Annotated in this window: 59 protein-coding genes, 1 pseudogene and 1 riboswitch (2 of these 61 cut by a window edge); of the genes and pseudogenes, 33 read left to right on the top strand and 27 right to left on the bottom strand. The window is 60.9% G+C overall.

Translation table 11 applies throughout. The annotated features are described in order from the left end of the window. Positions 1–942: the 3' portion of an acetyl-CoA C-acetyltransferase gene (locus YH3_RS07695; protein ID WP_064443209.1), read on the top strand. The gene continues 159 nt to the left of window position 1, outside the view; only the last 942 of its 1,101 coding nucleotides appear in the window; its start codon lies off the left edge, out of view; it ends in the stop codon at positions 940–942. Between the two features lie 72 nt (positions 943–1,014). On the opposite strand, the gene YH3_RS07690 is transcribed toward YH3_RS07695, so the two are convergent. After that, a complete protein-coding gene (locus tag YH3_RS07690; RefSeq protein WP_003945782.1) occupies positions 1,015–1,230 on the bottom strand; it encodes a BldC family transcriptional regulator in 216 nt (71 codons plus the stop codon). Between the two features lie 111 nt (positions 1,231–1,341). Here YH3_RS07690 and YH3_RS07685 point away from each other — a divergent pair, with 111 nt between their 5' ends. Beyond that, the gene (locus YH3_RS07685; RefSeq protein ID WP_007734708.1) at positions 1,342–1,749 is read left to right on the top strand and encodes a RidA family protein; all 408 of its coding nucleotides are present in this window, start codon (positions 1,342–1,344) and stop codon (positions 1,747–1,749) included. Positions 1,750–1,771: 22 nt separating this feature from the next. Here the strand turns inward: YH3_RS07685 and YH3_RS07680 are convergent, their stop codons facing one another. Then, positions 1,772–2,041, bottom strand: coding sequence for a DUF4235 domain-containing protein (locus YH3_RS07680; RefSeq protein WP_007734706.1), 270 nt, complete (start codon positions 2,039–2,041; stop codon positions 1,772–1,774). A gap of 188 nt (positions 2,042–2,229) precedes the next feature. Between YH3_RS07680 and YH3_RS07675 the strand changes: the two genes are divergently transcribed. Further along, positions 2,230–2,445, top strand: coding sequence for a hypothetical protein (locus tag YH3_RS07675; RefSeq protein WP_003945874.1), 216 nt, complete (start codon positions 2,230–2,232; stop codon positions 2,443–2,445). 7 nt (positions 2,446–2,452) lie between these two features. Here YH3_RS07675 and YH3_RS07670 read toward each other — a convergent pair whose 3' ends face one another. From YH3_RS07670 to YH3_RS07660, 4 genes are all read right to left on the bottom strand, one after another. Beyond that, positions 2,453–3,610 carry an AI-2E family transporter gene (locus YH3_RS07670; protein ID WP_007734704.1) on the bottom strand — a complete coding sequence of 386 codons (1,158 nt, stop codon included), beginning with the start codon at positions 3,608–3,610 and terminating at the stop codon, positions 2,453–2,455. A 64-nt stretch (positions 3,611–3,674) separates the two neighbouring features. Continuing rightward, entirely contained in the window at positions 3,675–4,151 is a 477-nt protein-coding gene (locus YH3_RS07665; protein ID WP_003945539.1) for a hypothetical protein, read from the bottom strand. Between the two features lie 135 nt (positions 4,152–4,286). After that, positions 4,287–4,442, bottom strand: coding sequence for a DUF6131 family protein (locus tag YH3_RS35995; RefSeq protein WP_003945564.1), 156 nt, complete (start codon positions 4,440–4,442; stop codon positions 4,287–4,289). 164 nt (positions 4,443–4,606) lie between these two features. Continuing rightward, positions 4,607–5,008, bottom strand: coding sequence for a nuclear transport factor 2 family protein (locus YH3_RS07660; protein ID WP_007734703.1), 402 nt, complete (start codon positions 5,006–5,008; stop codon positions 4,607–4,609). Positions 5,009–5,109: 101 nt separating this feature from the next. On the opposite strand from YH3_RS07660, the gene YH3_RS07655 reads away from it, so the two are divergent. Beyond that, complete coding sequence (locus tag YH3_RS07655) at positions 5,110–6,450, top strand: DUF1254 domain-containing protein (protein WP_007734702.1); 1,341 nt, start codon at positions 5,110–5,112, stop codon at positions 6,448–6,450. A 50-nt stretch (positions 6,451–6,500) separates the two neighbouring features. On the opposite strand, the gene YH3_RS07650 is transcribed toward YH3_RS07655, so the two are convergent. Beyond that, positions 6,501–7,292 (bottom strand): SDR family NAD(P)-dependent oxidoreductase, encoded by a 792-nt coding sequence (locus YH3_RS07650; RefSeq protein ID WP_007734701.1) that lies wholly within the window; start codon positions 7,290–7,292, stop codon positions 6,501–6,503. Positions 7,293–7,458: 166 nt separating this feature from the next. Further along, a complete protein-coding gene (locus YH3_RS35990) occupies positions 7,459–7,617 on the bottom strand; it encodes a hypothetical protein (RefSeq protein ID WP_162114354.1) in 159 nt (52 codons plus the stop codon). A gap of 156 nt (positions 7,618–7,773) precedes the next feature. Between YH3_RS35990 and YH3_RS07645 the strand changes: the two genes are divergently transcribed. From YH3_RS07645 to YH3_RS07625, 5 genes are all read left to right on the top strand, one after another. Beyond that, positions 7,774–8,631, top strand: coding sequence for a siderophore-interacting protein (locus YH3_RS07645; RefSeq protein ID WP_007734699.1), 858 nt, complete (start codon positions 7,774–7,776; stop codon positions 8,629–8,631). A gap of 41 nt (positions 8,632–8,672) precedes the next feature. Beyond that, positions 8,673–8,854, top strand: a riboswitch (cobalamin riboswitch). 57 nt (positions 8,855–8,911) lie between these two features. After that, on the top strand, positions 8,912–9,925 hold the full coding sequence (locus YH3_RS07640) for an ABC transporter substrate-binding protein (protein WP_064443208.1): 1,014 nt from the start codon (positions 8,912–8,914) through the stop codon (positions 9,923–9,925). Next, entirely contained in the window at positions 9,926–10,678 is a 753-nt protein-coding gene (locus tag YH3_RS07635) for a trans-aconitate 2-methyltransferase (protein WP_064443207.1), read from the top strand. Continuing rightward, positions 10,675–11,715 (top strand): iron ABC transporter permease, encoded by a 1,041-nt coding sequence (locus tag YH3_RS07630; RefSeq protein ID WP_054187945.1) that lies wholly within the window; start codon positions 10,675–10,677, stop codon positions 11,713–11,715. Before YH3_RS07635 ends, YH3_RS07630 begins: the two co-directional genes overlap by 4 nt. Then, positions 11,712–12,485 (top strand): ABC transporter ATP-binding protein, encoded by a 774-nt coding sequence (locus YH3_RS07625; protein WP_003945691.1) that lies wholly within the window; start codon positions 11,712–11,714, stop codon positions 12,483–12,485. The genes YH3_RS07630 and YH3_RS07625 overlap by 4 nt, the downstream gene beginning before the upstream one ends. 15 nt (positions 12,486–12,500) lie before the next feature. Here YH3_RS07625 and YH3_RS07620 read toward each other — a convergent pair whose 3' ends face one another. Then, on the bottom strand, positions 12,501–14,861 hold the full coding sequence (locus YH3_RS07620; RefSeq protein ID WP_042920162.1) for an arylsulfatase: 2,361 nt from the start codon (positions 14,859–14,861) through the stop codon (positions 12,501–12,503). A 177-nt stretch (positions 14,862–15,038) separates the two neighbouring features. Between YH3_RS07620 and YH3_RS07615 the strand changes: the two genes are divergently transcribed. The 3 genes and pseudogenes from YH3_RS07615 (at position 15,039) to YH3_RS07605 (ending at position 17,382) form a co-directional block, all read left to right on the top strand. Next, on the top strand, positions 15,039–16,016 hold the full coding sequence (locus tag YH3_RS07615; protein ID WP_064443490.1) for an HAD family phosphatase: 978 nt from the start codon (positions 15,039–15,041) through the stop codon (positions 16,014–16,016). 12 nt (positions 16,017–16,028) lie between these two features. Beyond that, a complete protein-coding gene (locus YH3_RS07610; RefSeq protein ID WP_064443206.1) occupies positions 16,029–16,895 on the top strand; it encodes a hypothetical protein in 867 nt (288 codons plus the stop codon). A 55-nt stretch (positions 16,896–16,950) separates the two neighbouring features. After that, a pseudogene (locus YH3_RS07605) lies at positions 16,951–17,382 on the top strand (PPOX class F420-dependent oxidoreductase). Here YH3_RS07605 and YH3_RS07600 read toward each other — a convergent pair. Continuing rightward, positions 17,383–18,759, bottom strand: a complete 1,377-nt coding sequence (locus tag YH3_RS07600) for a wax ester/triacylglycerol synthase family O-acyltransferase (RefSeq protein ID WP_003945789.1) — start codon at positions 18,757–18,759, stop codon at positions 17,383–17,385. Positions 18,760–19,128: 369 nt separating this feature from the next. Between YH3_RS07600 and YH3_RS07590 the strand changes: the two genes are divergently transcribed. The 3 genes from YH3_RS07590 (at position 19,129) to YH3_RS07580 (ending at position 21,524) form a co-directional block, all read left to right on the top strand. Continuing rightward, positions 19,129–20,001 (top strand): hypothetical protein, encoded by an 873-nt coding sequence (locus YH3_RS07590; protein WP_064443205.1) that lies wholly within the window; start codon positions 19,129–19,131, stop codon positions 19,999–20,001. Between the two features lie 70 nt (positions 20,002–20,071). After that, entirely contained in the window at positions 20,072–20,860 is a 789-nt protein-coding gene (locus tag YH3_RS07585) for a hypothetical protein (protein ID WP_064443204.1), read from the top strand. A gap of 49 nt (positions 20,861–20,909) precedes the next feature. After that, positions 20,910–21,524, top strand: a complete 615-nt coding sequence (locus YH3_RS07580; RefSeq protein ID WP_042920173.1) for a hypothetical protein — start codon at positions 20,910–20,912, stop codon at positions 21,522–21,524. A gap of 125 nt (positions 21,525–21,649) precedes the next feature. On the opposite strand, the gene YH3_RS37275 is transcribed toward YH3_RS07580, so the two are convergent. Next, positions 21,650–22,108, bottom strand: a complete 459-nt coding sequence (locus YH3_RS37275) for a MarR family winged helix-turn-helix transcriptional regulator (protein ID WP_192712017.1) — start codon at positions 22,106–22,108, stop codon at positions 21,650–21,652. A gap of 62 nt (positions 22,109–22,170) precedes the next feature. On the opposite strand from YH3_RS37275, the gene YH3_RS07570 reads away from it, so the two are divergent. Together YH3_RS07570 and YH3_RS07565 are read left to right on the top strand one after the other, a co-directional pair. After that, entirely contained in the window at positions 22,171–23,046 is an 876-nt protein-coding gene (locus YH3_RS07570; RefSeq protein ID WP_058228149.1) for a haloalkane dehalogenase, read from the top strand. A gap of 168 nt (positions 23,047–23,214) precedes the next feature. After that, the gene (locus YH3_RS07565) at positions 23,215–23,853 is read left to right on the top strand and encodes a PAS and ANTAR domain-containing protein (protein WP_037132380.1); all 639 of its coding nucleotides are present in this window, start codon (positions 23,215–23,217) and stop codon (positions 23,851–23,853) included. Between the two features lie 139 nt (positions 23,854–23,992). Here the strand turns inward: YH3_RS07565 and YH3_RS35985 are convergent, their stop codons facing one another. Beyond that, positions 23,993–24,139, bottom strand: a complete 147-nt coding sequence (locus YH3_RS35985) for a hypothetical protein (protein WP_164490549.1) — start codon at positions 24,137–24,139, stop codon at positions 23,993–23,995. Between the two features lie 181 nt (positions 24,140–24,320). Here YH3_RS35985 and YH3_RS07555 point away from each other — a divergent pair, with 181 nt between their 5' ends. The 4 genes from YH3_RS07555 (at position 24,321) to YH3_RS07540 (ending at position 27,554) form a co-directional block, all read left to right on the top strand. After that, entirely contained in the window at positions 24,321–25,508 is a 1,188-nt protein-coding gene (locus tag YH3_RS07555; protein WP_064443203.1) for a zinc-dependent alcohol dehydrogenase, read from the top strand. A gap of 112 nt (positions 25,509–25,620) precedes the next feature. Further along, complete coding sequence (locus YH3_RS07550) at positions 25,621–26,148, top strand: SRPBCC family protein (protein ID WP_054187956.1); 528 nt, start codon at positions 25,621–25,623, stop codon at positions 26,146–26,148. A gap of 51 nt (positions 26,149–26,199) precedes the next feature. Next, complete coding sequence (locus YH3_RS07545; RefSeq protein ID WP_064443202.1) at positions 26,200–26,787, top strand: TetR/AcrR family transcriptional regulator; 588 nt, start codon at positions 26,200–26,202, stop codon at positions 26,785–26,787. Then, positions 26,784–27,554, top strand: a complete 771-nt coding sequence (locus tag YH3_RS07540; protein WP_064112950.1) for a glucose 1-dehydrogenase — start codon at positions 26,784–26,786, stop codon at positions 27,552–27,554. Before YH3_RS07545 ends, YH3_RS07540 begins: the two co-directional genes overlap by 4 nt. A gap of 13 nt (positions 27,555–27,567) precedes the next feature. On the opposite strand, the gene YH3_RS07535 is transcribed toward YH3_RS07540, so the two are convergent. The 4 genes from YH3_RS07535 to YH3_RS07520 form a co-directional block, all read right to left on the bottom strand. Beyond that, positions 27,568–28,317, bottom strand: a complete 750-nt coding sequence (locus YH3_RS07535; protein ID WP_099696961.1) for an enoyl-CoA hydratase/isomerase family protein — start codon at positions 28,315–28,317, stop codon at positions 27,568–27,570. A 23-nt stretch (positions 28,318–28,340) separates the two neighbouring features. Beyond that, entirely contained in the window at positions 28,341–29,588 is a 1,248-nt protein-coding gene (locus YH3_RS07530; RefSeq protein WP_007734649.1) for a CaiB/BaiF CoA-transferase family protein, read from the bottom strand. 38 nt (positions 29,589–29,626) lie between these two features. Further along, complete coding sequence (locus YH3_RS07525; protein ID WP_082920547.1) at positions 29,627–31,225, bottom strand: bifunctional 3-(3-hydroxy-phenyl)propionate/3-hydroxycinnamic acid hydroxylase; 1,599 nt, start codon at positions 31,223–31,225, stop codon at positions 29,627–29,629. 161 nt (positions 31,226–31,386) lie between these two features. Next, positions 31,387–32,076, bottom strand: a complete 690-nt coding sequence (locus tag YH3_RS07520) for a DAPG hydrolase family protein (RefSeq protein WP_054187957.1) — start codon at positions 32,074–32,076, stop codon at positions 31,387–31,389. Between the two features lie 182 nt (positions 32,077–32,258). On the opposite strand from YH3_RS07520, the gene YH3_RS07515 reads away from it, so the two are divergent. Then, the gene (locus tag YH3_RS07515) at positions 32,259–33,494 is read left to right on the top strand and encodes an MFS transporter (protein WP_082920546.1); all 1,236 of its coding nucleotides are present in this window, start codon (positions 32,259–32,261) and stop codon (positions 33,492–33,494) included. A 113-nt stretch (positions 33,495–33,607) separates the two neighbouring features. On the opposite strand, the gene YH3_RS07510 is transcribed toward YH3_RS07515, so the two are convergent. The 4 genes from YH3_RS07510 to YH3_RS07495 all read right to left on the bottom strand — a co-directional run bounded on the left by YH3_RS07510 (position 33,608) and on the right by YH3_RS07495 (position 36,730). Continuing rightward, the gene (locus tag YH3_RS07510; RefSeq protein WP_042452480.1) at positions 33,608–34,345 is read right to left on the bottom strand and encodes an IclR family transcriptional regulator; all 738 of its coding nucleotides are present in this window, start codon (positions 34,343–34,345) and stop codon (positions 33,608–33,610) included. 2 nt (positions 34,346–34,347) lie between these two features. Next, positions 34,348–34,755, bottom strand: a complete 408-nt coding sequence (locus YH3_RS07505) for a nuclear transport factor 2 family protein (RefSeq protein WP_042452483.1) — start codon at positions 34,753–34,755, stop codon at positions 34,348–34,350. Next, the gene (locus YH3_RS07500) at positions 34,752–35,759 is read right to left on the bottom strand and encodes a DUF3500 domain-containing protein (RefSeq protein WP_257216902.1); all 1,008 of its coding nucleotides are present in this window, start codon (positions 35,757–35,759) and stop codon (positions 34,752–34,754) included. The genes YH3_RS07505 and YH3_RS07500 overlap by 4 nt, the downstream gene beginning before the upstream one ends. A gap of 251 nt (positions 35,760–36,010) precedes the next feature. Further along, the gene (locus YH3_RS07495; RefSeq protein ID WP_231782999.1) at positions 36,011–36,730 is read right to left on the bottom strand and encodes a FadR/GntR family transcriptional regulator; all 720 of its coding nucleotides are present in this window, start codon (positions 36,728–36,730) and stop codon (positions 36,011–36,013) included. A gap of 99 nt (positions 36,731–36,829) precedes the next feature. Here YH3_RS07495 and YH3_RS07490 point away from each other — a divergent pair, with 99 nt between their 5' ends. Next, entirely contained in the window at positions 36,830–37,681 is an 852-nt protein-coding gene (locus YH3_RS07490; RefSeq protein ID WP_058228150.1) for a fumarylacetoacetate hydrolase family protein, read from the top strand. A 31-nt stretch (positions 37,682–37,712) separates the two neighbouring features. On the opposite strand, the gene YH3_RS07485 is transcribed toward YH3_RS07490, so the two are convergent. Next, positions 37,713–38,267, bottom strand: a complete 555-nt coding sequence (locus tag YH3_RS07485; protein ID WP_064443200.1) for a hypothetical protein — start codon at positions 38,265–38,267, stop codon at positions 37,713–37,715. A gap of 384 nt (positions 38,268–38,651) precedes the next feature. On the opposite strand from YH3_RS07485, the gene YH3_RS07480 reads away from it, so the two are divergent. Then, positions 38,652–39,539 carry a class I SAM-dependent methyltransferase gene (locus YH3_RS07480; RefSeq protein ID WP_047269285.1) on the top strand — a complete coding sequence of 296 codons (888 nt, stop codon included), beginning with the start codon at positions 38,652–38,654 and terminating at the stop codon, positions 39,537–39,539. Between the two features lie 184 nt (positions 39,540–39,723). After that, on the top strand, positions 39,724–41,130 hold the full coding sequence (locus YH3_RS07475; protein WP_058228152.1) for a serine hydrolase: 1,407 nt from the start codon (positions 39,724–39,726) through the stop codon (positions 41,128–41,130). On the opposite strand, the gene YH3_RS07470 is transcribed toward YH3_RS07475, so the two are convergent. Further along, a complete protein-coding gene (locus YH3_RS07470) occupies positions 41,127–42,134 on the bottom strand; it encodes an IS481 family transposase (RefSeq protein WP_154100283.1) in 1,008 nt (335 codons plus the stop codon). The genes YH3_RS07475 and YH3_RS07470 overlap by 4 nt on opposite strands. A 1,279-nt stretch (positions 42,135–43,413) precedes the next feature. On the opposite strand from YH3_RS07470, the gene YH3_RS07465 reads away from it, so the two are divergent. Then, complete coding sequence (locus tag YH3_RS07465; protein ID WP_058037545.1) at positions 43,414–44,592, top strand: glutamate--cysteine ligase; 1,179 nt, start codon at positions 43,414–43,416, stop codon at positions 44,590–44,592. Here the strand turns inward: YH3_RS07465 and YH3_RS35980 are convergent. Beyond that, on the bottom strand, positions 44,586–44,741 hold the full coding sequence (locus YH3_RS35980; protein ID WP_003945912.1) for a DUF6131 family protein: 156 nt from the start codon (positions 44,739–44,741) through the stop codon (positions 44,586–44,588). The genes YH3_RS07465 and YH3_RS35980 overlap by 7 nt on opposite strands. A 145-nt stretch (positions 44,742–44,886) precedes the next feature. On the opposite strand from YH3_RS35980, the gene YH3_RS07455 reads away from it, so the two are divergent. The 3 genes from YH3_RS07455 to YH3_RS07445 all read left to right on the top strand — a co-directional run bounded on the left by YH3_RS07455 (position 44,887) and on the right by YH3_RS07445 (position 47,486). Further along, positions 44,887–45,090, top strand: coding sequence for a hypothetical protein (locus YH3_RS07455; protein WP_003945456.1), 204 nt, complete (start codon positions 44,887–44,889; stop codon positions 45,088–45,090). 77 nt (positions 45,091–45,167) lie between these two features. Further along, positions 45,168–46,250, top strand: coding sequence for a M48 family metallopeptidase (locus tag YH3_RS07450; RefSeq protein WP_042452503.1), 1,083 nt, complete (start codon positions 45,168–45,170; stop codon positions 46,248–46,250). A gap of 201 nt (positions 46,251–46,451) precedes the next feature. After that, positions 46,452–47,486, top strand: coding sequence for a hypothetical protein (locus YH3_RS07445; RefSeq protein WP_007734628.1), 1,035 nt, complete (start codon positions 46,452–46,454; stop codon positions 47,484–47,486). A gap of 40 nt (positions 47,487–47,526) precedes the next feature. Here the strand turns inward: YH3_RS07445 and YH3_RS07440 are convergent, their stop codons facing one another. Together YH3_RS07440 and YH3_RS07435 are read right to left on the bottom strand one after the other, a co-directional pair. Continuing rightward, the gene (locus tag YH3_RS07440; RefSeq protein ID WP_003945525.1) at positions 47,527–48,693 is read right to left on the bottom strand and encodes a MinD/ParA family protein; all 1,167 of its coding nucleotides are present in this window, start codon (positions 48,691–48,693) and stop codon (positions 47,527–47,529) included. Positions 48,694–49,002: 309 nt separating this feature from the next. Further along, a complete protein-coding gene (locus YH3_RS07435; RefSeq protein WP_064112938.1) occupies positions 49,003–49,710 on the bottom strand; it encodes a hypothetical protein in 708 nt (235 codons plus the stop codon). 220 nt (positions 49,711–49,930) lie between these two features. Here YH3_RS07435 and YH3_RS07430 point away from each other — a divergent pair, with 220 nt between their 5' ends. The 4 genes from YH3_RS07430 to YH3_RS07415 all read left to right on the top strand — a co-directional run bounded on the left by YH3_RS07430 (position 49,931) and on the right by YH3_RS07415 (position 53,736). After that, entirely contained in the window at positions 49,931–50,461 is a 531-nt protein-coding gene (locus YH3_RS07430) for a hypothetical protein (RefSeq protein WP_064443198.1), read from the top strand. A 108-nt stretch (positions 50,462–50,569) separates the two neighbouring features. After that, entirely contained in the window at positions 50,570–52,000 is a 1,431-nt protein-coding gene (locus YH3_RS07425; protein WP_064443197.1) for a PepSY domain-containing protein, read from the top strand. Between the two features lie 25 nt (positions 52,001–52,025). Then, the gene (locus YH3_RS07420) at positions 52,026–52,526 is read left to right on the top strand and encodes a copper chaperone PCu(A)C (RefSeq protein WP_064443196.1); all 501 of its coding nucleotides are present in this window, start codon (positions 52,026–52,028) and stop codon (positions 52,524–52,526) included. Next, a complete protein-coding gene (locus YH3_RS07415) occupies positions 52,519–53,736 on the top strand; it encodes a Dyp-type peroxidase (RefSeq protein WP_064443195.1) in 1,218 nt (405 codons plus the stop codon). The genes YH3_RS07420 and YH3_RS07415 overlap by 8 nt, the downstream gene beginning before the upstream one ends. An 80-nt stretch (positions 53,737–53,816) precedes the next feature. Here YH3_RS07415 and YH3_RS07410 read toward each other — a convergent pair whose 3' ends face one another. Together YH3_RS07410 and YH3_RS07405 are read right to left on the bottom strand one after the other, a co-directional pair. Next, positions 53,817–54,953 carry a GIY-YIG nuclease family protein gene (locus tag YH3_RS07410; RefSeq protein ID WP_054827317.1) on the bottom strand — a complete coding sequence of 379 codons (1,137 nt, stop codon included), beginning with the start codon at positions 54,951–54,953 and terminating at the stop codon, positions 53,817–53,819. A gap of 45 nt (positions 54,954–54,998) precedes the next feature. Further along, on the bottom strand, positions 54,999–55,498 hold the 3' portion of the coding sequence (locus YH3_RS07405) for a TetR/AcrR family transcriptional regulator (protein WP_228401948.1). Its footprint extends 88 nt past the window's final position; 500 of the gene's 588 nt are visible here — the last part of the coding sequence; its start codon lies off the right edge, out of view; its stop codon occupies positions 54,999–55,001.

Here is a 55,498-nt window from a genome sequence, read left to right as displayed (position 1 = left end):
ATCATGGGACAGGTCCTCACCGCCGGCGCCGGCCAGATGCCCGCCCGCCAAGCCGCCGTCGCCGCCGGCATCCCCATGAACGTCCCCGCCCTGAGCATCAACAAAGTGTGCCTCTCCGGCATCGACGCCATCGCCCTCGCCGACCAACTCATCCGCGCCGGCGAATTCGACATCGTCGTCGCCGGCGGGCAGGAATCGATGTCCCGCGCACCCCACATGCTCGAAAAAAGCCGCGAAGGCTTCAAATACGGCGACGTCACCCTCCGCGACCACATGGCCTACGACGGCCTCCACGACATCTTCACCGACCAGGCCATGGGCCTGCTCACCGAACAAGTCAACCAACAAGAAACCGCCCACATCACCCGCGCCGAGCAGGACGCCTTCGCCGCCGCCTCACACCAGAACGCGGCCCGCGCCTGGAAAGACGGCCTCTTCGACAACGAAGTCGTCCCCGTCTCCATCCCCCAACGCAAGGGCGAGCCCATCGTCTTCGCCCAGGACGAAGGCATCCGCGCCGACACCACCACCGAATCCCTCGGCAAACTGCGTCCCGCGTTCAGCAAGGACGGCACCATCACCGCCGGCTCCGCCTCCCCGATCTCCGACGGCGCCGCCGCCGTCGTGGTGATGAGCAAAACCAAAGCCGAAGAACTCGGCCTGACCTGGATCGCGGAAATCGGCGCCCACGGCGTCGTCGCCGGACCCGACTCCACCCTCCAGTCCCAACCCGCCCGGGCCATCGCCAAAGCCTGCGCGAAGGAAGGCATCGACCCCACCGACCTCGACCTCGTCGAAATCAACGAAGCATTCGCCGCCGTCGGGATCGCCTCCACCCGCGAACTCGAACTGCAACGCCGCGGCGGCGGCATCGGCGCAGCCGCACTCTGCGGCGGCGGCGGACAAGGCGACGCACTCATCGTCCGCGTCCCCAAGGCGTAATTACTTCCTGCTCACCAGACAGGTCGCCGAGCCCTCATCATGCTCGGCGACCTGTCTGTTTCGTGCCGGAGGTTATTGGTGATCGAGCGTCGTCGAGCGGTTACGCAGCAACGTCTCGATCTCCGATCGCCGGTACCTCCGATGCCCGCCAAGCGTTCTCAGAGTGCCGACTTTGCCCTCCCTCGCCCATCTGGACACCGTGGTCCTGTCGACGTGGAACAGTGCTGCAACCTGTTTGGTCGTCAGCCACTCGTCGACAGGTGCTGTGTGCTCTTCTTCTCGGCTCATTGGCAGTCATTCGTAGCTGCCGACTGAAGGGATGGGTCCGACGATGAATTGGCAACCCCTGACGTGCTGTGAAAGACTCGCTGCAAAACTTTACTATTCCTTGGGGAAATAATGTCGAAGTCGGTAACTCTGATCCGTTCCACGTCACTCTCTTCGGTGGCTGAATATGCCTATGCAGCAACGGCTCCCGCCGATGCACGGCTGATCTTCCTGGCCGGATCCTGCCCGTTGAACGAGGACGGCTCCACTGCCGCCATCGGTGACTACGCAGGACAGGCAGCCAAGGCCGTCGACAACCTGAGAACAGCTCTCTCGGACGCGGGCGCGTCCATCACCGACGTGATCAACACCCGCGTCCTGGTGGCGTCGAGCAATCAAGCCGACCTGGTTGCGGCGTGGGAGGTAGTCCGCGACGCGTTCGGCGATCACGACGCCCCGAGCACTCTGATGGGTGTGACCGTTCTCGGTTACGACGATCAACTGGTCGAGATCGAGGCAATCGCGGCCGTCGTCGACTGAACTCGAACCGAACCGGGCGTCCCTACCGAGGATCTTCATGAGCAAGGGCCTGGTAGCCCTTTGCCCCCGCACGATCCACTGCGGCTCGCACAACAGCGAAGATGGCTCCCTGCAGGGCTGCGGCGATCAGGACTTCCTTGCTCGACCTGCTCAAGTCTTTGGGCTCGGGCGCATTCTTGTCGTCACCGATGCGCTTCCACACCTGCTGGAAGACAGCGCCGGCCAAGATGCCGCCCAGGACGCTGGTCGCCAGTGAGAGTGGCTTGTACATCGCTTTCGATACTGCGCTCATTGCGCGGATCCTCCGTGGTTCGATACGTACCGCCTGAGCGGGCTGACCGACTCTCACTACCCGGCAGGCGAGGTGTCGAAACATTGCACCGGCGAGGCACGAAGACGACTGTCGCACGTTGTGTTCCACGGGTTTGCCACTTCTCGAGCCGGGTAGGATCGTCTTAGCGAAAGAAGGTTGTGTAAGTCATGGAAAACTACAGAATCGAACTACCGGACGGTACAACGGTGATGGAAGATTTCGTCTCGGATCGCGCCGCAATCGCATACGCGGTCGATCTGAATCACGGTTGTAGCGAGAAAGTCTCGGTATTCCGTATCACCGCCGAGGGAGAAACCATCCCGACTCGGATGTGCCCCAAACCGAATCCTGGTTCTCGGCGTCGCGCGCGAAGCGTCCGATAGAAGCCGGTCAAGAAGCGTCGAGGCGCGGGAAGAGCGTCTCCCTTGCAAGCAGCAGCAAGGCCGCAGCGACCGGAATCGCCAGCAACGCACCGACAATACCGAGCAATGCTCCACCCAACAGAACCGCGACAACGGTCACCAGTGCCGGGACCGCCACCGTCTTCCCGATGATCTTCGGAACGAGCAGGTAGTCCTCGAGCAGACGTAACGCAATGAAGAACGCGACTGTCGCCAATGCCGTTGGGACAGAGACTGTCAGGGAGACCAGGGCGACGACAACCCCTGCGATCGTGGAACCGACTATCGGGATCAGATCGAGCAGAGCGACCAGCAGCGCCAGGATCAACGGATACGGCACGTCGAAGATCAACAACCACGCGAAGGTGCACACTGCGGTGATCACGGAGATCAGAACATTGCCGAGGACGTACCCACCCACACCTGCCAGTATCTGATCACCGATGGCGATTGCTCGTGGCCGCCGCGAATGTGGCACCAGCCGATACAGATTCGTGCGGATTCGTGGGTAGTCGATCAAGAAGTACGTCGTCAGTACAGCAACGATTCCAGCGTCGGCGACTGCGCTGAACACCGCCCGCCCCGCTCCGAGCAAACCCGTCGCGAGCGCAGACCCCGAACCGTCCAGTTGGGTGGTGAGGTGCTCCTCGAGGTGATACTTCTCGTCGAGGTCGCTGACGATCGGATACCGGTCACGAATGTGTGTCAGAAGTTCGGGAGCGTGTGATGCGAACTGACGTCCCTGCTCGACCAGCGGGGTGATCGCAGCAACCAGAAACAGCGCCAACATCACTGCAATTCCGAGGAGTACCACGGTGACTGCGATCCAGCGTCGGAAATGTCTCCGCTCCAGCCAGACGATCATCGGTTCGATGCCCACCGCGAGAAACAGCGCGACCACGATCAGGATCAGCATGCCTCGCGCCGCCAGGAGCACTTCGATCACCGCGTACGTCACGGCAACACCGGCCGCCGCGCTCAGACCGATGAAGAACGGTGAACGACGATCGAACCTCGGCCCCGGTTCGCCCAGCGGCCGGACGGGAGTCGCCAATGCTGCGGCTTCACGTTCGGCTTCCGCCATCGGATCTATGGCTTGGACTTTACTTTCGGAGTCCGGTGAGGTGTCCGCGGAACTGGGATCCATTCAAGCCACCTCACGATCCGCGCGACTTCCCGGCACGGGAGTGAGTACCCGTGCCGTGGCCGGATCAACCTCGAGGCTTCTCCGCTCCGCTTCGGGTCAGCGCGAGACCGGTTCCTACCACTCCGATAATCGACACAGCGATGGCGATGCTGGGCCAACCGTCGCTCTGCCAGTAGACGTCGTCGAGAGTGATCAGTAACGCAGCCTCGTCGACGATGAGCCCGAGTGCGATGCCCAACGCGATGCCCATCCATGTTCTTGCGCGAGGGCTTCGGTCTACGAGTCCGAAGATCGCCACCCCGGCCAACAGCAGAATTCCCCATAAATAGTGATGCAGATGAGTGCCACCGGCGCTGATGTCGCCGACGTCCCTGGTGTCGATCTGGATCAACCACGTCACCAGACGTGCTCCGCCGAACGTCAACGTGAAGGCCACCCACGCCAACACCAAACCGCGGCGCGATTCGTCAACCTGATTCCATCTGCGAGGGAATCTGAATCGCTCGGCAGATTTCTCTTCGTCATGGTCTCGAGAAAGCATCCTTCATGTTTACCCGATGCCGCTCAGATCGATAATTTGGGGTAGAGAGACCGAAAACCAGTTGGAGCACAAAAAGCGGTACCCGATCTCCGAAGAGATCGGGTACCGCCTTCTCAGCTACTCGCGCAGTATTGATCAATACCAGACTTTTCGTCCGCCCACTGCGCGCCCGGTAGCACCGAGGATGGACAAAACTGCACCTACGACGACCAAGATGATGCCGACGGTGGTCAGAATGCTCAACCCCGTGAAAAAGCCGATCAACGCCAGAATAATGCCGAGAACAATCATGTGAGAACCTCATCCGGTATGCGTATCAAAATGATCTACTCAACTGACGCTACTACAGAAACTTCACAATCGATAAATCCGATAAATACATTCATAAATGCGAAACTCGTATTACTACCCAATAGTGTCACCGTTAAAACATCAGCCTTTCTCTTATCTCTACGTCATAGTTCCACGTCCTCGATCTTCGCCTCGACCGCCGGCGTGATGTGGCTCAACACGCAGCACCAACGACCGTCTCGCCGCGCGAACACGTCGGTGGTCCACTCGTCTGCGTCGTATTGTCTGCCGCCGTAGTGCGCGGTATTGACGATCCGCGTGGTGAACAGTGCGACGTCACCGAAGAAACGCACGCGAGCGCTCCCGACGCGGTCCATCGCCGAATGAGTCAGGTCGCCCGAGGCCACGAAACCCAGGAACTCCGCTTTGGTCGACACTCCGGATTCCGAGACGATCACCCAGTCGTCTGCCATGAAATCGCCGATCCGTTCGGCGTCGTTCGAGCACATCGCGACGTTCCACTCGTCTGCGACAGCGACCAATGCCGCACTCTCCTGATCCGACATGTCTTCTCCCTCTACCGTCGTCACCCTCGGCGGGTGATGCCCCGACGGCAGGGTTCCCGCAGGGTGGACTTCGAACCGACGTGCACGACGAGAGGGCAGAGATGACAGACACCAGTCGCACCGAGCTTGCAGCTCAGGCGTATATCTACGGATTTCCCCTCGTTTTCAATCTCGACCAGGTCCATCGGTATGTTCACAACGGTGTCGGAGCGAACCCCGCCGCACCTTTCAACACCTTCAGCCACGCCCGAACACTGGCCGGGCCGGCAGACACTTTCGTCACGATCAACAACGACACCGTGTATTCCATGGCGCAGATCGATCTGTCTGTCGGCCCCGTTGCGCTGCACGTCCCCGATACCGATGGCCGTTACTACGTCCTCCAGTTCGTGGACGCCTGGACAAACAATTTCGCTTACGTCGGGCATCGGGCCACCGGCACGAAGAGCGGAGACTTCCTTCTCGTCCCACCCACCTGGACGGGAACCCCGGCGGACCAGACCACGGTGATCAGATTTCCCACGAACATTGCGTCGATCGTGGGCCGGTGGGCATGCGGTGGCGACGACGACCTCCCTGCGGTGCACGCCTTGCAGGACGCCACCACGCTGACCGTCGTCGACTCCACCGGAAACTCGGCGGGTCTCCCAGTGCCCGAACCCGGGGTAAGCCAGGACCTCCTGTTCCTCGAGAAACTCCGCATCTGGTCACAGGCGTTTCCGCCGGCCCCGCGAGATCGAGAACTCCAGGATTCCTTCTCCCTGATCGGAATCACCGAGCACGGGGCCTCTCCCTACGTATCGCTGTCTGCCGACGAGGCAGCCGCGTTGGCTGACGGATTGACGATCGGTGAGAAGAACCTGCTCGAGGCCCTCACGAAAGGCTCCAGCCCCGAAGTCAACGGATGGAAGCTCACATTCCACGCCTTCGACTACAACCTCGACTACTTCGAGGTCGGCACAATCGACGATTCACAATTCAAGATCGCCGATCCCAAGTTGCGCATCGTCGAACGCGCCGCGGCTGCCAAGGGCGGGCTGTGGGGCAACCACCCTTACGAAGCGGCGTACATCATGACCTACGTCGACGATCAGGGCGAGCAGTTGAACGGAACCCACACCTACACAATAAGACTCGACCCCACTCCGCCGGTGAGCGCCTTCTGGTCGCTGACGATGTACTCGGTGCCGGACTTCTTCCTCGTGGCGAACCCCGTCGACCGATACTCGATCGGCGACCGCACTCCAGGAATCGTCCACGACGCCGACGGTGCGTTGACGATCACGATCAGCCACGAGGAGCCGAAAGATCCCACGGCGAAGGCAAACTGGCTGCCCGCACCGCGCGGGGATTTCCGACCGGTACTGAGAATGTACGAACCTTCGCCCGCCGTGCTCGATCAGTCCTACGTCGTCCCCGCCATCACTCGCTCGCGAGAATGACGGCTCGCGTCTGACGGCCTGCCTGTGCGGGCCGTCAGACGGACGCAGAATCAGGCGTGCGTGCCGCCGTCGATCCGGATCTCCGTGCCAGTGATGAAGGCACCATCGTCGGATGCCAACATCGCGATAACTCCCGCAACACTTTCCGGCCCGGCCATGGGGGCACCACCGGACTCCAGATCAGTGCTCAGAATCGGTGACAACTTGCCGAAGAGCGACCAGTCGGTGTCTTCCGGCAAGTACGACGCCGTAGTGTCGGTGATCCCGCTCTTCACACTGCCCGGAGCCACCGCGACGGCACGCAGACCCTGCTTGCCGTATTCGAGAGCCAGTGCGTGAGTGAAGGACTGGATTCCTCCCTTACTTGCGGCATACGCGGCCATGTACGGGTGCGCGAAGGCCGCGGAGGTGGAACTGAAATTCACCACGACTGCGTTGCCGGTGGCAAGGAGAGCCGGCAGTGCCTGGCGGGTAACGAGGAAAGTGCCCGTCAAATTCACGGAGAGCACCTGATTCCACAGGTCCAGCGAGGTCTCGTGGGTGTGCCCACCACGCAGTATCCCGGCGGCGTTGACCAGTACGTCCAATCCCCCGAGAGACGAAATCGCCTGACCCACAACCCTGATGACGGAACCCTCGTCACCGATATCGACGACGAGGGTGTCGAGGCGATCCTCCGTCGAAGCATGTTCTGCCGATTTCCGGGTGTTCGCCAAACCCTGCTCGGAGATGTCGGCAGCGACCACGCGGCCACCTTCGGCGAGCAACCGCAGCGCGGTGGCCTGCCCGATTCCAGATCCTGCGCCGGTGACGAGAATACGACGACCTTCGAAACGATTCATTGCTGTGTACCTTTCACGAAAACGAGTTGGCTGGCATTCCAGGCTCGGTGGCGCCGACACTCACAACTCACCCGCGAGAAATCTCAGGTACGGGAAATGCGCAGCACTGCAACAGGTGTGGCACTGCAAAATCCCGGCGAGGCAATGCTCGCCGAAGTGGCGAATGTCAGACGGATCCGGCCGGTGCGGTCAAGGCTCTTTCGATCCAGACAAGACCGGACGGGCGGCGGTCGATCGCCTTACGCCCACGTCGGAAAGTCGCTACGCCGAATCGGGCCGTGCGCAGTGCACGGCCGGAAGCGAGAGAACAGCGGCGTATGGACATCACAGGCACGGTAGCAGCGCCGGCACCACTCGCTCAACCGCGTCGTTTCGAGACCCGAATCATTCAGGTAATCAGATGTCACTTCTGGACAACTCGCTCGACTTAGGCAGCACTAACCTGGCGGCATCCCGAAAACCCGATCCAGGAGCACAGTCGATGACACATGCAGACGCCTCGCGCACAACAACTCCCCCGACGACCGTCCTACGGACCGCTGACCACAATCGCGGACTCAACGACGTTCTCGCGATCGTCGAAGCGATGGAGCGACCGAGCGATCACCTGCTGCGGATCACGGCTCGTTTGACGGAGTCGACCGACGATCCGACCTGGTCACGCCCGAATGTGACCGTACGCATGAATCTCGGGCCGGCCTTCGACGACGCTTCGCGCGTGTACACGGTGCGTTCCTACGATTCAGCGAGCGGATCGATCGTCGTCGATGTGGTCCTGCACGGACAGACCAGTCCGATGATGAGGTGGGCAGCAGCGTTGGCCGTCGGTGACACCTTCGGCCTCACCGGTCCGCGGCCACACTTCTTGATCCCTGATGTTCCTGGTCGACGTATCGCACTTTTTCTGGACGGCACCGCAATACCCGCGTTGCACTCGATCATCGAGCAGTTACCTACCGACGTCGCCGGAATCGGCTGGGTCACAACAGATGACGCGGTCGCCTTCGCCGAACTGCCCGCCCTCCCCGGCCTGGAACTTCACCGCGTCAGCGTCGATCTCACCGAGCCCGAAGGCCCGCTGTCAGTACGGGCGCGCGAGCTCACCGATCCCGAGAGCTACGTCGTGTGGGGCGCCGGTGAACGCAGTGAGATGCGCGCAATCCGGAAGCACTTTCGCTCGACCGTCGGACTCGACAAGGACGACGTCGCGATATTCGGATACTGGAAGCAGGGCGTCAGCAACACCGAAATCGACCTCCGTCGGCGCGAGAACTACGAGCGCATCCTCGCCGACGGCGGAACCCTCACCGACATCGACGACCTGGCCATCGAGATCTGATTGCCTCACACCAGCCGACCTGACCGGCAGTGCACTGCGGTGATAAGTTCCTCTGTGCCAGCGGACCTCCACACAGGGGGTCAGGGAATCCGGTGTGAATCCGGAACTGACGCGCAGCGGTGAGGGTGACCGCCCGGGCTTACGCCACTGGATGAGAATCTGGGAAGGCGCTCGGGTGGGGCGATCTCGAGTCCGAATACCGGCTGGCAGCAGGGGTCAACAGGCGCCTGTTCACACGGTAACGGGCTCCGCGAACGAGCCCCTGCGAGAACGAGATTCCATGCGTCTGTCCAGACTTCGCCTACCCGCCGCCGCCGTCGCTGCCCTGTTGAGCGCGTCGTTGGTTGCCTGCTCCTCCGACGACAGTGCTGCCCGACAATCCAACTCTTCTGAACAATCGCGCGTGACAGTCCAGAACTGTGGCCGAGACGTCACGGTGGAGCGACCGATCGAACGGGCAATCGCGGTAAATCAACCTGCAGCAGAGATGCTGTTCGCGCTGGGAGTGCAGGACCGGATGGCCGGGTACGCCATGAGCGATGACGATGTCCTCCCCGAACTGCGCGAGGCGCGTGGTCAGGTCCAGGCGTTCGACACCGAGTTCCCGTCATTCGAAAGTGTCCTCGAACGCGAACCGGACATGGTTTACACGACGTTCAACTACACGTTCACCTCGGAGGGCATCGCCGACCGGATCAAGTTCACCGACCTCGGTGTCGCGACATATCAGTCACCCAGCGAGTGCACCGGTCAGGATGCCGAGCAGAGCAAGGCCCTCACGCTCGACGACTTGTACGACGAAATCGACGACGTGGCAACACTGTTCGATGTCAAGGACAAAGGTGTCGAGCTCACCGAGAGTTTGAAGGATCGCGCGGCCACCGCCACGGCGGCACTGGGAGCTGAGAACGTGACGCTGGCGTGGTGGTATGCAGCCACGAAGACTCCGTACTTCGCCGGGTGCTGCGGTGCACCGGGAATCATGACCGACGCGGTGGGTGCGAAGAACGCCTTCGACGACAACAAGCAGTACTGGCCCGAAATCGGTTGGGAGAGTGTGCTCGATCGAGACCCGACCGTGCTGGTGCTCGCAGATCTCGACCGCGGTGGAGACGGCGACAGTGCCGCAAGCAAGATCGCGTTCCTCGAATCGGACCCGGTCGCCAGCAAGCTCACCGCAGTGAAGAACAAGCGTTACATCATCCTCGAGGGAACGACGATGGATCCCTCGATCCGCAATGTCGGTGGCATCGAACAGCTCTCCGACGGGCTGCGCCAGTTGGGTGTGGTCTAGATGTCCGCGGAGATCTGTGAACTGGTGCGTCGGTGGGACGACCAGCAGGCGGCATACATCGCCGACCGTGAGAGGCGCTTCGACGTGATTCTCGACGTCCTCGAATTGCAGCACGCGCACGCCCCGTTCACGGTTGTCGACCTGGCCTGCGGGCCGGGTTCACTGAGCGCCCGGATTCTCGAAAAGTTCGAGCATGCGAGCGTTGTGGGGATCGATTACGACCCGATGCTGCTGGAGCTCGCCCGCCAGTCGTCGACGCGTTTCGGTGACCGACTGCAGCTGATCGACGCAGACCTGGCGGGAGCCGATTGGCCGAATTCGGTGGCTGCGCCGGTTCAGGCGATAGTGTCGACAACCGCGCTGCACTGGTTGCAACCGCAGCAGCTCGTCGAGGTGTATCGGCAGTGCCGCGAACTGCTGAGCCCGGCCGGCGTTCTGCTCAATGGTGATCACTTTCGTTTCGACGGCCGATCCCCCGCCATAGGGCGATGGGCGAAGGCTCACGACGAGCAGACGCAACGCTCCGCCTTTGCTGCGGGCGCTCCCGAGTGGGAGAGCTGGTGGGACGAGTTGCGGGCAACTCCCGGCATCGGGGCACTGACCGACGAGCGTGAGCGCAGATTCGCCGGACGTGACGCCACTGCGCCCACGGCCGTCGACTTCCAGTTGGCGGCGCTCGCGCAAGCAGGTTTTCGGGAGTCGGGGACGGTCTGGCAACTGTTCGACGACTACGTGGTCTACGGCGTGAGATGACGACAAGAGTTCGGCTGCGTGACAACCCGACGACCGTCACCCTGCTGTGGATGATCGGTGTTGTCACGCTGGCCGGATCGGCTGCCGTGGCGATCACGTTGGGGCCGGCCGGTCTGTCGGTCGGTGAGGTGGCTTCGATCGTCGTCGGCCATCTCCGCGGTACCGCGGCGGACGTCACCCCTATCCGTGACGGCATCGTCTGGGACCTCCGTCTGCCGCGTACCCTGCTCGCCGCGCTCTGCGGTGCCGGTCTCGGGTTGTGCGGTGCGATCATGCAGTCGCTGCTTCGCAATCCGCTGGCCGATCCGTTTGTCCTCGGTATCTCGTCCGGCGCCTCGACCGGTGCCGTACTGATCGTGATCCTCGGAGTCGGGTCGGGAGTGATCGGCCTGTCGAGCGGCGCCTTCATCGGCGCGGTGATCTCCTTCGCCCTTGTGCTGCTGCTCGCCCATGCGGCCGGCGGCACGCCGGACCGGGTGATCCTGGCCGGTGTCGCCGCGACCCAACTGTTCTCCGCGCTCACCTCGTTCATCGTCATCACCTCGGCCGATCCCGAGCAGACCCGCGGCGTGATGTTCTGGCTCCTGGGCTCACTCGGCGGCGCCGACTGGCTCGACGTCGCACTCTGCGCTGCGGTGGTCGCAGTCGGCCTCGTGGTCTGTCTGACTCACTCCCGCGCACTCGACGCCTTTGCCTTCGGCGAGGACGCGGCGTCGTCGCTGGGGGTGAACGTGTGGCGGGTGCGTGTGACCCTGTTGTTGGCAACAGCCTTGATGACCGCGGTGATCGTGAGCGTCGCAGGTGCCATCGGCTTCGTGGGCCTGGTCCTCCCGCACGCGGCGCGGGCTCTCGTCGGTTCGAACCACCGCCGACTCCTGCCCGCGTCCGCACTGATCGGCTCCATCTTCCTTGTCTGGGTCGACGCTGTGGCACGCACAGCCATTGCGCCGCAGGAACTCCCGGCCGGTGTGGTGACCGCGCTGGTCGGTGTGCCTGCGTTTGCCGTCATCCTCTGGAGACGGAAGGCCAGGCCATGACACTCGAAGCTACCGGCGTCAGTTGGCGGGTCGGCGGGGCGCTCATAGTCGACGACCTCGACGTCTCGCCTACAACCGGAAGTACGGTGGGGCTTCTCGGCCCCAACGGTTCGGGGAAATCGACGCTGCTGAAACTGCTTGCCGGGCACAATCGTCCGACATCCGGTGTCGTGACCCTGGACCGAACCCCGTTGTCCGACTGGAAACGCCGCGACATCGCGCGTCGGATCGCGACCGTTGATCAGCACAGCAACACCGAGATCGATCTGACGGTCGCGGAGGTAGTCGAACTCGGACGCACACCTCACCGCGGACTGTGGGGTGGGCAATCGGATTCCGATCGCGACGCCGTCCGGGCAGCGATCGAACACACCGACCTCGCCGGCATGCTGGACCGGTCGTGGCACACCCTGTCCGGCGGGGAGCGCCAACGCGTCCAGATCGCGCGCGCCCTCGCTCAGGAACCCCACGAGTTGCTACTCGACGAGCCGACCAATCACCTGGACATCAATCACCAACTCGAACTGCTCGCGCTCGTGCGACGCCTCCCCACCACCACGATCATGGCATTGCACGATCTGAATCTGGCCGCCATGTTCTGCGATTCGATAGTGATGCTGAACCGTGGATCCATCGTTGCCCACGGAAGCCCGACCGAGGTCCTCACCGCCGACCTGATAGCCGAGGTCTACCAGGTCGACGCCGAGGTCCGCTTGGACGGTCCCGGCGGAGTACCTACCGTGAGATACCTTCCGCCCGGCACAGATTAGACGCACTCGGAACTGTCATTCACGCGAGAGCATCGCCACTGCTTCGCGTTCGAGGTCGACGTAAGGTTCACCACTGACGTCGATGGCCACCCGGTTGAGCGTTCCACCCGTGAACGCCCATGGCGACGTACCCGGGTAGTCGTCGGTTACGGGCTCCCCGCTGTCACGGCCTGCGTTGAGCCCTTCGCCGCCACCGATGCTGAACTTGCCTGGCTGAGTGCGGATTCTGCCCTCACCGACTTTCCGATCGCCGTAGTAGAGGCCGAGCACCCCGTGCGCAGTGCCCGGCGGATCCTCGCCTTCCTTCTCGAAAGTTGCTGCCAAGATTATATTTTCGCCGATCGGAAGGTCTTCGGTGGCATCGATCTTCTGCTGTTCACTGCCGAGGAAGTTGTACACGTAATGCAGGCGGTTGTCCTTGACGTACAGCGAATGACCACCGAACCTGCCGCCATGCGAGAAAAGCACACCGGTCGCACCTGGCTCGGCCAAATCGACAACTGCCCCGATCGAGAATGAACGATTACGAAGGTTGACGGCGACGGCCTCCGGCACCTCGGCTCCGCCCGGGCGGTAGACATACCGGTTTCGCGGCGGGGCCAACTGAGGGCGAGGCGTGGTGAGAAGTTCGACACCGGACCGATCGTCCAGTGGCAGAGCTTGATTGGCACCGGCCTCGTGGAACCACAACCCCACCAGCTCTGCCAGCCTGCCGGGTTCTTCATCCGCAAGGTTCCGGAGCTCGGCTCGGTCCAACTCTGTGTGGTAGAGCTCCCAGGTGTCTTCCGAGAAATGGCCCCACCCGCTCAGAGTCGGGTGCGTGGTGACGGCCTTCCAGCCGTCATGCCAAATTCCTCGTCCTCCGAGCATCGAATAGAACTGGGTGTGCTTGGCGGTGGGGATGTTGCCGGCATCGAAGCTGTACCGCATGCTCACGCCTTGAATCGGGTGCTGGGTGTACCCCTTCACCGTGTCAGGCAAGTCGACGCCGACGCAGTCGAGCAGAGTCGGGACGACGTCGATGGCGTGATGGTACTGATCTCGAATCTCGCCACGGGCATCGATGCCCTCCGGCCACGAGATGATGCATGGGTCGCAGGTTCCACCGTTGAACGAGTAACGCTTCCACATCTTGAAGGGCGTGTTGAACGCCATCGCCCACCCGTTGGGATAGTGGTTGTACGTCTCGGTGCTGCCCAACTCGTCCAGCTTCGCCAGGTTCTCGGCTAGGTCGTCGGGTACGCCGTTCGCAATCTTGTTCTCGTTGACAGATCCGTCGGGTCCGCCCTCACCGCTGGCACCGTTGTCGGAGACCACCACGATGATCGTGTTGTCGAGCTGCTCGATTTCTTCGAGGTACCCGAGCAGGCGTCCGATCTGATCGTCACAGTGCGAGAGGAAGCCCGCGTACACCTCCGCCATCCGTGAGAACAGTCGCTGCTCGTCAGCGGAGAGGGTGTCCCAAGGGCGGGTGAAATCCAGCGGCGGGAACGGTTCGCCGTCGGGCCCGGTGCGGGTCTCAGGAGTGCCTATCGGGTTGAGTGAGGGCAGGGTCGTGTCTTTCGGGACAAGTCCCATTTCCTTCTGTCTGGCCAGAATCTCGTCCCGCATGGCTTCGTACCCTGCGTCGAACCTGCCTGCGTAGCGATCGGCCCATTCGCGGGGCGCGTGATGCGGAGCGTGTGCGCACCCGGGTGCGTAGTAGAGAAATACAGGCCGGTCCGGAGCTATCGACTTCACGTCACCGATGTATTCGAGCGCTCTGTCGGTGATATCGACGCTGAAGTGATACCCCTCTTCGGGCGTCGACGGCTGTTCGACGGGGTGGTTGTCGTGGACGAGATCGGGATACCACTGATTGGTCTCGGCACCGAGAAAGCCGTAGAACCGCTCGAATCCGCGGCCGACCGGCCAATTCCGTTTCGTGGAAGCAAGATTCATCTCGTCTTCTGCGCACAGGTGCCATTTGCCGACCATCGCGGTGCTGAATCCCTGCTCGACCAGAACCTCGGCGAGCGTGGCACATTCGGGAGGGATGTGACCGTTTCCGCCGGGAAAACCGACCGCGCACTCGCTGATGCAGGCCATGCCGTTGGTCGTGTGGTTTCTCCCGGTGAGCAGACACGATCGCGTCGGGGAGCACAGCGCTGTGGTGTGCCACTGCCCGTACCGCAATCCGTTGCCCGCGATGCGGTCGATGTTCGGCGTCTCGATCGGTCCCCCGTAGCAACCCAAGGCGCCGAATCCGACGTCGTCGAGAACGATGTAAAGAATATTCGGTGTGCCGGCGGCGGCCTTCGGCTGCTCGTACGGGCTCCAGTCGGGAATCGAATCGCGAATATCGAGGTTGACGACGCCTTTGAATGCGTTGGCCATGATCTGGCTCCTTGTAGGTCATCTGATTTCCAGCCTCTACGGCCGCATGGTGAATCGCATACCCCGATTGTGCTCACCGAAGCGCTGTCGCCCGAAATAGGCGATGCCACTTTCGGCAGGAAGTCCGAGTATGAAAGTGCCGGGTCTGTCATCACCTCACTGGAAGCCAGGGACCACATGAGCAGTCAATTCGTTGAAGCCTCCACCTCCGATAACCCTGACCCGCTTCCGAGCTGGCAGGACGGCACGCCGAAGCAGGCCGTCCGGCAATTCGTCGAACGCGCGACGACTGAGGGAAGTCCGGACGAAATCGCACCGGAAGACCGGATCGCAGTCTTCGACAACGACGGAACCCTGTGGTGTGAGAAGCCGATGCCGATCCAACTCGACTTCATCCTGCGCCGCCTCGTCGAGATGACCAACCAGGATCCGTCTCTTCGCAACCGTCAACCGTGGCAGGCTGCGTTCGAAAAGGACTACGCCTGGTTGAACGAAGTGATCTCGAAGCACTATCGCGGCGACGACAGCGCACTGAAGGTGCTCGCGGCCGGTGTCCTGGCGGCATTCGCCGAAGTCACGGTCGACGAATTCGAAACCCACGCCGATACCTACCTGCGCACTGCTTCGCACCCCACTCTCGGTCGCGAGTATCTGCACTGCAGCTATGCACCCATGGTGGAGTTGCTCGATTACCTTGCAGCCAAGGGATTCTCGAACTACATAGTCTCTGGAGGCGGACGTGACTTCATGCGTCCGATCAGCCAGGAGGTCTACGGCATCCCCCGAGATCGCGTCATCGGCAGCGGCGTGGCCTTGACGTGGAAGGACGACGGGCACAGCGGCACAATTCTCCGTCAGCCCCAAACCGATGTCGTCGACGACGGGCCGGCCAAGCCCGTACAGATCTGGAACCGAATCGGCCGACGACCTGTCATCGCGGCCGGAAACAGCAACGGTGACCTACCTATGTTGAAGTTCGCCGAACACCCGAACGTTCTGGCACTTCGCCTTCTGGTGCTCCATGACGATCCGGAACGCGAGTTCGACTACGTGGACGGGGCCGAGCACGCACTCGACATCTCGCGCGCAAACGGGTGGACGGTGGTGAGCATCAAGAACGACTGGAAGACAGTCTTCGAACGATTCGCCGAATGACAGTATTGATACGTGACCCTCGATGATGTCGCCGACGAACTCTACGGCCTCGACCCCGGCGAGTTCGTAGAGGCGCGTACAAAGCATGTGAAGGCTGCCCGGGACGACAACGACCGCACACTGGCCGCAGAGATCGGAAAACTTCGGAAGCCGACCACCGTGGGGTGGTTGGTCAATCTCATCTCGCGCGATGCACCAGAGGATCTGGATGCACTTCTCGCGCTTGGCGAATCGCTACGCGACGCTCAACGCCATCTCTCGGGCCCGGACTTGCGACGGCTGACGACACAGAGGCAGCAGGTGGTGCGGAGTCTCGCCCACAAATCCGGTGAGATCGCCGCTTCACGGGGAAAAAGCGTCGGCGAGGATTCGTTGCGCGATGTCGCGCAGACTCTCAATGCCGCCCTGGCCGATGAGGAGACTGCCGCGCAGGTTCGACTCGGACGGGTCGTGACCGCTGCGAGTTACAGCGGTTTCGGACCGGCGGGACTTGCTGTAGTGGAGGAGGATTCTGCACAAGACGCCCCTGCGATCCACACCGAAGAACACCCTCCGGCCAAGTCCACTGCTCCGGATCGCAAGGCCGAACAAGCCAAGGCGAAAGCAGAATTGAAGGAAGCCAGGGCAGGCGTCGAGAAGATCCGACGACGGGTCAAGGCCGAGACCGCCCAGTTCGAGGATGCCAGGTCAAAGCTGTCCGACCTCGACCGTCGCATCGAAGAACTCCGCGCCGAACTCGAGCACGCAGAACAAGAACGACAGTTCGCCAAGAACACCGAGAAGGCTGCCCGCGTCGCAGTTCGAGAGTCCGAGGAGGAACTTCGCGAGGCCGAGTGGCGGGTCGACGAAGCAGAAGAGGCCCTCGACGAGATGGAATGAGTTGTACGTTCGGAGATCTTGACCTCTACAGCAGTTCAGGTTCTAGCGTGATTTCATGACATTCACCCGAATCGAACTCGACTACCTGGCCACACAGACTCTCGGTCGCCTCGCGACGGTTCAACGGAACGGAACGCTGCAAGTCAGTCCGGTCGGGTTCCACTACAACCCGGATACAGCCACGATCGACATCAGCGGTTACAACATGACGGGCAGCCGTAAGTTTCACAATGTCGCAGACAACGGTCGGGTCGCGTTCGTCGTGGACGACATCGCATCCGTAGATCCATGACAGGTCAGGTGCGTCGAAATCCGTGGCCGGGCAGAGGCTTTGGATGCTACTGGTGCTGCTGCACATGGTCTCGACGCACCGATCATCCGTATCCACCCCGAACGCATCATCAGCTTCGGCCTCGACGACAAAGAACTGGACGTCCACCAGTTGGTCGTGAACGGACGTGACGTCGGAAGGCGCGAGTCGAATTGATCAGCCTGCGGCGGCTTCGAGCTCACTCAAGGATTCCTCGAGATGGCCGAGGAGCCGCTGCAAGTGCGGAACATTGCGGCGGCAGCCGACGAGCCCGAACTGCATGGTGTCCGCGTAGCCGATGACGGTGATGTTCATCGCCTGCCCGTCCAACGGAATCGATGCCGGGTAACAGCTCTCGAGTTTCGCGCCATTCCAATAGCGCGTCGTTGTCGGGCCGGGGACGTTGGAAATCACCAGATTGAAGACTGGACGCCCAGTGATCAGTCGGGATGAACCAGGGATCAGCGGCAGCCCGAGACCCGCGACGTTCAATGCACTGAGCGCCGTGATCTGCAGGGGCGTCAGGCCCGACATCAGGGACTTGGCGCTACTCATCGAGTCGTGAACTCTCTGAAGTCGGGCCGCCGGATCTGCCAATTCGGTTGCCAGATCACACAACACCGCACCCACGGCATTGCCGGAAGCCTCACCCTCTTCGCCTTTGCGAAGGGATACCGGCACCATCGCGATCAACGGTTTGTCCGGCAACTCGTCCAGTTCGATCAGGTATCGCCGTAGCGCACCCGCGCACATTGCCAACACCGCATCGTTGAGCGTCACGTCTGCAACGCAGCTGACCTTGCGCAGGCGCTCGATCGGCCACGACTGCGCGGCGACACGCCTCGCTCCGGTGATCGGGACGTTGAAGATCGATTTCGGAGCAGCAAACGGCAACGGTGCGACGTGGTCCTTCACTGCCGAGGCAGCAGCGTTCACTATCGCAGGGCCGACCCCGACCACATCTTGCACAGTCTCGATCACGGAGCCCACCCGCCTCTGCAGGTCCAGCCCGCGACCGGCACGAACCCGCCCCGAAGAAGGTCGTTGCGCCCATGGAGGCATCGAATGTCGATCGTGCGGATCCGACGAGAGGCTGCGGTACCACGCCTGAACAGCAGACACACCATCCATGAGCGCGTGGTGCGTCTTCATGTACACGGCAACTCGGCCGTCGGCGAGACCTTCGATCACGTACGCCTCCCACAGCGGCCGATGCCGATCGAGCAGCGTGCCGTGGAGCATGGAGGTCAGCTCGAGCAACTCGCGGACTCGACCCGGCTTGGGCAGCGCGAGCAACCGGACGTGATACTCGAGATCGACGTCTGCGTCCTCCGTCCAACGCACCGGCGCGAAGTTCGACAAGAACTGCACCGGCTTGCGACGGAAGAGGGGCCGAATCGAGTCGACGTCGGTGAGCGAACGGTAGAGCGACCTGGCGAATTCGCCGTCGTCCCCTTCCGGCGGAACGAAAAGCGACAGGCCACCGACGTGCATGGGATGCTCCCGTGACTCCATCAGAAGGAACATCGAGTCGAGTGGCAGCATCAGCGTCATGGCGATCCGTTCTCTCGGGCAGCTGCCCGGAGTACCGATCAGCCGCTGTTCGACAAAGTTACTCGCCCTGACTTCCCTCATTGGCGACTCCGACAAAACATTGCCCCCTCGATTTCGACAGGAGTCCGATATTCCCGTCGACGAACGCCTTTTCGGGTCGAAGCACCTCACAGCGATTCGCGGGTGAATGACGAGACACAGAGCACTGCAACAAATTTCAATCCTCACAGCCGCAAGTAGTAGCGGAGGCGATCGCAGTAATACTTTTGTCGGAATTGTTTCAAATTGTCTGTACATCCAAGTCACACGTGACTACCGTCACTCATCATCACAATCCCGACTGGTCGGTTGTACCCAAAGGAGAAATACATGTCCCGACGTTCGACGTCGCGTGGGCTTTTCGGCGCACTCGCCACCGCAACTGTGTTCGCCACCGCCGCTGCGGTGGGAAGCTTGTCAGCAAGCATTGCAGGAGCCGCCCCGGCAGCGGAGATCCCCTTCGGCGGTTGGGATTCATGTCCGATCGACAATCCCGAGACCAGCACCTGTATGGACGTCACGGTCACCGGCGGAAACATGAAGATCGGCAAGCTTTCCGTCAGCATTCCCGCCGGGGCGATGCGCATCGCAGGCGGAGTTGCATACCGGGAGAATCCAGAGGCTGAATTCGGATTCGACCAAGTATTCATCCCGCCGAACGACAACAGTCGGGGGATCTACGCCAAACCCATCGACATCCCCGGGGGCGCACTCGGAATCGACCTGCCATTCAACAATCTCTTCGGACTGAACAAGGCTTCAGCCACCGTAGAGTCGACGTCTGCACTCCCCACCGTGGACGCATTTCAGCTTGGTGTGAAGCTACCCGTCAAACTGAAGATCGCGAACCCTCTCCTCGGCGGCAAATGCTACCTGGGCTCGGACAACAACCCCGTCCAACTCAACTTGGATGTGACCGAATACGGTGTCCTCGAAGAGGTTCCAGGTTTCCCGGATACTGCCGTCGTTCGAAACACCGGGCACACCGGACAGCCCTTCGCGGTCCCGACAGCTTCCGGGTGTGGCCCGTTCGGCGTTCTGAATCCAATCGTCAACTGGCGCGCCGGGCTTCCCTCGTCCACCACGTCCAACTCCCTCGCCACGACGAGTGACGTCTACAACATCGGTGCCGACAGCCTCAGGCCCCAGCCGGCCGGCTCACCCGAACCCGCTGCCATCGTTGCCGAGCGTAGCGCCAACTAGCAATCCAACCCACTGCCACAGAACCGTCATCGACGACAGATTGCCACCTCGAAACGGAGTTCACTTGTCCATGCGCACAATACGATTCAGAGCCGCGCTCGCCGTCGTCGCAGCGGGAGTCCTCACTCTCGGGGCGGTGTCAACCGCGACGGCGGCCCCGCTGCCCAATGCGCCGTTCGGGGGCTGGGGAAAATGCCCGATAGCCAATCCGGAGACAAGCACCTGTGTCGATGTCGTCGTCAAAGGCGGCGAAATGAACATCAACGGGCTCAAAGTACCGGTTCCTTCCGGCTCGTTGAATATCGCCGGCGGTGTCGCCTATCGCGAGAACCCCGACGCTGAATTCGGGTTCGACCAGATCTTCATTCCTCCCACTGACGGCACCAAAGGCGTCTATTCCACCCCCATCGAGGTACCAGGAGGAATCTTCGGGCTCGGTATACCGTTCCCCGGCGGCTTGACCACCATCAAGGCAACAGTCGAACCGGTCGCGTTGCCAACAGTCGACGCATTCCAACTCGGTGTCACACTTCCGGCAAGATTGAAGATCTCCAACCCCTTGCTGGGCGGCAACTGCTATCTGGGTTCTGCGAGCAACCCGATCATGTTCAAACTCGGAGTGTCCGAAAATGGTGTCCTGGAGGAAGTTCCAGGATTTCCGGATACCGCCGCCGTCAGAAACGTGACGCACGCCGACCAGACGTTCGCGGTACCGGGCGCATCTGGATGTGGACTGTTCGGCGCATTGAATTGGGCAGTCAATCTTCGCGCCAACGTTCCGTCTTCGAGTGGTCACAACTCGTTGACCACCACAAGCGATGTGTTCAACATCGGCGCCGACAGCCTGCGGACGCAGTAGAGCAAGCACCGGCGACTCACGAAGTATCACCGACAACAAGGAGATATCGATGACCCATGCAGTTCGCCGCACCACCATCGTCACAGCTGCCGCCGCAGCCGCGATTGCGGTCGCAGCCGGCACCGCTCTGGCTTCGACCGTCGTCACTCCAGCGGGTCAAGCCGTGACTGCTTCGAGCAGCAATCTCAGTATCAAGACTGGAACGATCACACTTACCTGCTCCAGTACGACGGGCTCCGGGACCATCCCATCCGCGCCGGGTAATTCCAACGCCGGCACCGGCGGAGTCAACGTCAATATCGGCACCCCCAGCCTGACCGGGTGCAAGGCTAACGGCCTACCCGCTGTGGTCACGACCTCCGGCTCGTGGCTATTGAACGTCTCGGCAGACACCGGATCGGCTCAGGGATCCCTGGTCATTCCTGCAGGAGGCGCAGTCGTCACGATGCCCGGATCAACATGCACAGTCACCGTCGGGGCCAGCACTGTCGGACCGCTGCCATTCGATATTCCCAACCAGCGCGTCGTGGCCAGCAACACCGGCACCGTGAACTACACACGCACCGGCACCGGACCCGTCTGCCCCGCCGCAGCCACTGGGACGGCAACAATGTCGGGCACACTGCAGTTCGCATCGGCCACACCGATCAACGTGACACCGTGACGATCGACAGCTAGACAATAGGGCTCGTTGGGGGATCGACGCTTCCGTCGCTCCCCCAACGAACGTCCTGTGGACCGGGTCCGCACACGATCGCCTTCGGTTGCGCCACTAAGCGGACCGGCGCATTATCCATCTCCTGCTTCGGTGGCGTCGAGTAACGCGTCAAGGGCGCGGTGGAGCTCGGCGAGTTCCCGCCCTCCGGTTTTCGTCAGCACTTCCGTATTCTTTGCATCCAATTGGCGGACAATGTCTTTAGCGAGCTCTATGACTCGTTTGCCCTCGTCACTGAGATCGAGGCGAACGGCTCGCGCATCGCGTCTATCGCGTTCACTGACAACAAACCCGCTCTTCTCCAACGCTCGCACGAGCTTGGATATGTAGATTCGCTGCAATCCTGTGTGCGCTGAGAGTTCTCGCTGACTCGGCCTCTCCCCCGCACTCACCAGACCATGCAGAGACGCGAGCACTGAATACTGGGCGTGAGTCAACCCCAGGTGCGCGATCGCTCGGTCAACCCCCGCCCGCCAGCGCAAGCCAAGGTGCCACACCAGCGACCCTGTCGTCCATGTTTCCCGATCTTGCATACAAATAGAATACATGGCTACTATCTCAATTAGAGTATATGGAAACTATTTGAGGAGTCGCAATGCCCACAATTCCCGTGCTCGACTCGACCATGGCCTACCGCTCGCGCGGTGAAGGAACACCCTTCGTACTCATCCACGGAAACCCCACATCCTCGCACTTGTGGCGAAACATCCTGCCGCAGATAGGAAATCTAGGCCGCGCACTTGCCCCTGACCTCATCGGAATGGGGCGGTCAGGCAAACCGCCAATCAACTACGGCTTCCTCGACACCGCCCGCTACCTCGACGCCTGGTTCGACCAGATGGAACTCGACGACGTCGTACTCGTCGGACACGACTGGGGCGGGGCACTTGCACTGGACTGGGCTGCCCGCCACCCCGATCGCGTCCGAGGTGTGGCCTTCTTCGAAACGATCCTTCGTCCGATGACCTGGGACGAACACTTCCCGGGAGAGGCACGGGCACGGGTGGAAGCTCTGAGGGACTCCGACACAGGAGAGACAAAGGTACTCGACGAGAACTTCTTTCTCGAAATAGCGCTTCACAGAACGGTTCTCGGCGAAATGACCGAAACCGATGCCGAGGCCTATCGCTCCCCTTATCCGTCACGAGAGAGTCGCCGACCCCTTCTCGAGTGGCCACGATCCTTCCCCATCGAAGGAACTCCCGGTGACGTGAATGCACGTGTGGCGGCGTACAGCGATTGGCTCACAGAAAGCACTGACGTACCCAAACTTCTTCTCACCTTCAGCGGCCCCGCAGAACTTCTCATGATCGGACCTGACGAAGTCACGTGGAGCCGATCGAATATCGCAAATCTCGAGGTGGAACAGTGCGGTCCCGCAGGACATCTCGCCCCCGAGGATCAGCCTGCGGCCATCGCGGCGGCGATCATCGAATGGACACAGCGGCAACACTGTTTCAACCGCGAGTGACGTGGGACCGTCGCCAAGTACTCTGAGCGCCGGTTTCCCCGACCCATGCGGTAGCGATCCAGACGATGCTCCGAAATATGGGACCGACACCACCTCCGCCGGATTTGTCCGATATAACTAACTGGCGAGTACGCCGGTTGGGACGAGGTCGAGAACGAGGGGGCGTGTGTGGTGAACGAGGACGGGTTGGGGCGAACGTCAGGATCGGGGGCTCCACACCGGGTGGGCGGCTTTCTCTATCACCGCAACGGCGACCGGTGGGAGTGGTCGGACGAAGTTGCACGGATTCACGGATACGAACCCGACCAAGTAGCTCCGACGACAGAATTGATGCTCTCGCACAAGCATCCCGACGACCGAAGACACGTTGCCCAGACACTGCACGCCATCCGCACTTCAGGCGGACCGTTCAGCAGCCGCCACCGCATCATCGACACTGCAGGGGATACTCACTCGGTAATCGTCGTCGGCGACAGCGTCGTGGACGAGTCGGGTGCCGTGGTCGGCAGCTCAGGCTTCTACATCGACGTCACCGAAACCCTCGACAGCACGGTGAAAGCGTCTGTCGACGTGCTGGTCAACGAAATCACCGCTTCTCGCGGAGTAATCGAGCAAGCCAAAGGCATGCTCATGGTGATCTACGGCATTTCGGCCGATCGCGCCTTCGACATACTCGTGTGGCGTTCTCAAGAGACCAACGTGAAACTCCGGGATGTTGCCGAGCAGTTGATAGTTCGAACGCTTGACGACTTCCGGGTCCCGACACTACTGCGGACCCGATTCGATCACGTGCTGTTACAGGGTTGAATGACAACAGGGTTGAGGGATCTGCTCAAGGCGGTTCCCGTGGCTGGCTGCTCAACCTCGAGGAACCTCGCCCGCATTGATTCCGGGACGGTCCGATGCGGCCTATCCCCGTTGTTACCCAACGCGGAGTAAAAGGAAACTACTCGTCGTCAGACTTCTCGCCGGAGGTCTCCTCGACCAGTTCAGGCGCCTGTTCTCGCGTTGCCATTCCCCCGTCGCCGCCCTTGTCCACGGGTCCTGGGTGCCCACCCTTGGGCGACTGGTCGTTGTCGTCTTTGTCGGTCATGCGATCGTCCTCATCATCTCGTCGTCTCAGTCCTGGAGCCGGTGCAAAGAGACCGGGACCCAGCTCCATCTCAATCTAACGCGCTCAGGACTTCTCGCAACCCTCACCGATTTTGTTTGCATTTCAGTGCTTTCGGGCAGGTGACTGCGAACAGCATTTCCACGATGAGAGGTCGATCCCAGTGCGCGCAGTGACTTGGCAAGGCAAACGGAAAGTAAGCGTCGATACGGTTCCGGACCCGAAGATCGTCGAACCCACCGACGCAATCATCAAGGTCACCACGACGAATATCTGCGGATCCGATCTGCACCTGTACGAGACTCTGGGTGCGTTCATGAATGCCGGCGACATTCTCGGCCATGAACCGATGGGCATCGTCGAAGAAGTCGGTTCGGAAGTCACGAGTCTCGAGATAGGTGACCGCGTCGTGATTCCGTTCCAGATCTCGTGTGGCAACTGTTTCATGTGCGATTCGAGCCTCTACACACAGTGCGAGACGACGCAGGTCCGCGATCAGGGAACGGGCGCAGCATTGTTCGGCTTCTCCGAGCTCTACGGCTCGGTGCCCGGCGGGCAGGCTGAGTACCTCCGAGTACCGCAAGCACATTTCACACACATCAAAGTTCCCGAAGGTCCCGCGGATTCGCGATTCGTCTACCTCTCCGACGTGCTCCCCACCGCTTGGCAGTCGGTCGAATACGCCGACATTCCGCCGGGTGGGTCCGTGACAATCCTCGGCCTCGGACCGATCGGTGACATGGCGGCTCGTATCGCCCACCACAAGGGGTTTCGAGTAATCGGTGTGGACCGTGTACCCGAACGCCTTGCGCGCCTTGCCGAACGCGGTATCGAGACTCTCAACCTGGACGACTACGGCAGCAAGATCGGCGATGCCATCAGAGACGCGACAAACGGCCGCGGAGCCGATTCGGTGATCGACGCTGTCGGTATGGAAGCGCACGGGTCTCCGATCGGAAAGCTCGCGCAGCAGTTCGTCGGACTCCTTCCCGATGCTCTTGCCGCGCCTGCGATGCGTAACGCAGGAATCGATCGCCTTGGCGCTGTCTATTCGGCCATCGACATCGTTCGGCGCGGCGGAACCATTTCTTTGATCGGTGTCTACGGCGGAATGGTTGATCCGCTGCCGCTGATGACCATGTTCGACAAGCAGATTCAGCTCAGGATGGGCCAGGCGAACGTCAAGAAGTGGGTAGAGGACATCATGCCCCTGCTCACTGACGACGACCCACTCGGTGTCGACACCTTTTCCACCCATCAGCTGCCGCTCGATCAGGCGCCACACGCCTACGAGATCTTCCAGAAGAAGCAGGAAGGCGCGGTCAAGATCCAACTGAAACCGCACCTGTAGTTCAACGCCGATCAGGTCGACGGTTCATCCGCCACGTCCGCATCTTGTTCGCGAAACCACCGATCGCCATACTCACCTCACACACGCTCGACAGAAAGAACCTGAAACCGAAATGGCTCGCGAACTTACCGTCTCCGACAGCATCGTCGTCAGCTCCGACGCGCTTTCCCTCTACGAGGTCATCAGCGATCCCACTCGTATGGGTGCCTGGAGTCCCGAAAACATAGGCGCAACCTTGCGGGGAGACCGCGAAAGCGCTTTCCTGGGGATGGAGTTCGACGGGCACAACAAGCGTGGGCGCGCGCAGTGGACCACGCGATGCACAGTCACCGCTGCCGAGGCCGGGAAGCTCTTCGAATTCCGTGTTCACAAGATCGGCCTCAGTACTCCCCGGATCCCCGCCTCTATCGCAACCTGGCAGTACCGATTCTCGCCGGTGCCCGACGGAACCCGAGTTACCGAAACGTGGACCGACGACAGGCGCGGCTGGCCGGACTTCGCCGCCGACATGTTCGACAAAATTGCCACCGGAGGAAAAACCTTCGCCGACTTTCAGCGCGGCAACATCCGCAAGACGCTCCTGAACCTCAAGAACGCAGTTGAGCAGGAGGTTTCCGGAATCGAAGGCAACGTCGGCTGACCGGCCGACACCATTTGTGGCAGTTTCTGCCACTTTTGGTACAGTGCGGATATGGCAACAGCCCGCCGCACTGCACTACTTCTCCGCGTCTCGCAGAGTTGTGCTGCCGCTTTCGTCGAACGCGGCGACACTTCGACGACCATCGCGGAGCTCGCCGATCGGGCAGAAATCTCCGAGCGAACGTTCTACCGTTGCTTCGCCACCAAAGAGGAGAGCATCTGGCCGATGCTCGACGAGGGAAACCGCAGTCTGGCCACGGCACTCAGCGCGCAAGCCCGCGAATTCGGGCTCGCAGCGGCTGTGAAGAATGCCTTTATCGCATCGGTCGGCGAGTCCTTCGAGCCGATGACCCGGTCACTGATGCCCATCATCTTCGGTGATGCGGCACTCCGGAGAGTTTGGGAATCAGCAACTTTCGAGACGATGGAACTGATTCGCCCAGAAGTCGCACGCCTGATCGATCGTCCGGAAACCTCGCTCGACACCACAGCGGCTTCGGGCCAGGCAACACTTGCGGTAGTCGCCGCACTGCGTGAGATGGCAGACCTCCGGACGCCCGCACCCGAGGCCATCACCCGCGCGCTCGGGGCGTTCTCGAAGCCATATCTCGCAACACCAACAGGTAAGGAACAATCATGACTCAGGATCTCTCCGGAAAAGTCGTTCTCGTCACCGGCGGCGCACGCGGCCTGGGCGAGGCGTTTGCCCGCGGCATCGTCGCGGGCAACGGCCGCGTCGTCATCGGCGACCTACTCGACGACGACGGTCGAGCAGTGGCCGAATCTCTCGGCGACGCAGCGCGTTACGTTCCCCTCGACGTCACCGATCCAGCCTCTTGGAAGTCCGCCGCCGAGTACGCGGTATCCGAGTTCGGCGCGATCAACGGTTTGGTCAACAACGCCGGAATCTCGGCGTCCGGCCAGACAGTCGCCGAGGAACCACTCGAGACGTTCCAGCGCATCATCCAGATCAACCTGGTGTCCGTGCACACCGGTATCCACACGGTGGTGCCGTTCATGAAGGCAGCCGGCGGCGGATCCATCGTGAACATCTCCTCGGCCGCCGGCCTGATGGGCATGGCTCTGACCAGCGGTTACGGCGCAGCCAAGTGGGGCGTGCGTGGGCTGAGCAAGATCGCCGCCGTCGAACTCGGTCGCGACAAGATCCGGGTCAACTCGGTTCACCCCGGCATGGTCCTGACGCCCATGACTGCACCGACGGGTATCAGCCTCGAGGAGGGCGCATTCCCCAACAATCCGTATCGCCGTGTCGGTCGCCCGGAGGAGTTGGTCGGCGCGGTCACCTACCTGCTTTCCGACGATGCCTCGTACACAACGGGTTCCGAGATCGCCGTCGACGGCGGTTGGACTGCCGGCCCGTCGATCGAATACATCGCCGGCCAGTAACAGCCTTGCAGACTCACGTATGCAGAATTTGCGCGATGCCAAGTTGGAGGTCGCGCAAATTCACGGCCGGACCGAGGGTGTGGTGAGGAGGAGGGCCGGTAACAGCAATCAATGCCTCCTTCGCCGCACGCACGGCTGATGTCGGCTGGCGAACAATCTCCTCTACCAAATCCCGAACAGTCGACGCGAGGAGCTCGCCGTACACACACCGATTCGCCAAACCTGTTGTTACCGCGTCCGGTCCCTTCACCAGCCGTCCGGTGTAGTGCAGTTCAGCGGCCACAGCCGGTCCCACAACACGGACAAGGCGCGCCGCGAATGCCGGACTGGGTCGAATCCCGAGACGCGCAATAGGCATTCCGATTCTGGCGGAAGTCGCCACGACTCGAATATCGCACGCGAGTGCCAACTGACACCCTGCTCCAGCTGCTACGCCGGAAATCTGTGCGATGACAGGAACGGGACAAATTTCGATAGCGCGGAAGGCTGCCTCCATTTGCGCGAACGACTCCTCCACGTCCTCGGCACAGGCACCAACCCACTCGGTGACATCGGACCCGGCGCAGAAGGTATCGCCGACGCCGCGAAGGACGACAACACCGAGCGATGCGTGGGTCGAGACGCCAATGATCTGATGCGCGAGATCTTTCCAAGCATCACCGTTCAAAGCGTTTCGACGACGGCCTGTGCCGATCGTCACCGTCGCGATTGGGCCGTCGAACGTCACATCGACCATGCCGGAGTCGCGCCGGCTCGGCCTCATAGCAGAAACCATCGATGTCTGTCTCATCGGCGTGCTTCGCTGAGCCAACCGGTGATAACAGCGTTGTCTGCACCGAGAAGCGGTGGAGCCGAGTGACAGTTCTTCGTGACCTCCATGCCGTCCACAGAGAAGAACCGGAGTGGGGGCCCAGGAAGCGTTATCCGACCTAGGCTTTCGTGTTCGACTTCGACCATCAACCCCTGCGAACGAGTCTGTTCCCAGCGGTACACCTCGTCGATTCCACGAACACGTCCCGCCGGAATACCCGTACGGTCCAGCTCGAGCAGCAGCTCGTCCGTGCCATACTTCGAAAAAATGCTTTCGATAAGCTGGCGGACCGCCTTACTGTTTCGAACTCGTTCGGAGTTGTCTTCCATCCCGGGGGCATCTGGGGCCAACCCGAAGCCCGAGCAGAACCGCTTCCAAAGTCCTTCACTACCAACCGCAATCTGAACTACGCCGTCAGCTGTCGGAAAGAGCCCGTAGGGGCAGATCGACGGATGGTGATTCCCTTGTGCCTTACCAGTTTCACCAGCGACGGTAAATCGAGTTCCTTGGAAGGCGTGGATACCTACTATGCCGGCCAGCAAAGAGGTTCGTACCGTCTGCCCAACGCCGGTTCGCGCTCGCTCCTGCAGTGCCGCGAGTACACCGAATGCGCCGTACATCCCTGCCAGTAGGTCAGCTATCGGAGTTCCGACCTTTTGGAAGTCGTTGGGACCCGAACCTGTCAGCGACATCAGACCCGCCTCCCCTTGTGCGATTTGGTCGTACCCCGCACGTCCGCCTTCCGGTCCGTCGTGACCGAATCCACTGATGGACAGCACGACGAGTCGCGGATTCAGCTCCGAAAGTCGTTCGGCGGTAAGCCCCAAACGATCGAGGACGCCGGTCCGAAAATTCTCCATCAGAACGTCGGCGCGTGAGACAAGGGATTCCAGTAGTGCAAGACCCTCTTCAGATTTCAGATCGAGTACGACTGACTTCTTGTTTCGATTCGTGGACAAGAAGTATGTCGATTCTCGCTGTGCACCTGCAGGTTCCATGAAAGGTGGCCCCCAGCCGCGCGTATCGTCGCCGGTACCGGGTGTCTCGATCTTGATGACCGTCGCCCCCAGGTCGCCGAACATCATTGAAGCGTGAGGTCCCGCGAGTGCGCGCGTGAGGTCTGCAACGACTATGCCTGCCAAGGGCCCTCTTCGAACATCGGATCCGGATTGTTCCGAAGATGATTCGACCGAATCGATGTCGTCGGTCACTGAGTTGAACATGTAACTTCCTGTCGATAGTCGATGTGGCGGTCGCGCTGTCAGGCAAGCGTCCGAGCAGGTTCCGGCACACGCAACCTGTTTAGAAAACCTGCTGCCAGCTCGGTTGCCTGGTGCGTTCCAGCAACGCCGTAGACGTGAAAATCCGGTCTGACCAGAACGACATCTGCGTCCTGATCGTCGAGCCAGCGCGTGTAGGTGAGGTCGACGTCGTCGACAACGGTCACGCCCGCCGATTCGGCACCTCCGAGCGCTACGAGGTCGATCCCCAACGTCGCCAAAGCTGTTCGCGTCGCCTCCGGAACTTCTCGCAGCGCGGCCGATGTGCGTGAAATCAAAGCCCCTGGCCCATCGAACGCATCGTCGAACTTGGCAACTTCGCCATCTCCGACTCGAACCTGACCTTGTAAAGCCAGACTGCCACCGGCAGTCCCGACATGTATCCCTGGGCCGAGCCCTGGTCGTGGCGGAGCAGGGGGCTTCATTCCCGCAGTCCAGTTCGCCACCATGCGGGCATCACGTTCAGCAGCTTGCTGCGGGTCGGACATGCAGATGACTTGACCTAGTTCGGTCGAGAACTGCACAAAAGCTTGTGCGTGCCTTAGTCGTTCTGTTCCATATGTATCGAGCAGGTGGTCGTCCGCTGCCGAACGCAACACCGCATCGAGCTTCCACGACAAATTCATCACGTCACGGACACCAGCACCCAGGCCTTGTCCGGCGAACGGCGGCATAAGATGCGCGGAATCGCCGGCGAGCAACACGCGTCCTTGTCGCCATCGCGTCGCCCAGCAAGCCTGAAACGTGTACACGGAATGCCGTTCAAGGATTGCATTGTCAGGGGTCAGCCCATACGGCTCGAGCAGTTCCCATGCCGTGTCTTCGCGCTGAAGGGATTCTCGACTCTCTTCCGGCAGTCGCATGAACTCCCAGCGACGGCGGCCCGGACCACCGGGAACCATCGTGGAAGGGCGTCGGTAGTCGCAATTCTGCGCGGCAACGTTCGGAAAACTGGTTCCGCCCGAAGGTTTGACGTCCACAACCAACCAATCGTAGAAGTACCCCTCGTCGTGCCAGTCGATTTCGGCCCATTGACGAACGCGACTGTTCGCCCCGTCTGCACCGACAATCCACTGCGCATCGACGGCGACACACCTACCGCTGTCCACGGATTGGACGACTACTGTTGCCAGTGCCGAATTCTGCGTCAATGCCACCGCTTCCCACCCCCTCATCACCCGAATATTGGACAACCCGGCGACAATGGCGTCCAAGGCCTCTTCCAATGCGGGCTGGCTGAAGAAATAGGTGTTGTACCAACCGGATTCACCTTTACCACTCCAGTCGACCTCCACCAGTGTCCGCCCGTCACCGTTTCGCCACACATACATGTCGTCATAAGGTTCGGTTATCTCGGGAATGGTGTCCGGCGCCAGCCCGACCGACTGCAGGATTCGCGCGAAATCGGCGCAATGGGTTACTGCACGCGGCAGAGGGTATCCGACTTCATTTCGATCCACGACGACGACATCGTGGCCCTTCCGAGCGAGTTTGACGGCGAGAAGCTTCCCCACCGGCCCGAAACCGACGATCATCACGTCAGCAGCTATCCTCGTTGCTTCGGCGTTGACACTCTGCACAGCGAATTCCGTTCTGGTGAAATAGCTTTGATGTTGAGAACAAGGATCGGTTCGTTAATTCCTTTTGTCACGGATCAGGTCCCGGAAATCGGGACGAGCCGAAATTCTCGGTGCCGCCTGAAACGGCTGCACGACCCTGGCGGGCACCGAGACAACTGCCGTCACCACGGTGCTCGCGGCGGAGATACGTCCCGGTTTTCGGCTACGTAGAGCGACGGCAGGAAACGAGACAAAAATGTGAACTCGTCGTACGCGTGCTGCAGGAGTCCTTGACCGAACTCCACAGTTGCTTGTGCCGCAATCTGTTCCGCGGTTTGCCCGAGTGTCTCGAGATCGTGTCCGATGAAGAAGTGACTTCGCAGGGCCATCCCCCACTCGGTATCGCGAGCGATGTGCAGCAGCCTGCCGCCGAGCACGCGCCCGTCCGGGAGACGAGGTGGATTGTGGGTGACCCCCAATCGTCCGACAACCACTCCGGACACAGCGCCGGATTCTCTTGCTCTGGAATAGGCGTCTTCGTCGAAGAACTCGGACGGATCCCGAAATTGGATGACCAGATCATCGGCCGGCTGCCCCGAGAAGTATTCGGTGACGACGTGCTCGCTGCCGATATGAGTGTCGTCCGAGAGATTACCCTGCCAACTGCTGTACGTGTGGTCGATGGGATGCCACCAGATGTATTTCTGTGTGTCGCAACGCCAGCGGACCCACCATTCGAGCATCTCGCCGGTGCAACCGTGCATATCCGTACGGACTGCGACGTGCAGCCCTCCAGATGGCAGTCGCTCGTATCCCATCTCCAATTGCAGAGGCTTCGGATCTAGTAGAGCGGTGACTTCTGACAGGTCCATTGATTCAGCTCCTCGGATCGAGTTTTTCCAACGAGCTGAAGGTATGAGCCAGATGTGCTGCGCGTCACCCCATTTGTCCCGGTTTCCGGGACTAAACGGTTACGCCCGAGAAGTCGACATCGGACGATGGCACGCATCACATCGACCGCCCGAATCGGGCTCACTGTCTGGAGAGACAACACATGCATCTCAATGCACCCGCGCGAACCGATGAACGTGGGGAGACTCGATCCCACCCCGCAGTCATCGGGTTGTGCATGGTTATCACCGTGATCGAGGGATTCAACCTGATCGTCTACGGATCTGTTATTCCGTTGCTGTTGGAAGACTCGTACCTGCGCATAACCGATCAACAAGCAGGGCTGGTCGGCGGGCTCGTCTATATCGGAGCCATCGCCGGATCAGTACTGGCCCCTCTCGCTGCCGAGCGCTCCGGTCGAAAGTGGGTTCTCATTGTTGCCATCGCACTGTTCGCTTTCGGAGCCGTGATCACCGGAGCGTCGATCAGCATCGTCATGCTCGCAGTGGGTCGATTTGTCACTGGATTCGGCGTGGGCGGCGCGCTCACCACCGCGATGACAGTCGCTCGCAACAGTGCGGCATCGTCACGGGCGTCGTTGGTCGTCACGATCACAATGGCAGGTATCCCACTCGGCGGCGTCGTCGCGTCACTGCTCGCGATTCCAGTGCTTCCTGCGCTCGGATGGCGCCCGATGTTCTTCATCGGTGCATGTACGGCTCTGGTGATCCTCGCCGCCGTCGTGATAATCGACATCCCGACCGACACTCCCCAGGAGGTGGCGGGGCGTTTATGGTCTGGTCGGCAAAAGATTGCCGCACTGTTCACCGGCCGCGGGTCCACAATCGCACTGGTTGTCGCGGTATGCGCAATCTCCAACATGGTTGCGTGGCAGGGACTCAACGTGTGGGCAGCGCAGTCGATTATTGACTCGGGGTACACGCTGAACACTGCTCTTGTGATCACCTTTACTCTGACCGGTGCCGCAGTAATCGGTTCCTTTGCCAGTGCGTGGGCGGCCGACCGCCGCGGGGCCTCAGTTGTAGCGGTAGCCACCAGCGCGTGCACGCTCGTCGGACTTCTCGGAATGGTCTATCTGCCGACATCGTTGACGGGGACCATGATTTGTGTGGCACTGATGGGCATCGGCGGCCATTCCACGATGAATCTGGTGCACACGACCACAGCCGATGTCTACCCGTTGCCTGCACGAGCAACTGCCCTTGGTTGGTCGAACGGGACATCATTCGTCGGGGCGTTCTTAGGCCCGGTAATCGGCGGTACCTCCATTGCGTCGGGTGGAGCCGTCGGATTGTTCAGTACGTTCGCGGGTGCCGCGGCAGTGTGCTTGGTCGCGGTCTGTGCACTCTGTTTTGCAGATAGGCGCATCAGACGGTAGGGATACCACTGATCACGAATCAGTTCCCGACCTCCCAGTAGGAGCCGGGAACTGATTCGCGCGATCTGCAGAAGTCACGGGAGCACACAGAAGAAGCTCTCAGGCAGTCGCATTCAGAATTGCGCTCGCGACAAACCCAGATCCACCTGACTGTTCACCACTTTGAGACCTTCGACCGCGAGTTCCTTCTTCGCTTTGAACCGCCCGGACGGAATGACGATGGCGATCGCTTGAAGCGCGCCAGTCGGTCCGATCATTGCAGTAGCCACGGCGCAGATCCCTACGTCGTGCTCCTCGATGTCGACGGAGACGTGGGAGCGACGCACCTCCGCCAGTTCCGCCAGCAGCGCCGCCCGTTCGGTGATCGTCTTATCCGTAAATCGCGGTAGAACCGGTGACAACAACGCAACTGCCTGCTCCTCCGGCAACTGAGCAAGCATGGCCTTCCCGATACAACTCGCATGCAGCGAAAAGCTCTTGCCGACCTTGGTGACGCCTCTGAGCCTTTCCGGTGAGGCAATCTGATCGACGACGACAACCTCGCGACCACTGAAGATCGCCAACTCCACGTTCTCGTTGACGGTACGAGCCAACGTCGCCAGCTGAGATCGATTGGCCGAGAGTAGCCGTAGGTGAGCATTCATCCCGAACTTGAGTAAGCCGGGGCCCAAGATGTATCCGGATCTGTCCGGAACTCGGACCACGTACAACTCACGTTCGAGAGCTTGAATAACTCGGTGCACCGTCGAACGTGGAAGTCCGGTGCGGGTTGCGAGGTCTGTCAGCGTCATCGGCCAGCGACTCTCGGCGATCGAATCCAGAATCACCGTGGCCCTGCCTATGTTCGCCACGACTAACTCCTCGTCCAGGTCCTGGTTACCGCAAGTTCGATGATGCTCCAGTCTCGTTCGTCGACAACCATCGTGTATTCACCGAGGGTGTGCACCGAGGGATCGGGTTCGAACACCCACCGAGTGTAGTGCGCGTGAGCTTTCCACACTCGGGGGCCAGACCCGGCGAGCACCACGAGGTTGCTGACGTCATGGCGATGTGCGACAGGTGATTTCCACAATTCTGCGAAGAACTTCTCCGCATCGTCCGGATGATCGAAACCCGTCCCGGGGAAGCTAACCCGGGCAGAAGCCAGGAGCCCCACAGCACCGTCGACGTCTTTGCGGTCCGCAAAGTCGACGTACGTGTGAAGTAGGTTCGAAATCCAGTGTCTGGCCGAGACGACTCCCTGGAGTTGACTGCAGGTCACGATTCCGTCTGCTCTTGCCACTGTCGAACGTAGGAACGTCCGTAATCGTTGCCATGCGGAGTGCGCATCACCGTGTGAATATGGAAGGGCTGAGGAGTGTCGTAGTCGAGGAAGACACCGCAGTGGTGATCCAGTTCAGCTATCAAGACCGGGGATTGGATGCGGTAGTAGAAGACGTCTCCAGGGCGGTGCCCGCCGATCCAGCAGAACCATGTCCGGTCCAGGTGCTCTTCGATCTCGCGCAGACGAGCAGTCCGAGGTCCCGCGGGCAACAATGCCACGAACTGTTCGGCGATCGCGAGCACTAGTTGTCTGGCACGCGTGTCCATCTGATCGACGGGAATGCCTTCGAAGGGAATCACTCGGTTGTCCTGAAACGCTCCGGCGAGGTGCCGCTCATCCCCGGGGTGCACTCGCCCGGGAGGCATGGCCGGATCGTTCATCAGCCCGTATACAGTGGCCTCACGCCGCTGGTCGTCAGTGAGTGCGGCCATCAGTTCTATACCGAGTTCGATTCGACCAGTGAATGATTCGATGCCGGCGTGGGGACCATCGTCTATCTCGTTGGGTTCCGCGCCGAGAAAGACCGGACTCACAACCATCCGCCCGCCGATGATCAGACAGTTGACCGCGCAGTGGTGACCGTACAATTGCCATCCCCACGGCGAGAGGACACTCGGTTCACCGTACAGAGCGACGTTGTAACTGAATTCGTTGAGTATCGTCTCCAATCCGACAACCTCGCCGAGAAAACCATTGATCAACATCATGTTTCGGACGATTCGAAAACCTTCGGGGCTCAGCGAGGCCTCGACCAATCGCAAAGCCAACTGTCGAACACGTTGCGATTGGAACTCGAGTCGTACTCCGGTGTCGAACTGCATGAACTCGGGGTTCGCCCACGTCTGCCACTCGACAGCATCGATCGGATAACTGATCCTGGAGCGATCGACGTCACTCAACTCCGCAAGTAGATCTCTCGCAGCATCCACCATTTCATCCACCGGAGCCTCTTCACCGTGCGTGACGGCTGCCAAAGGGTAAAGCCCGTCCGTGATCGTGCCGTTTTCGGTGACTCCTCGAAATTCGTTGAGATATAGCGGCTTCCATCCCTCAACGAGATCACCGGTAAAGGTCCCAGGCCGCCTTGACACATCGCGATAGGCGTAGGGATCCAAACCTCGAACACTCGATAGTCGGCGATGGTCGTGAGGAAACAGATGTGAGCGGAACTCACCGGACATGAATCGTCCTTTCAGACTGGAGTGTTGTGCCGTACGACGGCCGCACGTACTGCAGCCACATCGCCGGCGGAGATTGCGTCGACAAGTTCGACGTGGATGTGAAACCTCTCGGTGCGGTAGCCCGCTGCGTCACGCTCGTTGTCGAACTCGGTGGCCGTGCCGTGCAGCGGGCCCAGAGTGCCGATATAGACCGATCGCGCAAGGTCATTGGGAACGATCGTCGCGATTCGCTCGTGCAAGGCCCAGTTCGCTCGGAGGAAGGTGTCCCAGTCGGGGGCGGATTCCATCCGCTTCAGGTGTGCCCCCAAGTCGGCGATGTCGGCCCGGCTTCGATGCCGAGCCGCAGCAGTGTCGATCAAGATTTCGAGGTGATCACGCAACTCGATGGCATCCGCGACGACCGAGGCCCCCTCGGTGACACTCAGCAACGTATGGCGCAAGCGAACCGCCGGGCTTTTCTCTGCGACAAATAAGCCGCCACCTCGCCCCTGGCGGATCTCCAGCACTCCCCGATCACGAAGCAGTCGAACCGCTTCGCTGACAGTCGAATATGCAAATCCGGTCTCGCCGCGAAGCGATTCCAGCGTGCCGATTGGCACACCGGGCTCCAGGTTCTGCTCCCGAATCCGGCTGTCGATCGCCGCCGCCAACTGCTCGGCTCGGGTCCCCCTCCCCACCGCTTTGGACAGCACAGAAATCGGGTCACTCGGCGCAACAGAAATCCGGGGCATGCGTCCGCCTTGTCCATCTGGGGTGTCGTGAGGCATAGTCCTATGAAACCATAAACCTCTGAAGGTTTATAGGTTTAATTCGAACCTGAAAGGCAACTGATGAAAATCGTTGGGATTCAGCAACCCGATCGTGGAGTTCAGGTGGCTCAACTGTCCGAGGACGGCTCCCACGTGAGTGTCGTGTGCACTCTCGAAGAGTTCTGGTCGGATCCCGCCGGCAAGCTCGCGACGACTCCGACCGGGCCACACCTGCCGGTAGCCGACATCGAGTTCGTTCCACCGGTCCTGCCGGGCGCGAGGGTGGTCTGCATCGGACTGAACTATCTTGCCCACGTCGCAGAGGGGAGCTACCGCGCAGATCCTCTACCCGCCTATCCGACTCTGTTCGCCCGGTGGCCCAACTCCCTCACTGTCGGCGACACCGATGTCCCCGTTCCAGCCAACGAGCAGGGTCTCGACTGGGAAGGAGAGGTGGTCGCCTGGGTTGGGCAAAAGCTTGCCGACGCCACTCCCGACCAGGCCCTTGCAGCTGTCGTCGGATACTCGACGTTCAACGATCTCACCTGCAGGCGAGCACAGAAACTCACCTCGCAGTGGATACTCGGAAAGAACGGTGACCGATCCGGCCCACTAGGACCGATGGTTCCTGCGTGCGAAGTCGGCGACCTGCGCGACGGCCTGCGAATACAAACCCGCGTCAACGGCGAAATCGTTCAGGACGCCCGCACCGACGAAATGGTCTATACAGTCGGCGACACCCTCTCTCACATCTCTCAGACCTTCACACTGCACCCCGGCGATCTCCTCGCTACGGGCACACCGTCGGGAGTCGGCTACGCACGCTCACCCCAATGGCTACTACAACCAGGCGATCAGGTCGAGGTCGAAGTCGAAAAGCTTGGTATTCTTCGAAATACATTGGTATCCAGGGATACTCGATTCGAAGGCTGAGCAAGAACGAGGCACCATGTCACGAGAGCCATCAGTCCGAGATGGGCGATCCCCCAGATCGCCCTCGACAGACGCCAGAGTGCCAACCTTCGCCGACCTCACGGGTGATTGTCAATACTTTTCTGATTGCATTCGGAGAAGACAACTTTCGCAGTCGCCGCAGCGCCCGATGCAGGTCGAGCGACACCTCGTCTGTCGTACGGGCAAGCGACGTTGCGGTCGCCTTTGTATCGAGCCCGACGATCAGCCGCAACACCAAGACATCGCGTTCGACAACCGGGAGCGTTGTCGGAGGCGGGAGCGATCCACCGCTGAACCCGTCGGATGCCGCCCGAGCAATCGCGATGCTTGTACTCGCGTACAGCACGCGTAGAAAAGGCTGATACGTCTCCGATCCGTCGCACACTGCCGTGAGAACGGCGACGCACGCGGCATCCGCGGCGGAATCGGAAACGGCCTGATCAAGCTCGGCGCGGCACCGCAGCACAACCATCGGACGAAACGCCGCATACAAACTGGCCATGGACTCACGGCTACCGCTCCGCGCCGCGGCGGCCAATACATCCAGCGAGCCTTCCTGCAACATGGGCTCACATCTCTCTTTCTCGACGGGACATTCGTTGTGCGGTCCGAGAGATCAACTGGAACCGAACGGTCCCACGAAGTGGTTCCGGCGGATGGTCATGCCACGATCAATCCCCTGCCCGAAGGATTCTCGAGTCTCTCTCTCAGCCCTGAGGCACACCCCAGTGAAGTCCTGCATCCTTGCCGCTCACTGGCACTGACCTGGCAAATTCCTGGCAGGATGCTGATTCAAACCGAACGCCTTGCACTGCAGAATTTTTCGATCCGGTCAGCGTGTATTTGCTGCTCCAAGTCCGACCGTTCCGTTCCAGGCGACGAGGGGTCACACGGGCGTAGGGTCGAGAGAGTTCGGCTCAGTCGTCAAGAGCGGAAGGACACCCAGACAATGCGGAGCGATGGAGATACGTGGGACATCGTCAGTAGCGTCGGACTTACCGCGCTGGCAGTGGCAACGTTCCGAGCACTGGAGAGCACCCGTCCGGACGCGATCATCGAAGACAAGTTCGCATCGTGGTTCGTAGAAGCTGCAGCCGAGCCGCATTTCACAGCTCTTCTGAAAGATCCCACGCTCCTCGAGGACACCCCCTTCGGCGGGTTCATGGGGTTGCGAACCAGGTTCTTCGACGAATTCTTCTCGTCGTCAACCGAATCCGGAGTAAGGCAGGCGGTAATCGTTGCAGCAGGGTTGGATTCGCGTGCGTACCGGCTGGATTGGAGCTCAGGATCGACGGTATTCGAAGTGGATCAGCCAAAGGTGCTGGAGTTCAAAGCCGAAGTGCTCGCTGCGCACGACGCCCAGCCGAAGACCGATAGACGCACTGTGCCTACTGATCTGCGAAACGACTGGCCGGCCGCACTCGAGGAGGCTGGTTTCGACCCGAACGAACCCACAGCCTGGTCGGCGGAAGGCCTCCTCGCCTATCTCCCCGGCCCGGCCCACGACGCCCTGTTCGAGCGGATCGACGAACTCTCGGCCACCGGTAGTCGCTTGGCGGTGAACGACTTTCCGGCCGGAACCGACCCGAGCAAGCTTGCGGCCATCAGATCCAAGTACTTCGCCAAGGACCCGTTCGGAGACCTGGACATTTCGCAACTGTTCTACAGCGACAAGCGATCCGATCCGGGCCAGTGGTTGGCTGAACACAATTGGACTGTCCGACGCTTCAGCTCGGTCGAGTTGGCAGAACTGTACGATCGTCGGATCCCCGAACTCCCCGAAGAAATCGCAGCGCTGTCAACGCAACCGTCCTTTTTGGCCGCGACCAAGAACTAGCTCTCGCAGTCATCACGAAAGTTCTTCGAGTGCAGCCTTTCTCCCATTTGTCCAGCGGCAAGGCGCGTATCACCACTACAAGTGGTTGACGGTACTCCAGGATGAAGCGATTCAGTACCTCAGGCTGAGTATGTCTACACCTTAGACGGACGCGCGCCGAAGAAGATGCTGATGAAATAAGTCCATGAATCTCGAACACACACGCAGGAAAGGCCGCCCGCTCGCGCTGGTAGCACTTGCCTCCGCAGCGGTATTCGCCCTCGCCGCATGTACTTCCGGGACTGATTCCGCACAAACCTCTGAAAACAGCACAAAGACCTCCCCCACCGCGGCACCCGCTACGGTCACGATCCCTGACAGCTCCGTCGGCAAGCAGATCACCTGGCTTCTCAGTGCGTTCAACACGAGCACGCCGTTGACCCAGGAAGAAATCGCCGAACACTTCGGGCCCACTGCACCCGTAATCCTGACACCTCCGGACTTCGACTCCATCCGAGCCGGACAGCCTTGGACAACAGTGAATTACAAGGGAGGCGACTCCGACGGCACAGTTTCCATCACCAGCACCACCGGCGGTGCGTTCGACGTCAACGTCGTCGTCGACGGCAACGGGCTGATCCTCGGGATGGCGATCACACCGACCAAGGACGTTCATGTGCCGGCGGCATCTTGGCAAGAACTCGAGGCAGCTGTCAAAGCGCTTCCCGCGCCGACCAATCTGACCGTCACCGAGGTCACCGAAGGAAAGAACGCCGAAGTCTTCAGTGTCGGCGACACCTCACCACAGCCCACAGGGTCAACGATCAAGCTGTACGTTCTCGGCGCGGTCGCGACGGCCGTCCAGAACGGGACACTCTCCTGGGATCAGAAGCTCACCATCACCGACGACCTCAAATCGATGCCCGGCGGGACCATGCAGGACCTGCCATCGGGAACTGGAGTCACGGTCCGAGATACCGCCGGCAAGATGATCTCGATCAGCGACAACACCGCCACCGACATGCTGATCGCTGCTGTCGGGCGCGAGCAGGTAGAAGCCGAATTCGCCCCGATGGGCATGGCAAATCCTTCGCTCAACATCCCGCTCAAGCCGACCCGCGCACTGTTCCAACTCGGCTGGGGTGACCAAGGCGCACAACGTATCGCTTGGCGCGACGGAACTCCGGACGAGCGTCGAGCGATACTCGCGGCACTACCTGGCGGCCTGGTGGACATCCCGGCGTCAGCATTCACCACCCCCGCATGGCCTTTCGACATCGATTGGTTCGCCTCGCCCGCCGACCTGCGTGCCGCGTTGGTCACGTTGCAAGAGAAGGCGAAGACCGAGAGCGGCGCACCGGTTCGAGACATTCTCGCCGAGGATCCGGCGCTCAGCGACGAGTCCGCGAAATGGTTCACTTACGGCGGATTCAAGGGCGGCAGTTCCATCGGGGTCCTCGCGGGTGCCTATTACGTGGAACACGACGATCGTGCCTGGGTTGTCACCATGCAAACTCATGGTGACGACGCTGCACTGGTTGCCGACCCGGCTCTGTACTTCGATCCGGTCGACGACGCGATGCTCTTGATCCAGACGGATGCAACCAGTTAGTTGTATGAGGCACGGACGTTAGTTACGCGGTGCCGGCGGTAAGCGGCAGGCGGTCGTCCTCCGCGTGTTGAATGCGGTCGGTGATAATTATAGTGAACATTCCAGATTTCGACGGCGGTGCGACGCTGGGCTTCGCTGGTGTACTCGCGGGAGTACAGCAGTTCTTCGGCGAGGATGCGGTTGTAGCGCTCGACCTTCCCGTTGTGTTTCGGGGTGTACGGCTTGATCCGGTAGTGCCGTGCCTCTCGCAGTGAAGATGTGAAATCTGCTGCGCGATAGCATGATCCGTTGTCGGTGATCACGCGCTCGATGCGAGCGATTCCGTGTGCGGCGAAGAAGACGCGGGCGTTGTTCATGAAATCGATGGCTGTTGCAGCGGTTTCGTTGTCGCGGGCTTCGGTGTACGCCAGGCGGGTGTTGCCGTCGATCGCGGAATGCAGATAGGTGTAGCCGAGGCGGGCCTGTTTGTTCTTCTTTTTCCGGCGCTCGGATCGTTTGGCCTGCTCGGAGCCGCGGCCGTGGGCACGCCAGCCGCCGCCGTCGGGGATCTTCCCGACTTTCTTCACATCGACGTGGACCATCTGACCAGGTCGTTTCGCAATGATGACCTGGGGTTTTCGGTTGGTTTCGCCGTTCGGGTCGATGAACCGGCGACGGTGCAATCCTAGGTTCCGCAGAATTTTCGTGACTGTTCGACGAGCAATGACGATGCCGTCGGTTCCCAGTTCGAAGGTGATGCGTGAGGCCGACCATTTTCGGGTTCGTCGCATGGATTCGATCTCGGTCACGATCCCTGCCGCGGTGGCGGCCGGTTGGTGTATTGGTGTGCTGGATCGGTCCTGCAGTCCCAGGTCACCGTACTTGCGGTGCCGGTTGACCCACTTGGATGCGCATTGGCGTGAGATACCCATTTCTGCGGCGACGTGGGCGATCGGACGGCTCTGGCACCGCTCGACGAGTCGTCGTCTTCCTTCGACAGTGAGTGGGGCATTACGGTGTGTCACAGGGCTGGTCCTTTTTGGTCGAGAACGGTTGTGTCGCAACTCCCATTCTTACGCCGAGGACCAGCCCGTCTACTTCAGTCCCGCGTCAACAACGTCCATACCCACAACAGTTAGTGCCCAGTGGCGGGCCGAAACCACGCACGCCGATTCATTGCCTTCGCCGATGAAGGCGCCGGATACAGAGAAGCCGCTGCACATCCAGTGTCATCCGGATGCACAGCGGCTTCGCTAAGTCTTAGCCCGTGGGGGTCTCGGTCTCGTCCGACGAGAATCCGTCGAAGAATGCGATGACCTTCTGAAGAAGTGCCGCGATGTCGAAATCTTCCAAGCTACCCATTGCGTTCGTCCTTTCGTTTAACACTGAGGATGAAACGTGCATCTTGCAATTTCCAATGTAAAGCATGAAAAGCATTATTTCTCGACCGCGCGACACTTCGGTCGCAAATACGCCACTCAGCAAGATATGGGCAAATCACCGGAAATAACAGCTCCCACCCGCAATATTTCAGTCTTCTGCAACCCGCTGAATTCCCCAATTAGCAAGTGGGTAAATCTTGAGAAAAATTTCCCGGCGCGTCGATCACGAAAGATATTCCTGGTGAAACTCTCAATCCAAGAACACAAAGACAGAGGAAGCTCCGACACAGCTGACACGCAGTTTTGCCCGCCTTCAAGAGTCGTCATCCACGCACATAGTGGACATTCGTCTGCGATAACGAACCGGTAGCAACACAATCCCAGGCACTTTCTCCCATCTTCTGACTTTTACCCATGACCACTGAAGATTTGCGCTGGTGAAACGCAATACCAGTTCGAAAGTTCCACAACTTCTCCGGATGCTGTGCACGCGATTAACTGATCAAATATCTGTTGACTCACCGAACCCACACACTCCGCCAGAACGCCACATCCGAATGCTGGACGTTAGTTTAGATGGGTTCGCATTCTCGGAATCTGCTCGATAACGGCGGCCCCACGGATAAAGCCGAGACTGCACCACCGCAGGCCGCCAGGTCATGATCCGCGACTCGGCGAAGGGCGTGCGGACAAGTCCACACGAGGGTGAAATAGGGGGTGAGACATGCCTTGGGGTCTCGTTTTACCGAGTCCGACACAGTACGTTTTCCCAGGCACGCCAGTCCCCAGATTCATACGGTGTGCAAGGACTCGTTGACGCTTCCGAGATGTTGGCAAGGCCGACCACAGGCCCCGTTCTCCCGACGAGAACGGGGCTTCCTCGGGTCGGTTTCCGCCTTCGACCGACCGGGTAGACGCGAGCATGGGCGCCACCTGCTCGACCGAATCCACCGCTGGCCGCCACGAATCGACGACCCCGACTGTCGGCGTCGAAGAAGAATTCATCCTCGTCGACCCGACCTCCTGGTTGCCGTCCACCGACAATGTTGCGGTTGCGGAAACCGCGTCGACACTGGGGTTGGATCTTCAGCTCGAGTTGTCCCGCTGCCAAGTCGAGACCAACTCTCCCGTGTGCCATGGCATCGACGAACTCCGAACCCACTTGATCGACATGCGTCGGCTCGCGGCAAAAGCTGCCGAGTTGAACGGCTGCAGGCTGTTGGCCGTCGGCGCACCGCTTTCGGGGCCTTCGCGTTTCGAGATCAGCGACTCGCCTCGCTACCGCCGGATGGGCGAACGCTTCGGCGCCCTCGCTGCCGAACAAAGCATCTGCGGTTGCCACATACATGTGGGCGTCGCTGATCAAGTACAGGCCGTGCAGGTCTGCAATCACGTGCGCATCTGGTTGCCCGCCTTGTTGGCACTGAGCGCCAATTCCCGTGTCCACCAAGGAGTCGACACCGACTTCGCGAGTTGGCGGGCGATCCAATGGTCCAGGTGGCCAGTCGCCGGGCCGCCGCCGTACTTCGAGACCACCGGGGACTTCGACACCGCGGTTGCGAAGATGGTGGATTGCGGCGTGATGCTCGACAAGCGGATGGCCTACTGGGATATCCGACCTTCCTGCCACCTACCGACCGTCGAGATCCGAGTCTGCGACGTTCAGCCGACAGCAGAGGATGCAGCGCTACTTGCAACCCTTGGACGAGCTCTGGTGGCAACTGCGTTACGCGCGATAGACCGGGGCATCGAGGCTCCGAACATTTCCCTCGAGAGCCTCCGCCTCGCAACCTGGGTGTCCGCGAAGGAAGGCGTCCTGGGAGCGTCGATCGATCCGATTACCTCACAAAGAATTTCAGCCACGGAACTGTTGCACCGGCTCCTGATCCATGTCCGTGACTCCCTCGACGAGGGAGGCGAGTACTCGAGCGTGGAGTCGGCGCTGCAGCTCAAGTCAGTCACAGGCAACGGCAGCGACTGGCAACAGCGAACGCTGCGCCAGGTCTGCCTTCGGGAACTGATTGCGCGTGCCGTTCAGCGCACCGTACCGACCGCGCCGACTGGCACGGATACGCACGACGAGCCGACAACGGATCAGTAGTAATGCCGCCGACCACCGATGGCGTGCCCGGCCGCGCCCAGCGCGTACAGGATGATTCCGATCACCAGCAAGACGACACCAATCGTCCACAGGATCGGAATGTTCACCACGAAACCGATTATCAGCAGGATCACGCCGAGGATGATCATCACAAGCTCCTTCAGTGCGTTCACTCGGGCGGATACGCCCGCCTCGAGCCGCATACACCGCGGATACCCGTCGGCAGAGCGTTTCATACCCACTCTGACCGGGTATTTCGCTGGGCACCATAATATTTGAAGAATCGAGCCCGCCATGATGAGAATTGTGACTCTGATCGTTCTGATCTGGCTGATAGTCGGGGCCGTCGCGGCCGGCCAACGCGGCTACTACAGCAGTTCGCCGACCAACTGCGCCGGCGTCGGGACCATCGCGCTCACGGTCATCGCGGGTCCGCTGAACTACTTCGGCGTCAACCCCAAAGTCACCGATTGCACGCTCCCCCAGCCCACCGAGTGAGCTGCCGGAAATCCACGCTAAACCGACTAGTCGTTACCCTGGAGGTGAGTCGACACACATCGAAGTGAGGGGCCACCATGACCACTGCACCAGATCGCACCCGAATCGAGTTCCCGGACATCAGCTCGCGTGCGTGGGAACACCCAGCCGATCGGGCTGCATTGGTGACGCTCCGGACGCTTCGGGGGTTCGACACTGTCCTGCGGACGCTGTCCGGACTGCTCCAAGAACGTCAGCACCGCCTCATGTACCTCGCCACGTCGGTGCGAGTCGACGAACGCCAGTTCAGCGACCTGAACGACCTGCGCCGTGACTGCGTCGACATCCTGCAGGCCGACGAGACACCCGAGCTGTTCGTACTCCAGACCCCGATGGTCAACGCCTTCACCATCGGCATGGACAAGCCGTTCATGGTGGTCACTACCGGCCTATTGGACGTGATGAACTACGAGGAACAGCGGTTCATCATCGGCCACGAACTTGGCCACGCGCTGTCCGGTCATGCTGTGTATCGGACCATCCTGATGCATTTGATGCGACTGGCCGGAACCATCGGATGGCTGCCCGTCGGCGGGTGGGCATTGCGCGCGATCATCGCCGCCCTCATGGAATGGCAGCGCAAGTCAGAACTGTCCGGTGATCGTGCCGGACTGTTGTGCGGGCAGGACGTACACACCGCGATTCGCGTCCAGATGAAATTGGCGGGCGGATCCCGAGTCAGTGAAATCGACATCGACGCGTTTCTTGCCCAGGCCGCCGAGTACGACGCCAGCGGCGACCTCCGCGACGGTGTACTCAAGCTCCTCAACATCGAACTGCTCTCTCACCCGTTCTCGGTGCTTCGCGCCGCCGAGCTCAAGAAGTGGGTGGACAGCGGAGACTACGCCGCGATTCTGCGCGGAAACTACCCCCGTCGCGGCGATGACGACGGAGCGAAGATCAGCGACGAGTTCAAGAATGCAGCCAAGACCTACAAGCAGAACTTCGACGAGTCGGAGGACCCTTTGATCCGCATGGTGCGCGACATCGGTAGCGGATTGGGCGGTGCGGTGGGCGCCGTGGGGAATGGCGTCGGCGATGTAGCGTCGGACATCAAGGAACGATTCACCCACTGGCGCAAGAGTTCCGACAGGTCGAAGGGCACTGACGACGCCGAGTAAGCAGAATCGGGACCTGCCGCCGAAGGCAGTCGGCGGCAGGTCCCGGGCTCTTGGCGTGAAGGTGATGCAGGCTTCCCTCTGCACCACCCTCACGTTCACAGACAGTACCAGCAGTCGAACAAACGTGCGAACTGAAAGCGGTCGTGTCGAATCACCGGTTGTCGGGTACGCGGCATAGGACCACTACAGAAGGGAGCCGACATGCATGCTGGGCGACTGAAGAAGGTCGGTTCGAGTGACGGCCCGTTTGCCTCCGTGTACTTCGAAGACGTCCGTAACCGGGAAGATGCGCGCGAGCGCTTCGAACTCGAATGGCGCTCGATGCGCAATCAACTCACGAAACAGGGAGCATCGGAATCGCTGATCGCACGACTGGACGAGGTGAAGGACAACCATCACGGCATCTCAGGTCGCGCCGGACGCGCGATCGTCGCCACTTCCGAGGCAGTGCTGATCGACGATATTCTGCTCGAACCTGCCGGCTCCACTATCGCGACCTTGGGCGAACTGCCCTACCTGATTCCACTGATCGCACACGGATACGACACCGAACCGTTCCTCATCGCCAAGGTCGACCACACTGGCGCGGACCTGTGCGTGCGCGATGCTCGCGGGCGTGACGTGTACGGCGAAACGGTAGACGGAGACGGCTTCCCGGTCCACAAGGCACACGTGGGCGGTCAGGAGCGATACACCGACAGCCAAAGCCTCGTGGAGGAGAATATCCGGAAGAACCTGACTCAGGCTGTGGAGCGCGCGGCGGCGCTCGCCCGTGAACACAAGGTCGCGCTGGTAGTTGTCATCGGAGAAGTACAATCCCGCAAAGCTTTTGCACAGCTTTTGCCGTCGACGCTACGGGTGGTGGACGTCGAAAAGGGTTCGCGTTCAGTCGGTTCGACACCCGCCGAGGTGTCCAAGTCGATTCGTGAACTGATCGACACGCAGCGACTGCGCAGAATGGATGTGGAAACCGAACGCTACGTCGCGGAGCAGGGCCGGGACTCCGGCCTCTCCATCGACGGGACCGCACGCGTCCTCGACGCCCTCGAACAGGGCAAGGTCGAGACGCTGCTGCTCACCGATCCTGACGACAAGGAAGTCACCAGTGGAGAGTTGATCGGGCCCGCCGATCGCGTACTCCCCTACATCGCAATCGGGACCGGCACCGAGTTGGTACAGATCGACGAACGCCTCGTTCTCGCCGACGGATACGGCGCGATACTTCGGCACCCTTGAACGCCGGAGCCTGCTGATCAGATTCGGTGGCGAGCACGTTCTATCGAGAAGCGTGCTTGCCCACCGAGTCCGGGAAACCATCGGCAATTGCTGCGACGAGTTCCAGATATGCCCGTGCCGTGCGCTTGTTCAACAACTTCAAGTCGATCGGACCGCCTTCGCCCAGGTGATCGTCGTAGGGCAACGTCTTGACCGCTCGCACTCCACGCTGAGCGAAAACGTCCTCGAGTTGATCGAGGTCGAGCGAAGACGAACCCGGCCGCGTCGAATTGATCGCCACGACCGACCTGCTCACCAGATCTGCGTATCCGTGCTTGGTCAGCCAACTGAGCGTTGCTGCAGCACTACGGGCACCATCCTGAGCTGTCGGGCTGACGACAACCAAGGCATCTGCTTCGTCGAGAATTCCGTACATGGCCGAGTGCATGATTCCGGTGCCACAGTCGGTGATGACGATGTTGTAATGCACCTCGAGAATTCGGAGAGTATCGAGGTAGTCCTGCTCGTTGAACGACTCCGAAGTTTCCGGATCTGCCTCACTCGCAAGGATTTCGAGTCGGCTGTCGCCTTGCGAGGTGTAGTAACGAACATCGCTGTACGTACGAATGTCACCGTCGGCCAACAGATCACGAACGGTCAGGTGATGTTCACGTCGTTCGCGATCAGCCAGAGTCCCCAGGTCGGGATTGGCGTCGATGGCTACGATTCGATCCCCACGGATCGATGCGAACGTCGAACCGACAGTTTTGGCCGCCGTGGTTTTCCCCACTCCACCCTTGAGTGAGATGAAAGCAATCTTGTACACGCCGCGCACCGTTCGGTTGGCACGGCGCACGAGAGCCTGGTGTTCGAGTTCGGCAGCCGACTGCCCGGTGTTGATCCGGCCCCCGGTGAGTTTGAACAACACACTGCCCAAACCGCGTTCGGGTGGACGCTTCGCCCGCTTGATGATGTCCAGGTCGTCGACGGAGGTCATAGGCCTGGGCGTCGAGGTCCGGAAATCGGTCGGCTCTTCACGACGTTGCTGGCGCATCCGCTGACTGGGCAACGGTTTTGCTGCAGGCTCGTCGAATTGTGGTGTGAAGGTGACGGTTCGAATCGACGTTGCATAGCCGTCGTCGGACGCGTCGAAATGGCCGTCGCCCTGAGTCGTTCCGGAGTTGTTCCCCAGGACTCCGTTATTCGAACCGTTGTTATCGCTGCGCACCGTTTTCCTAGGTCGAGTTCGGAATCATTTCGGACATAGCCTCTCGGACGCTATCACTCTGGCGGGCTTGCCGTTCTCTGCTCAATACCGTCGTGGCACAACAGACCGTTACACCCGCACTTCGATGACTTTGGTCCCCAAGCTTGTGCCGATCTCAGCAAATACGAACGTCGTAACGATATGCGGCACAGATATCTTCATCTGCCGCTAGAAACAGCCTTCCGCAATGTCAGGGCAAATCCCTTGGTAACAAACGAGAAAAGGGAGGGCGATCGCCTCGGCGATCGCCCTCCCTTCATGGACAAGTGTTCAGCTGCTGCAGAATTCCGAACTGCCGAGACTTCCGAAAATCGTCGACAGATCCACACTTCCGAACGAACTGCCCGTATCGCAGCCGTCGGCAGTGAGCGCGAAGTCGACACCGGTGACGTCATTCGTGCTCAGATTCACCGGAATTACTGCTGGATCGGCACCGCATCCGCTGCCGGGAACCACTTCTACGGAATAGCCGTCCTTGGCCGGCTTGTACTGAAAGAAGTAGTCACCGGAATCATCCGTCGTTGTCGTCGCGATTTGCGTGCCGGCATCGAGGAGATTCAACGTCACGTCAGACGCGCCGACCCCGTCAGCACCCGGACACCCAGTGACAGTTCCGACGATGCTGAACACCTTCACCAACTCGAAGTCGATCCCGGTCGCGTCGGACGTCGTCAGATCTACCGCCGTCCTGTCGGGTACGGATCCGCATCCAGCCGGCGAGTATGGACTGACCGTGTAATTGCCCGGAGGAACGTTCGTGATCGTGTATCCGCCACCCACCCCGACAGTGGCCGAGGATATCTGCGTCGAGCCATCCCATACGACCATCCATATCCCGACCGGATCGCCAGTATCGCTACACGAGTTGACAAGGGTGCCCGACACGGAGCGTGTGACCGGGTCCGCCGAGGCCACCGAAGACAGGAAGAGACCGAACGCACCCATCAGGGCGAATATCGCAAAGAATCGACGCCTCATGAAACTCTCCTATGTGTTTGCCCTGCCGTCGACCCGTTGCCGGCGACCAGAGCCAAGTCTGGCACCGGAAAATGACCGTCACGTTTGTTTCACCCGGTCCTCGGCAAAGTTTGGCGAATCGGACAAATCCCCCACCTAATGCGTTCGTCGGTCGGCCACCGAAACGATCCCGACCGATCACCTACTAAGCCCGGTAGTAGGCGCCTGTATCCTTTCGCGTATGACGCCGGGTCCGAAAGATGTCGCGCAGCTGCGCGGCGCTTTTGTGGGCGGTACCTCCGGCGCGGTTTCCGTCGCAGCCCACGCGCTCGGTGGTGGCGGCATGGCCCCGTCCGAAAGCGCTGTCGTGTTGCTGATCCTCGCCTGCGCGAGCGTCGGCGCGGTGGTCACGTCCATCGACACCCGTCGCTCCCCCGCGCTCTTGCTCGCCCTCATGCTCGCTGCGGGTCAGGCCATCGGTCACGCGACGTTGACCATCGCTTCGGATCATCAACACGGCCTGCTCCCGTCCCTTCCGATGCTCGCAGCACACATCGCTGCCGTCGGAGTGTGCGCAGTGCTGATCCGCGGCGCAGAACGCGGATACGTCGTGGCCGCATCGACGGTAGCGGCAATCGTCGCCGTTCTATTGCGCCCGTGGGCAGCTGAACCGTCGCCGTTCGCTGCACGTACTCGATACCGCGCCAAAGTTGTTCTGCGTCAACTTCTCACCTCTGGCCTGGGCACTCGCGGCCCACCGGCATTCGTGTAACTCACCTCCCCTTTCCTTTCACGCACGTGATTACGTGCGCCACTTTGCTGTGCGCCTTTATTAACCGCCCGCGGTTAATAAAGGCGCACGGCGGGATCGAGTACACGCATGTCCGCACCCGAATTGGAGCGCGCACAGACGCGCGCGTCCAACGACAGTTCTCCCCCGAAGAAGCAGGTTGGCGGCGCCAGACCACTGATCCTGCGTCTGCACTTCTACGCCGGCGTCCTGATCGGACCGTTCATCCTCATCGCCGCTTTGAGCGGTGGTCTCTACGCGATGGCACCCACCATCGAGAAGTTCGCTTACAGCGACTACCTCCAGACCGACACCACCGGACAGATCGCGTCACTGAACGATCAGATCCGTTCCGCTCAGCAGTACCGCCCCGACTTGACCGTCTCGGCAGTACGTCCGTCCCCTGCTGCCGGCGAAACCACCCGAGTCCTGTTCACCGATCCGTCACTGGGCGAATCGGAGAGGCTCGCCGTCTTCGTCGATCCGGTGCTCGCACAGCCGGTCGGCGAGTTGGCGGTCTACGGAAGCAGTGGTTCGCTGCCGCTGCGAACCTGGATCTCCCAACTGCATCGCCACCTTCATCTGGGCGAACCCGGCCGCCTCTACAGCGAATTGGCCGCGTCGTGGATGTGGGTGGTCGCACTCGGCGGTGTCTACCTCTGGTTCCGTCGTTACCGCACCGCCCGGAACGCTCGACTGCTCACGATCGACCGAGCATCCACCGGACGAAGCCGGACCCTGAACTGGCACGGTGTCGTCGGCATCTGGATAGCAGTTGCATTGGTCTTCCTCTCGGCGACCGGCCTCACGTGGTCGACCTACGCCGGAGAGAACGTCAGCAATCTGAGAACCGCGTTGAGTTGGACGACGCCCTCAGTTGTGAAAACTCTCGGCGACGCTCCCCCTCCGGCGACAGGCGGGCACGAGGGTCACGACATGGCCCCCGCCGCCACCGGCACGCTGACGGACACCAACGTCGGACGCGTCGACACCGTCCTCGGTATCGCCAGGTACAACGGGATCACCGGTCCTGTCGAAGTATCGATACCCGCGAACGCCGAGACGGCGTTCACCGTCGCCCAGACACGTCAGCCCTGGGTGTACAGCAACAACACCATCGCAATCGACGGAGCGACGCAAAAGGTCACCGACGAGTTGTGGTTCTCGGATTGGCCACTCGCAGCCAAACTTTCGGCCTGGGGAATCCAACTCCACATGGGCCTGCTGTTCGGTCTTGCCAACCAGATCGCACTCGCCGCACTGGCACTCGCACTGGTCAGCGTGGTCATTCGGGGCTACATCATGTGGTGGCGCCGACGCCCCACTCGTGGCTCCGACTGGGCAGCCGGCCGGGTTCCTGCCCGCGGCGGAATCCGCAACCTCTCCCCGGTCGGCCTCGTTGCGCTCGTCGCGATCACGGCGTTGGTCGGTTGGTTCGTTCCGCTACTCGGCATCAGCCTTCTCGCATTCCTGCTGATCGACCTGTGCCTTGCGGCGTTCAAACGCCGTGCCACCACCTGACACTTCACGAATTACGGAGACACACATGACTGTTCGCACAAAGATATTCGCAGCTGTTGCACTGTCCGCAGCTCTCGCCCTGACCGGCTGTTCTTCCAACTCCGACAAGGAAACCGAAGCTGCACAATCCATCACAGTTCAGGATCAATGGGTCAAGGCCGCGCCGGAAGGAATGAGCGCGGCGTTCGCCGAACTCGTCAACTCCAGTGACAAGGACGTACGCGTGGTCTCGGCCACCAGCCCCGCGTCGTCTCGACTCGAGCTGCACGAAGTCGTGACCGGCGACGGCGGAACGATGACGATGCGTCCCAAGGACGGCGGTTTCCTGGTCCCTGCCAACGGGTCCGCCTCCCTCACCCCGGGCGGTGACCACCTCATGTTCATGGACCTGTCCGCGCCGCTGCTCCCGGGCGCAGAAACCGACCTCACCTTGATCTACGACGACGGTTCCAGCAGCACGTTCACAGCCCAGATTCGCGACTTCTCCGGTAATCAGGAGAACTACGACCCGAATCACGGTGGCTGAGAACACGAACCCGCCCAGCCGAGCAGTCAGTCGGCGGCGCCTTCTCGGAGGAGGCGCCGCCGCGCTCGGCGTCGCGGGAATAACCTGGGGCGCAACCACAGTGGTCGAGCGCAGCGAACACGAGCAGCAAGCAGGCAAGTTGATGGAACCGTTCTACGGAGTCCACCAAGCCGGCATCGACACCACGCCGCAAGCGCACGGCACCTTCATCGGGTTCGACCTCTTGCCTGGAACCGATCGAGCAGTCGTCGTCGGAATCATGAAGATGTGGTCCGAGGATGCGTCACGGCTCACCGCGGGCAACCCGGCGTTGGCGGACACCGAACGGGAACTGGCTGTGGATCCGGCACGCTTGACAGTGACCGTCGGCTACGGCCCTGGCCTGTTCACCAAGCTGGGATTGCAAGCACGTCAACCGGACTGGTTCGAGCCGTTGCCGAGCTACGCGATCGACCGACTTGACGATCGATGGGGCGGATCGGACCTGTTGTTGCAGATTTGTGGCGACGATCCGGTGACCATTGCTCATGCTGTGAGAGTTCTGACCAAGAACGTCCGATCACTGACGACCATCCGGTGGACGCAAAAGGGATTCCGCAACGCTCGCGGCACCACGCCTGAGGGAACCACGATGCGCAATCTCATGGGCCAAGTGGACGGGACCGTCAATCCTGCTCCGGGAACAGTGGATTTCGATTCACTGATCTGGCACGACGGCGCGGGTCAGTCGTGGCTGGCGGGCGGAACCTCGTTGGTACTGCGACGCATTCGCATGGAAATGGATACCTGGGACGAACTCGACCGTTCGGGGCGCGAACTCACGATGGGGCGCACGTTGTCCAATGGCGCTCCGCTCAACGGAACCAACGAATTCGACGAAGCGGATTTCACACTCACGGACAAGTTCGGCATTCCGGTGATCCCGCCAGGATCGCACATCGCGCGAGCCCACCAGACGCATGAGAAGGAGCAGTTCTTCCGTCGGGCATACAACTACGACGACGCACCCGAGAGCGGGCAGACCTCGAATTCGGGATTGATCTTCGCAGCATTCCAACGGGACATCGCCGAGCAATATCTACCGGTCCAACAGCGATTGAGTGACTTCGACGCACTCAACGAGTGGACGACGCCGATCGGTTCTGCGGTGTATCTCATTCCGCCGGGATGCACCGAGAACGACTATCTGGGAAGCGGATTGCTCGGCTGACAACCCCGGGCAACGATATTGTGGGGGCTGGATCCGAACGGATCCCGCCCCCACAATTCCTTCTACCTGAAGTTGTTGCGTTACTTGGACTTACGAGGTCCCGGCATGACCGCACCTGGACGGGCGGTAGTCAACCTCGTGACCCAACCACTGACGGGCCACTTCTTCAGGCCGACGTTGTGCGGGGTGACCTCGGTTCCGACGTACTTGGCAGCAAGCTCGTCGTCGACGGTTCCGTTGAACCGCCACAGTTGGCTTCCGTCGGCGTTGCGCGTGGACACCTCCCACGACTGAGCACGGAAGGCACCACGAATGATGCTGTCGGCAAACACCAGAACGGGGATTCCGATCTCGGCACGAACGGCCGCACCGGCAGACCACTCGGCGCGCGCGAGTTCGTAGATCTCTTCCGGCGTTGCTCCCGGACGGGCGGAGGCCGGTACGTGGAGGACGATGCTCGGCGTCGGGAGTTCCGGCGCGGGATCAGCCGAGTAGCGCAATGCGAGTTCCTCGACGCGGGTCGCTCGGGCGTCCTTGTCCGAGGTATCGCCTGCGAGATTGGTCAGACCCTCTCCCGCGTCGGTGATCCGCAAGGCTTCCACGATGCCGCGGACGACCTCGTCGGTAGTGGCGGCCGAATCCGCGGCGGCAGAGACCGAGCGGAGGAGTACGAAGTGCTCCACCGCCGAACCTGCGTCGTAGATCTCGCGGATCCGAGCGATCTTGGCTGCCGTCACAGCAGCATTCGACTCGGCCGGAGCGTCCGCTCCTTCGAGGTTCGCGAGTTCACCGAGCGCTTCGAATACCGGCGCGAATACTTGATTTCCCGTGCCGTGCCCGACATGGAACACCTGGTCGTTACGCGGGTCACGCAAAGCAAAGACGTACTGCCCCAGTCTCTTACCGACCTTCTCGGAGAACGGCTGCGGAGCCGGCTTCCTGACGACGACCTCGGTGGACAGAGTGCGCATCACGGCCAGACGTAGTGCGTCTGGCACGCTGGTGGAACCGGCAGCACCGGAAAAGATTGCCGCCGAAGCAGCGCTGATCGAGGTGAACGTGCGGCCGACTTGCTTCTCGAGAGATGCAGAGACCGTACCGACCGCAGTCAGTTTTGCATCGAGGGTGCCGTCACCCTCGACAAGGAACTCCTTGATCAACGGAGCAACGAGCAAGGTGGAGCCGATAGCGCGAGGAACTGTCCAGACAATAGCCATGCCACGAGCCTAGGCGATCACCTCGAGACGCGAGGCGAACGCGACTCAGCCCGCCGCTGCCGGCCCGGCCAGTCCCTGCACAAGTAGGTTCCAGGCCGACTGCGCGACTTCTTTTCGCGAGCTCTCGGCAGTCCGTTCCATGATCGCGGCGAACATGGCGATCGCCAGGATCACGTCCTCAGCAGTCACGGACTCGCGTATCTTCCCAGCTCGACGCGCCTCCTCGAGCCGTCCTTCGAGGAGATCGGTCAGACGGGTGCCTGCCGAATTCAGTCGTGAGTCGCCGAAGGAGACGGGCTTGATGACCTCCACGAACACGATGGAGGTGGTGATCTGGTCTACCAACAATCGAAAAAGATCGTCGAGAGTCGAATCCGGATCGGCAGCCATATCTTGCAGCTCGACGATGTTCTCGTCGAACACCGCGAGTGCGAGGCTTTCGCGAGTGGGAAAGTGCCGGTAGAGGCTGCCCTGACCGACGCCGGCCGTGCGGGCGATCAGGCTGAGCGGAGCAGCAAAACCCTGAGTTGCGAACACCTCACGAG

The organism is Rhodococcus sp. YH3-3, from assembly GCF_001653035.1.
Taxonomy (GTDB): domain Bacteria; phylum Actinomycetota; class Actinomycetes; order Mycobacteriales; family Mycobacteriaceae; genus Rhodococcus_F; species Rhodococcus_F qingshengii.
This window is presented reverse-complemented; position numbering and strand designations above follow the sequence as displayed.

What these genes read in the sequence shown, in the direction of transcription:
- YH3_RS07690 (WP_003945782.1), bottom strand. Translation starts at nt 1,230, where the DNA reads ATGAGCCGAGAAGAAGAGCACACAGCACCTGTCGACGAGTGGCTGACG.
- YH3_RS07685 (WP_007734708.1), top strand. Translation starts at nt 1,342, where the DNA reads ATGTCGAAGTCGGTAACTCTGATCCGTTCCACGTCACTCTCTTCGGTG.
- YH3_RS07680 (WP_007734706.1), bottom strand. Translation starts at nt 2,041, where the DNA reads ATGAGCGCAGTATCGAAAGCGATGTACAAGCCACTCTCACTGGCGACC.
- YH3_RS07675 (WP_003945874.1), top strand. Translation starts at nt 2,230, where the DNA reads ATGGAAAACTACAGAATCGAACTACCGGACGGTACAACGGTGATGGAA.
- YH3_RS07670 (WP_007734704.1), bottom strand. Translation starts at nt 3,610, where the DNA reads ATGGATCCCAGTTCCGCGGACACCTCACCGGACTCCGAAAGTAAAGTC.
- YH3_RS07665 (WP_003945539.1), bottom strand. Translation starts at nt 4,151, where the DNA reads ATGCTTTCTCGAGACCATGACGAAGAGAAATCTGCCGAGCGATTCAGA.
- YH3_RS35995 (WP_003945564.1), bottom strand. Translation starts at nt 4,442, where the DNA reads ATGATTGTTCTCGGCATTATTCTGGCGTTGATCGGCTTTTTCACGGGG.
- YH3_RS07660 (WP_007734703.1), bottom strand. Translation starts at nt 5,008, where the DNA reads ATGTCGGATCAGGAGAGTGCGGCATTGGTCGCTGTCGCAGACGAGTGG.
- YH3_RS07655 (WP_007734702.1), top strand. Translation starts at nt 5,110, where the DNA reads ATGACAGACACCAGTCGCACCGAGCTTGCAGCTCAGGCGTATATCTAC.
- YH3_RS07650 (WP_007734701.1), bottom strand. Translation starts at nt 7,292, where the DNA reads ATGAATCGTTTCGAAGGTCGTCGTATTCTCGTCACCGGCGCAGGATCT.
- YH3_RS35990 (WP_162114354.1), bottom strand. Translation starts at nt 7,617, where the DNA reads ATGTCCATACGCCGCTGTTCTCTCGCTTCCGGCCGTGCACTGCGCACG.
- YH3_RS07645 (WP_007734699.1), top strand. Translation starts at nt 7,774, where the DNA reads ATGACACATGCAGACGCCTCGCGCACAACAACTCCCCCGACGACCGTC.
- YH3_RS07640 (WP_064443208.1), top strand. Translation starts at nt 8,912, where the DNA reads ATGCGTCTGTCCAGACTTCGCCTACCCGCCGCCGCCGTCGCTGCCCTG.
- YH3_RS07635 (WP_064443207.1), top strand. Translation starts at nt 9,926, where the DNA reads ATGTCCGCGGAGATCTGTGAACTGGTGCGTCGGTGGGACGACCAGCAG.
- YH3_RS07630 (WP_054187945.1), top strand. Translation starts at nt 10,675, where the DNA reads ATGACGACAAGAGTTCGGCTGCGTGACAACCCGACGACCGTCACCCTG.
- YH3_RS07625 (WP_003945691.1), top strand. Translation starts at nt 11,712, where the DNA reads ATGACACTCGAAGCTACCGGCGTCAGTTGGCGGGTCGGCGGGGCGCTC.
- YH3_RS07620 (WP_042920162.1), bottom strand. Translation starts at nt 14,861, where the DNA reads ATGGCCAACGCATTCAAAGGCGTCGTCAACCTCGATATTCGCGATTCG.
- YH3_RS07615 (WP_064443490.1), top strand. Translation starts at nt 15,039, where the DNA reads ATGAGCAGTCAATTCGTTGAAGCCTCCACCTCCGATAACCCTGACCCG.
- YH3_RS07600 (WP_003945789.1), bottom strand. Translation starts at nt 18,759, where the DNA reads ATGACGCTGATGCTGCCACTCGACTCGATGTTCCTTCTGATGGAGTCA.
- YH3_RS07590 (WP_064443205.1), top strand. Translation starts at nt 19,129, where the DNA reads ATGTCCCGACGTTCGACGTCGCGTGGGCTTTTCGGCGCACTCGCCACC.
- YH3_RS07585 (WP_064443204.1), top strand. Translation starts at nt 20,072, where the DNA reads ATGCGCACAATACGATTCAGAGCCGCGCTCGCCGTCGTCGCAGCGGGA.
- YH3_RS07580 (WP_042920173.1), top strand. Translation starts at nt 20,910, where the DNA reads ATGACCCATGCAGTTCGCCGCACCACCATCGTCACAGCTGCCGCCGCA.
- YH3_RS37275 (WP_192712017.1), bottom strand. Translation starts at nt 22,108, where the DNA reads ATGCAAGATCGGGAAACATGGACGACAGGGTCGCTGGTGTGGCACCTT.
- YH3_RS07570 (WP_058228149.1), top strand. Translation starts at nt 22,171, where the DNA reads ATGCCCACAATTCCCGTGCTCGACTCGACCATGGCCTACCGCTCGCGC.
- YH3_RS35985 (WP_164490549.1), bottom strand. Translation starts at nt 24,139, where the DNA reads ATGACCGACAAAGACGACAACGACCAGTCGCCCAAGGGTGGGCACCCA.
- YH3_RS07550 (WP_054187956.1), top strand. Translation starts at nt 25,621, where the DNA reads ATGGCTCGCGAACTTACCGTCTCCGACAGCATCGTCGTCAGCTCCGAC.
- YH3_RS07545 (WP_064443202.1), top strand. Translation starts at nt 26,200, where the DNA reads ATGGCAACAGCCCGCCGCACTGCACTACTTCTCCGCGTCTCGCAGAGT.
- YH3_RS07540 (WP_064112950.1), top strand. Translation starts at nt 26,784, where the DNA reads ATGACTCAGGATCTCTCCGGAAAAGTCGTTCTCGTCACCGGCGGCGCA.
- YH3_RS07535 (WP_099696961.1), bottom strand. Translation starts at nt 28,317, where the DNA reads ATGAGGCCGAGCCGGCGCGACTCCGGCATGGTCGATGTGACGTTCGAC.
- YH3_RS07530 (WP_007734649.1), bottom strand. Translation starts at nt 29,588, where the DNA reads ATGTTCAACTCAGTGACCGACGACATCGATTCGGTCGAATCATCTTCG.
- YH3_RS07520 (WP_054187957.1), bottom strand. Translation starts at nt 32,076, where the DNA reads ATGGACCTGTCAGAAGTCACCGCTCTACTAGATCCGAAGCCTCTGCAA.
- YH3_RS07515 (WP_082920546.1), top strand. Translation starts at nt 32,259, where the DNA reads ATGCATCTCAATGCACCCGCGCGAACCGATGAACGTGGGGAGACTCGA.
- YH3_RS07495 (WP_231782999.1), bottom strand. Translation starts at nt 36,730, where the DNA reads ATGCCCCGGATTTCTGTTGCGCCGAGTGACCCGATTTCTGTGCTGTCC.
- YH3_RS07490 (WP_058228150.1), top strand. Translation starts at nt 36,830, where the DNA reads ATGAAAATCGTTGGGATTCAGCAACCCGATCGTGGAGTTCAGGTGGCT.
- YH3_RS07485 (WP_064443200.1), bottom strand. Translation starts at nt 38,267, where the DNA reads ATGTTGCAGGAAGGCTCGCTGGATGTATTGGCCGCCGCGGCGCGGAGC.
- YH3_RS07480 (WP_047269285.1), top strand. Translation starts at nt 38,652, where the DNA reads ATGCGGAGCGATGGAGATACGTGGGACATCGTCAGTAGCGTCGGACTT.
- YH3_RS07475 (WP_058228152.1), top strand. Translation starts at nt 39,724, where the DNA reads ATGAATCTCGAACACACACGCAGGAAAGGCCGCCCGCTCGCGCTGGTA.
- YH3_RS07465 (WP_058037545.1), top strand. Translation starts at nt 43,414, where the DNA reads ATGGGCGCCACCTGCTCGACCGAATCCACCGCTGGCCGCCACGAATCG.
- YH3_RS35980 (WP_003945912.1), bottom strand. Translation starts at nt 44,741, where the DNA reads ATGATCATCCTCGGCGTGATCCTGCTGATAATCGGTTTCGTGGTGAAC.
- YH3_RS07455 (WP_003945456.1), top strand. Translation starts at nt 44,887, where the DNA reads ATGATGAGAATTGTGACTCTGATCGTTCTGATCTGGCTGATAGTCGGG.
- YH3_RS07450 (WP_042452503.1), top strand. Translation starts at nt 45,168, where the DNA reads ATGACCACTGCACCAGATCGCACCCGAATCGAGTTCCCGGACATCAGC.
- YH3_RS07445 (WP_007734628.1), top strand. Translation starts at nt 46,452, where the DNA reads ATGCATGCTGGGCGACTGAAGAAGGTCGGTTCGAGTGACGGCCCGTTT.
- YH3_RS07435 (WP_064112938.1), bottom strand. Translation starts at nt 49,710, where the DNA reads ATGAGGCGTCGATTCTTTGCGATATTCGCCCTGATGGGTGCGTTCGGT.
- YH3_RS07430 (WP_064443198.1), top strand. Translation starts at nt 49,931, where the DNA reads ATGACGCCGGGTCCGAAAGATGTCGCGCAGCTGCGCGGCGCTTTTGTG.
- YH3_RS07425 (WP_064443197.1), top strand. Translation starts at nt 50,570, where the DNA reads ATGTCCGCACCCGAATTGGAGCGCGCACAGACGCGCGCGTCCAACGAC.
- YH3_RS07420 (WP_064443196.1), top strand. Translation starts at nt 52,026, where the DNA reads ATGACTGTTCGCACAAAGATATTCGCAGCTGTTGCACTGTCCGCAGCT.
- YH3_RS07410 (WP_054827317.1), bottom strand. Translation starts at nt 54,953, where the DNA reads ATGGCTATTGTCTGGACAGTTCCTCGCGCTATCGGCTCCACCTTGCTC.